This is a genomic window from Flavobacterium agri (assembly GCF_013401995.1).
In the GTDB taxonomy this organism is placed as follows: domain Bacteria; phylum Bacteroidota; class Bacteroidia; order Flavobacteriales; family Flavobacteriaceae; genus Flavobacterium; species Flavobacterium agri.
The window spans coordinates 686,196-743,866 of record NZ_JACBJI010000002.1 but is presented as its reverse complement, the minus strand read 5'-3'; the positions used below and the strand labels follow the sequence as shown (position 1 = coordinate 743,866).

At 47.3% G+C, this 57,671-nt stretch carries 46 protein-coding genes and 1 tRNA gene (1 of these 47 only partly in view); 31 read left to right on the top strand and 16 right to left on the bottom strand.

The window, feature by feature from the left end:
* From HZF10_RS07295 to HZF10_RS07275, 5 genes are all read left to right on the top strand, one after another.
* Positions 1 to 1,669, top strand: partial view of a glycoside hydrolase family 13 protein gene (locus HZF10_RS07295; RefSeq protein WP_176005540.1) — the 3' portion only. 248 nt of this gene lie to the left of the window's left edge; 1,669 of the gene's 1,917 nt are visible here — the last part of the coding sequence; the start codon falls outside the window, past its left edge; it ends in the stop codon at positions 1,667 to 1,669.
* A gap of 208 nt (positions 1,670 to 1,877) precedes the next feature.
* Positions 1,878 to 2,225, top strand: a complete 348-nt coding sequence (locus tag HZF10_RS07290; RefSeq protein WP_246282506.1) for a DUF1398 domain-containing protein — start codon at positions 1,878 to 1,880, stop codon at positions 2,223 to 2,225.
* 185 nt (positions 2,226 to 2,410) lie between these two features.
* A complete protein-coding gene (locus HZF10_RS07285) occupies positions 2,411 to 4,075 on the top strand; it encodes an alpha-amylase family glycosyl hydrolase (protein WP_176005539.1) in 1,665 nt (554 codons plus the stop codon).
* 12 nt (positions 4,076 to 4,087) lie between these two features.
* On the top strand, positions 4,088 to 5,566 hold the full coding sequence (locus HZF10_RS07280) for an FAD-binding oxidoreductase (RefSeq protein WP_176005538.1): 1,479 nt from the start codon (positions 4,088 to 4,090) through the stop codon (positions 5,564 to 5,566).
* Positions 5,567 to 5,570: 4 nt separating this feature from the next.
* Complete coding sequence (locus tag HZF10_RS07275) at positions 5,571 to 5,933, top strand: DUF4180 domain-containing protein (RefSeq protein WP_176005537.1); 363 nt, start codon at positions 5,571 to 5,573, stop codon at positions 5,931 to 5,933.
* A gap of 2 nt (positions 5,934 to 5,935) precedes the next feature.
* Here HZF10_RS07275 and HZF10_RS07270 read toward each other — a convergent pair whose 3' ends face one another.
* Positions 5,936 to 6,208, bottom strand: a complete 273-nt coding sequence (locus HZF10_RS07270; protein ID WP_176005536.1) for a hypothetical protein — start codon at positions 6,206 to 6,208, stop codon at positions 5,936 to 5,938.
* Between the two features lie 148 nt (positions 6,209 to 6,356).
* On the opposite strand from HZF10_RS07270, the gene HZF10_RS07265 reads away from it, so the two are divergent.
* From HZF10_RS07265 to HZF10_RS07245, 5 genes are all read left to right on the top strand, one after another.
* Positions 6,357 to 7,031: a glycerophosphodiester phosphodiesterase gene (locus tag HZF10_RS07265; RefSeq protein ID WP_176005535.1), complete on the top strand. Its 675-nt coding sequence runs from the start codon at positions 6,357 to 6,359 to the stop codon at positions 7,029 to 7,031.
* On the top strand, positions 7,028 to 8,236 hold the full coding sequence (locus tag HZF10_RS07260; protein WP_176005534.1) for a BaiN/RdsA family NAD(P)/FAD-dependent oxidoreductase: 1,209 nt from the start codon (positions 7,028 to 7,030) through the stop codon (positions 8,234 to 8,236). The genes HZF10_RS07265 and HZF10_RS07260 overlap by 4 nt, the downstream gene beginning before the upstream one ends.
* Positions 8,237 to 8,285: 49 nt before the next feature.
* A complete protein-coding gene (locus HZF10_RS07255; RefSeq protein ID WP_176005533.1) occupies positions 8,286 to 11,177 on the top strand; it encodes a DUF7619 domain-containing protein in 2,892 nt (963 codons plus the stop codon).
* A 1-nt stretch (position 11,178) separates the two neighbouring features.
* Positions 11,179 to 14,220 (top strand): choice-of-anchor L domain-containing protein, encoded by a 3,042-nt coding sequence (locus HZF10_RS07250; protein ID WP_176005532.1) that lies wholly within the window; start codon positions 11,179 to 11,181, stop codon positions 14,218 to 14,220.
* Between the two features lie 127 nt (positions 14,221 to 14,347).
* Positions 14,348 to 17,863: a DUF7619 domain-containing protein gene (locus tag HZF10_RS07245; protein WP_176005531.1), complete on the top strand. Its 3,516-nt coding sequence runs from the start codon at positions 14,348 to 14,350 to the stop codon at positions 17,861 to 17,863.
* A 91-nt stretch (positions 17,864 to 17,954) separates the two neighbouring features.
* Here the strand turns inward: HZF10_RS07245 and HZF10_RS07240 are convergent, their stop codons facing one another.
* Positions 17,955 to 18,431 carry a TspO/MBR family protein gene (locus tag HZF10_RS07240; RefSeq protein ID WP_176005530.1) on the bottom strand — a complete coding sequence of 159 codons (477 nt, stop codon included), beginning with the start codon at positions 18,429 to 18,431 and terminating at the stop codon, positions 17,955 to 17,957.
* 155 nt (positions 18,432 to 18,586) lie between these two features.
* Here HZF10_RS07240 and HZF10_RS07235 point away from each other — a divergent pair, with 155 nt between their 5' ends.
* The 8 genes from HZF10_RS07235 to HZF10_RS07200 all read left to right on the top strand — a co-directional run bounded on the left by HZF10_RS07235 (position 18,587) and on the right by HZF10_RS07200 (position 26,010).
* Positions 18,587 to 19,669: a diphosphomevalonate decarboxylase gene (locus tag HZF10_RS07235; RefSeq protein ID WP_176005529.1), complete on the top strand. Its 1,083-nt coding sequence runs from the start codon at positions 18,587 to 18,589 to the stop codon at positions 19,667 to 19,669.
* Between the two features lie 78 nt (positions 19,670 to 19,747).
* Positions 19,748 to 20,686, top strand: coding sequence for a mevalonate kinase family protein (locus tag HZF10_RS07230; protein ID WP_176005528.1), 939 nt, complete (start codon positions 19,748 to 19,750; stop codon positions 20,684 to 20,686).
* A gap of 36 nt (positions 20,687 to 20,722) precedes the next feature.
* Entirely contained in the window at positions 20,723 to 21,679 is a 957-nt protein-coding gene (locus HZF10_RS07225) for a geranylgeranylglycerol-phosphate geranylgeranyltransferase (RefSeq protein WP_176005527.1), read from the top strand.
* A 261-nt stretch (positions 21,680 to 21,940) separates the two neighbouring features.
* Positions 21,941 to 22,807: a pseudouridine synthase gene (locus HZF10_RS07220; protein WP_176005526.1), complete on the top strand. Its 867-nt coding sequence runs from the start codon at positions 21,941 to 21,943 to the stop codon at positions 22,805 to 22,807.
* 151 nt (positions 22,808 to 22,958) lie between these two features.
* Positions 22,959 to 23,261 carry a GIY-YIG nuclease family protein gene (locus tag HZF10_RS07215; RefSeq protein ID WP_176005525.1) on the top strand — a complete coding sequence of 101 codons (303 nt, stop codon included), beginning with the start codon at positions 22,959 to 22,961 and terminating at the stop codon, positions 23,259 to 23,261.
* A gap of 38 nt (positions 23,262 to 23,299) precedes the next feature.
* Positions 23,300 to 23,653 carry a nuclear transport factor 2 family protein gene (locus tag HZF10_RS07210; RefSeq protein WP_176005524.1) on the top strand — a complete coding sequence of 118 codons (354 nt, stop codon included), beginning with the start codon at positions 23,300 to 23,302 and terminating at the stop codon, positions 23,651 to 23,653.
* Position 23,654: 1 nt separating this feature from the next.
* On the top strand, positions 23,655 to 25,427 hold the full coding sequence (locus tag HZF10_RS07205; RefSeq protein ID WP_176005523.1) for a DUF885 domain-containing protein: 1,773 nt from the start codon (positions 23,655 to 23,657) through the stop codon (positions 25,425 to 25,427).
* 64 nt (positions 25,428 to 25,491) lie between these two features.
* On the top strand, positions 25,492 to 26,010 hold the full coding sequence (locus HZF10_RS07200) for a hypothetical protein (protein ID WP_176005522.1): 519 nt from the start codon (positions 25,492 to 25,494) through the stop codon (positions 26,008 to 26,010).
* A gap of 28 nt (positions 26,011 to 26,038) precedes the next feature.
* Here the strand turns inward: HZF10_RS07200 and HZF10_RS07195 are convergent, their stop codons facing one another.
* The 4 genes from HZF10_RS07195 to HZF10_RS07180 form a co-directional block, all read right to left on the bottom strand.
* Positions 26,039 to 26,335, bottom strand: a complete 297-nt coding sequence (locus HZF10_RS07195) for a hypothetical protein (RefSeq protein ID WP_176005521.1) — start codon at positions 26,333 to 26,335, stop codon at positions 26,039 to 26,041.
* A 138-nt stretch (positions 26,336 to 26,473) separates the two neighbouring features.
* Positions 26,474 to 28,882, bottom strand: a complete 2,409-nt coding sequence (locus HZF10_RS07190) for an FG-GAP-like repeat-containing protein (RefSeq protein ID WP_246282505.1) — start codon at positions 28,880 to 28,882, stop codon at positions 26,474 to 26,476.
* Positions 28,883 to 28,964: 82 nt separating this feature from the next.
* A complete protein-coding gene (locus tag HZF10_RS07185; RefSeq protein WP_176005520.1) occupies positions 28,965 to 30,110 on the bottom strand; it encodes a hypothetical protein in 1,146 nt (381 codons plus the stop codon).
* A 489-nt stretch (positions 30,111 to 30,599) separates the two neighbouring features.
* A tRNA-Leu gene (locus HZF10_RS07180) sits at positions 30,600 to 30,681 on the bottom strand.
* Positions 30,682 to 30,815: 134 nt separating this feature from the next.
* Here HZF10_RS07180 and HZF10_RS07175 point away from each other — a divergent pair.
* Complete coding sequence (locus HZF10_RS07175) at positions 30,816 to 32,204, top strand: dipeptidase (RefSeq protein WP_176005519.1); 1,389 nt, start codon at positions 30,816 to 30,818, stop codon at positions 32,202 to 32,204.
* A gap of 254 nt (positions 32,205 to 32,458) precedes the next feature.
* Here the strand turns inward: HZF10_RS07175 and HZF10_RS07165 are convergent, their stop codons facing one another.
* The gene (locus HZF10_RS07165) at positions 32,459 to 33,271 is read right to left on the bottom strand and encodes a hypothetical protein (protein WP_176005517.1); all 813 of its coding nucleotides are present in this window, start codon (positions 33,269 to 33,271) and stop codon (positions 32,459 to 32,461) included.
* Positions 33,272 to 33,522: 251 nt separating this feature from the next.
* Here HZF10_RS07165 and HZF10_RS07160 point away from each other — a divergent pair, with 251 nt between their 5' ends.
* From HZF10_RS07160 to HZF10_RS07140, 5 genes are all read left to right on the top strand, one after another.
* Positions 33,523 to 33,987 (top strand): hypothetical protein, encoded by a 465-nt coding sequence (locus tag HZF10_RS07160; protein ID WP_176005516.1) that lies wholly within the window; start codon positions 33,523 to 33,525, stop codon positions 33,985 to 33,987.
* A gap of 23 nt (positions 33,988 to 34,010) precedes the next feature.
* Complete coding sequence (locus HZF10_RS07155) at positions 34,011 to 34,382, top strand: BlaI/MecI/CopY family transcriptional regulator (protein ID WP_176005515.1); 372 nt, start codon at positions 34,011 to 34,013, stop codon at positions 34,380 to 34,382.
* Positions 34,379 to 36,049 carry a M56 family metallopeptidase gene (locus tag HZF10_RS07150; RefSeq protein WP_176005514.1) on the top strand — a complete coding sequence of 557 codons (1,671 nt, stop codon included), beginning with the start codon at positions 34,379 to 34,381 and terminating at the stop codon, positions 36,047 to 36,049. Before HZF10_RS07155 ends, HZF10_RS07150 begins: the two co-directional genes overlap by 4 nt.
* Positions 36,050 to 36,205: 156 nt before the next feature.
* Positions 36,206 to 37,306 (top strand): DUF4407 domain-containing protein, encoded by a 1,101-nt coding sequence (locus tag HZF10_RS07145; protein WP_176005513.1) that lies wholly within the window; start codon positions 36,206 to 36,208, stop codon positions 37,304 to 37,306.
* 87 nt (positions 37,307 to 37,393) lie between these two features.
* Positions 37,394 to 38,248: a phosphatase PAP2 family protein gene (locus HZF10_RS07140; protein ID WP_176005512.1), complete on the top strand. Its 855-nt coding sequence runs from the start codon at positions 37,394 to 37,396 to the stop codon at positions 38,246 to 38,248.
* Positions 38,249 to 38,301: 53 nt separating this feature from the next.
* On the opposite strand, the gene HZF10_RS07135 is transcribed toward HZF10_RS07140, so the two are convergent.
* The 3 genes from HZF10_RS07135 to HZF10_RS07125 all read right to left on the bottom strand — a co-directional run bounded on the left by HZF10_RS07135 (position 38,302) and on the right by HZF10_RS07125 (position 40,345).
* A complete protein-coding gene (locus HZF10_RS07135) occupies positions 38,302 to 39,036 on the bottom strand; it encodes a PH domain-containing protein (protein WP_176005511.1) in 735 nt (244 codons plus the stop codon).
* Between the two features lie 111 nt (positions 39,037 to 39,147).
* Complete coding sequence (locus tag HZF10_RS07130) at positions 39,148 to 39,519, bottom strand: MmcQ/YjbR family DNA-binding protein (protein ID WP_176005510.1); 372 nt, start codon at positions 39,517 to 39,519, stop codon at positions 39,148 to 39,150.
* A gap of 25 nt (positions 39,520 to 39,544) precedes the next feature.
* Entirely contained in the window at positions 39,545 to 40,345 is an 801-nt protein-coding gene (locus tag HZF10_RS07125; RefSeq protein ID WP_176005509.1) for a cyclase family protein, read from the bottom strand.
* Between the two features lie 90 nt (positions 40,346 to 40,435).
* Here HZF10_RS07125 and HZF10_RS07120 point away from each other — a divergent pair, with 90 nt between their 5' ends.
* Both HZF10_RS07120 and HZF10_RS07115 read left to right on the top strand, forming a co-directional pair.
* Positions 40,436 to 40,810, top strand: coding sequence for a hypothetical protein (locus HZF10_RS07120; protein ID WP_176005508.1), 375 nt, complete (start codon positions 40,436 to 40,438; stop codon positions 40,808 to 40,810).
* A 114-nt stretch (positions 40,811 to 40,924) separates the two neighbouring features.
* Complete coding sequence (locus HZF10_RS07115) at positions 40,925 to 41,119, top strand: hypothetical protein (RefSeq protein WP_176005507.1); 195 nt, start codon at positions 40,925 to 40,927, stop codon at positions 41,117 to 41,119.
* A 3-nt stretch (positions 41,120 to 41,122) separates the two neighbouring features.
* On the opposite strand, the gene hemW is transcribed toward HZF10_RS07115, so the two are convergent.
* Together hemW and ruvC are read right to left on the bottom strand one after the other, a co-directional pair.
* Positions 41,123 to 42,247 (bottom strand): radical SAM family heme chaperone HemW, encoded by a 1,125-nt coding sequence (hemW, locus tag HZF10_RS07110; protein WP_176005506.1) that lies wholly within the window; start codon positions 42,245 to 42,247, stop codon positions 41,123 to 41,125.
* A 22-nt stretch (positions 42,248 to 42,269) separates the two neighbouring features.
* Positions 42,270 to 42,821: a crossover junction endodeoxyribonuclease RuvC gene (ruvC, locus tag HZF10_RS07105; protein ID WP_176005554.1), complete on the bottom strand. Its 552-nt coding sequence runs from the start codon at positions 42,819 to 42,821 to the stop codon at positions 42,270 to 42,272.
* A 19-nt stretch (positions 42,822 to 42,840) separates the two neighbouring features.
* Here ruvC and HZF10_RS07100 point away from each other — a divergent pair, with 19 nt between their 5' ends.
* Both HZF10_RS07100 and HZF10_RS07095 read left to right on the top strand, forming a co-directional pair.
* Positions 42,841 to 43,782, top strand: coding sequence for a lysylphosphatidylglycerol synthase transmembrane domain-containing protein (locus tag HZF10_RS07100; protein ID WP_176005555.1), 942 nt, complete (start codon positions 42,841 to 42,843; stop codon positions 43,780 to 43,782).
* The gene (locus HZF10_RS07095; RefSeq protein ID WP_176005505.1) at positions 43,770 to 44,903 is read left to right on the top strand and encodes a glycosyltransferase family 2 protein; all 1,134 of its coding nucleotides are present in this window, start codon (positions 43,770 to 43,772) and stop codon (positions 44,901 to 44,903) included. Before HZF10_RS07100 ends, HZF10_RS07095 begins: the two co-directional genes overlap by 13 nt.
* An 81-nt stretch (positions 44,904 to 44,984) precedes the next feature.
* Here HZF10_RS07095 and HZF10_RS07090 read toward each other — a convergent pair whose 3' ends face one another.
* Entirely contained in the window at positions 44,985 to 45,485 is a 501-nt protein-coding gene (locus tag HZF10_RS07090; protein ID WP_306454591.1) for a hypothetical protein, read from the bottom strand.
* A gap of 53 nt (positions 45,486 to 45,538) precedes the next feature.
* Here HZF10_RS07090 and HZF10_RS07085 point away from each other — a divergent pair, with 53 nt between their 5' ends.
* Positions 45,539 to 46,042, top strand: coding sequence for a DUF456 domain-containing protein (locus tag HZF10_RS07085; RefSeq protein ID WP_176005504.1), 504 nt, complete (start codon positions 45,539 to 45,541; stop codon positions 46,040 to 46,042).
* 29 nt (positions 46,043 to 46,071) lie between these two features.
* Here the strand turns inward: HZF10_RS07085 and HZF10_RS07080 are convergent, their stop codons facing one another.
* A complete protein-coding gene (locus HZF10_RS07080; RefSeq protein ID WP_176005503.1) occupies positions 46,072 to 48,312 on the bottom strand; it encodes a T9SS type A sorting domain-containing protein in 2,241 nt (746 codons plus the stop codon).
* Between the two features lie 114 nt (positions 48,313 to 48,426).
* Between HZF10_RS07080 and HZF10_RS07075 the strand changes: the two genes are divergently transcribed.
* Together HZF10_RS07075 and HZF10_RS07070 are read left to right on the top strand one after the other, a co-directional pair.
* Positions 48,427 to 49,359 (top strand): M48 family metalloprotease, encoded by a 933-nt coding sequence (locus HZF10_RS07075; RefSeq protein WP_176005502.1) that lies wholly within the window; start codon positions 48,427 to 48,429, stop codon positions 49,357 to 49,359.
* 247 nt (positions 49,360 to 49,606) lie between these two features.
* Positions 49,607 to 54,115: an ELWxxDGT repeat protein gene (locus HZF10_RS07070; protein ID WP_176005501.1), complete on the top strand. Its 4,509-nt coding sequence runs from the start codon at positions 49,607 to 49,609 to the stop codon at positions 54,113 to 54,115.
* A 62-nt stretch (positions 54,116 to 54,177) separates the two neighbouring features.
* Here the strand turns inward: HZF10_RS07070 and HZF10_RS07065 are convergent, their stop codons facing one another.
* A complete protein-coding gene (locus HZF10_RS07065) occupies positions 54,178 to 56,907 on the bottom strand; it encodes a DUF7619 domain-containing protein (RefSeq protein ID WP_176005500.1) in 2,730 nt (909 codons plus the stop codon).
* Between the two features lie 134 nt (positions 56,908 to 57,041).
* Entirely contained in the window at positions 57,042 to 57,485 is a 444-nt protein-coding gene (locus tag HZF10_RS07060; RefSeq protein WP_176005499.1) for a DoxX family membrane protein, read from the bottom strand.
* Positions 57,486 to 57,671: the final 186 nt, after the last annotated feature.

The window sequence follows — 57,671 nt, the reverse complement described above, 5'->3', positions numbered from 1 at the left end:
CGTTCCGATTACAGGCGTCACCAAAACCGAAAACCCCAACTATCTGTTCGTCACGATCGATACCAAAAACATCCCGGCGACTCAATTGACGTTCACATTTTCCGAAAAAAGTAAAACCAAATTCACCCACAAATACGAACTCAAACAAAGACGCAAAGATTCCGCGCTGCGACAAGGTTTCGACTCTTCCGATTTGGTCTATCTGATCATGCCCGACCGTTTCGCGAACGGCAATCCGTCCAACGACAACACATCAAACACGAAAGAAAAATCCGATCGCAACAACGACCACGGACGTCACGGAGGCGACATCGACGGCATCATCGACAATCTCGATTACCTCAAAAGTTTAGGCGCGACAGCCGTTTGGAGCACGCCGCTTTGCGAAGACAACGACGCCCGCGGCTCTTACCACGGATATGCCCAATCGGACGTGTATAAAATCGATGCGCGATACGGCACGAACGACGATTATCTCAAGCTTTCATCGGAATTGCACAAACGCGACATGAAGCTGATCCTGGATTATGTGACCAACCATTGGGGCGCCGAACACTGGATGATCAAAGATTTGCCGACATACGATTGGGTGCACCAATTTCCGGGTTACGCCCAAAGCAATTACCGCATGACGACACAATTCGATCCGAACAAATCCGAAATCGACAAAAAATATTGCGTAGACGGCTGGTTCGTGAAGTCGATGCCCGATCTCAACCAAGCCAATCCGTTGGTTTTGAAATACCTCACGCAAAACGCGATTTGGTGGATCGAATACGCCGATCTCGACGGATTCCGTGTCGACACCTACAGCTATTGTGACAAAGAAGGCATTTCGAAATGGACGAAAGCGATCACCGACGAATATCCGCACTTCAACATCGTAGGCGAAGTCTGGATGCACGATCAGGCGCAAATGGCCTATTGGCAGAAGGATTCCAAAATCGGGGCGATCCAGAACTATAATTCGTATTTGCCTTCTGTGATGGATTTCACGCTTCACGATGCCTTCGGAAACGTGTTCAACGAAAACGAACCGAATTGGGACCGCGGCATCATCAAAGTGTACGAAAACTTCACGAACGACTTTTTGTATCCGAACATCAATTCGATTCTCGTGTTTGCCGAAAACCACGATACGCAGCGTTTCAACCAGATTTACAAAAACCTCGATTCGTATAAAATGGCGATGACGCTGATCGCTACGGTGCGCGGAATCCCTCAAATCTACTACGGTTCCGAAATCGGGATGCAAGGCGACAAAGGAAAAGGCGACGGCGACATCAGACGCGATTTTCCCGGCGGATGGAACAGCGATCCGCACAACGCCTTCACGTCTTCTGGAAGAAACGAAACCGAAAAAGCTTATTTCGATTTCTCGTCCAAACTGTTTAATTGGAGAAAGTCGAAATCGGTGATTCACAACGGAAAAACGCTGCAGTTTTTACCTGAAAACAATGTGTATGTCTATTTCAGATACAACGAAAAAGAATCGGTCATGGTCGTGATCAACAATTCCGACAAGGCGCAAACATTCAAAACCGCGCGTTTCGCCGAAGGCCTCAAGGATTTCACGACAGGAACCGATGTCGTTTCCGGAAAATCCGTCGATTTGGAACAAGATGTCACAATCGAACCAAAATCGGCTTATATTTTGGAGCTGAAATAATCAGGAGCTTTTGCTTCGCCAGTTCGCTTTTTAGAAGCTCGTGTCCGGCTTCCGCGATTAGCTTTCTTGAAAAACCTTGTTTTGCAGCCTTTGCGAAGAGCTTCTTCCAGTCGCTTCCGCAAAAAGCGCAAAGCGTACGGTTTTACTGCAAAAGGCTAATTCGCTGCATCCGGGCTAGGCTTCAGGATCAAAAAACAAATCTCTACTCATGTTCACCATCAACCAAATCCATTCCGCCCATTCCAAAGTGAAATCCGGCGCCGATTTTCCGGCTTACATCCAGGATTTGAAAAAACTCGGAGTAATATCGTATACGACTTTCGTCAACAACGGCCATACCGACTATTTTGGCGAAGGCGATTTCAACGCCGTTTCGAATCCGAAATATGAAATGCTTGGCGTTTCCCATAACGCAAATGCCGATGTTTTTAAATCCGATCTCAAAGCACATCAGCAAGGACAATCCGATTATTTGACTTTCTGCACTCAAGCGGCCAAATCGGGAGTTGAAAAATGGACGTGTGACCTTAAAAATGACTTGTACGTATTTCGATAAAAACGGAAATGAAATTCTCGTCGAGCAAATTCCGGGAATGTGAACGTTAAAAATCCAATTACCGACAAAGCCTCCGATTCACTTCGAGAGGCTTTGTTATTCATGGAAAATCCGTAAATTTCACCATAATTAAAAACGCCTCGCCTTGTTCGTTCGCTAACTTGTCAACGCGAGGAAACCGACCTATGAAGAAAACGCTTTTCTCCGCAATCCTCGCGACATTGATGATGAGTATGAATACCGAGGCGCAAACCGCACCGAAAACTCCTGCCAAAAAAGAAAAATTGCCTTTCGTTTGGGAAGGCGCGAACTTGTATTTCTTGCTCGTCGACCGATTCAATAACGGCAACCTTTCGAACGACGTCAATTTCGGACGCAACCAACCCACCGGAAAACTGCGCGGATTCGAAGGCGGCGACCTTAAAGGCATCACCCAGAAAATCGAGGAAGGCTATTTTGACAAGCTTGGGATCAATGCCATTTGGATGACACCGATCGTCGAACAGATTCACGGCGGAACAGACGAAGGTCAAGGTCTCACCTACGGCTTTCACGGGTATTGGACAAAGGATTGGACGCAAATCGACCCGAATTTCGGAACGGCGAAAGACCTCGCCGAACTCGTCGAAGTCGCTCACAGCCACGGCATCAGGATTTTGCTCGACGCCGTGATCAACCACACCGGCCCGGTTACCGACCAAGATCCGGTTTGGCCTCAGGATTGGGTCAGGACAGGCCCGCAATGCGATTACAAGACGTTCGATACGACCACGGCGTGCACACTCGTAAAAAATCTACCCGATGTCCTCACCGAAAGCAATCAGGAAGTGCAATTGCCGCAACACCTCATCGATAAATGGAAAGCCGAAGGCCGATATGAGCAAGAAGTGAAAGAACTCGACGATTTCTTCAAGAAAACGGGGTATCCGCGCGCGCCTCGTTTTTACATCATCAAATGGCTCACGGACTACATCCGTGAATTCGGCATAGACGGTTATCGCGCCGATACGGTCAAGCATACCGACGAAAAAGTCTGGGGCGAATTCAAATCGCAATGCAACATCGCATTTGCCGAATGGAAAGAGAAAAATCCTGAAAAAACAATGGATTCTAACGATTTCTTTACTGTAGCCGAAGTGTACGGATACGGCATTTCAAGCGGGAAAGACTACAATTTCGGAGATAAGAAAGTCAACTATTTCGAAAACGGGTTCAACAGCCTGATCAATTTCGAGTTCCGATGGGACGCCGAAAAGACCAACGAATTCATCTTCTCGAAATATTCCGACAAGCTCAACAACGTGCTCGAAGGCTACACGGTCCTGAATTACCTGTCTTCGCACGACGACGGCAATCCGTTCGACGGCAAACGCACGCGAACTATAGAAGCTGGCACGAAACTGTTGCTTTCACCCGGAATTTCACAAGTATACTATGGTGACGAAAGCGCAAGATCACTCGTCATAGAAGGCACTCAAGGCGACGCGACGTTGCGTTCGTTCATGAATTGGGATGAGATCGCGAACAACGAAAATTCCAAGAAATCGCTCGAACATTGGCAGAAACTCGGCAAATTCCGAAAGAGACACGTGGCCGTCGGAGCTGGCGTCCATAAAGTCATATCGGGTAAGCCGTATGTGTTCAGCCGTGGTTACGAAAACGGCGAAATCAAGGATCGCGTGGTCATCGGCCTCGATTTGCCGGTTGGCCCAAAAACGATCAAAGTCGCGTCGGTTTTCAAGGATTACACCAAATTGCGCGATGCCTATTCGGGCAAGGACGTGATGGTCAAATTCGGAGAAGTGGAACTCGACACGCCGTTTTCGATCGTGCTTTTGGAAAAGCGATAACTTGGGTTTCCGATGAAAATCAAACGCAAACGCATCATTTGGACGGGAATCGGCATTGTGCTGCTTTTCCTTTCGTTCCCGATTTTTTTCATCGCCAAGACCGCTTTTGCCGAAGACGGACACAAACCGCCGACGCCTAAAGGCTATACGAACGATGCGAGCGAACTCAGCCTGACCAAAATCGATTCACTTGTCGATATCGCTAAAACCCGCGACAGTATCGTTTTACAACTCAAAGACCTTATCGCGTATTCGAAATCGTCGGGCAAACCGATCTCGATCGCGGGCGCGCGCCATTCTATGGGCGGACATACGATGTATCCCGACGGAATCGTACTCAACATGCGGCCGTACAACCATATGGAATTTGATTCCATCCACAACATTTTGACGATTGGATCGGGCGCACTTTGGCAAGACGCAATCAATTACCTCGACAAATTCGACAAATCGATTGCCGTGATGCAGGCGTTCAGCTCGTTTTCGATTGGCGGTTCGATGAGCGTGAACGGACACGGCTGGCAAAAAGACTCGCCACCGGTTTCCTCGAGCGTGGTTTCGTTCACTTTATTGAAATCGGATGGGGAAATCGTGACTTGCAGCCGCACTGAAAATGCGGAATTGTTTCATTTGGTCATTGGCGGATACGGTCTTTTCGGCATCATCCTCGACGTCAAAATGAAAGTCGTCGACAACGAGAACATGAGTTTCACGCGATATAAACTCGATGCGAAAGACTATCTCACGTACTTTAAAAAACACGCGTCCGAAGACAAAGACGTGAAACTGGTTTTTGGCCGGCTCAATATTTCAGATAAGGAATTCCTGCTCAATGCGACGCTCAACGTATTCAAATCGACGGGTAAGCCGCTCGTGAAAAAACCGCGTAAACATTCGGCAAAAACGACCGAAGTCAAGCGTTTGGTGTTCCGCAGTTCGGTCAACAGCGAATACGGCAAACGACTCCGATGGGATTTGGAAACGCATTTGGGAGAATTCACGGCCGACGCAAACATCTCGCGCAACGAAATCCTCAACGACGACGTAAGCCTTATCGAAAACAAAGATTTCGGTTCGACCGATATTCTGCAGGAATATTTCATTCCCGAACGCCGTTTCGACGAGTACGTGCAGGCGTTGAAAAAAGTACTCCCCGACAATGACATCGACTTGCTCAACATCACGATCCGCAACGTATACAAAGACAACGACAGCTATTTGGCGTATGCGCGCGAAAATGTGTTCGGATTCGTGTTCTTGTTCAACCAAAAGAAAACCGATGAACAGGAAAAAGCCATGAAAGCGCTTACCCAAAAACTCGTCAAACTAGCGATCGATCACGACGGCACGTATTATTTGCCGTATCGACTGCACATCGACAAAACCACGTTCCGCAAAGTATATCCGCAGGCCGATTCGTTTTTCGCACTCAAGAAAAGATACGATCCCGACGGCATTTTCAGCAACAAGTTTTACGAGCATTACCGATAAGCCGATGGAAATCAAGACACACCTCATCGGAAATTTGAAAATCGCCGAAGTGTTTTCGGATGTCATCCTGATCAATGACGCGGGCGAAGGGCTTGAACTGCTCGTGAATATGTACTATCAGGATTTCGATCGGATTTTGGTGCACGAAACCAACATCATACCTGCTTTCTTCGATCTCAAAACCCGTATGGCGGGCGACATGCTGCAAAAATTCTCGAACTATCGAATGGGCTTGACGATTGTTGGCGATTTCGAAAAATACGACAGCAAAAGTCTTCATGATTTTATTTTGGAAAGCAACAAAGGCCAGCTTATCAATTTTTCCCAATCTGTTGACGAGGCTTTGGATCGGATGTCAAATATGTAAAATTAAGCCGCCGATAAAGGCCAGACCTCTTTCGTCTTGAAAAACACGGTCCAGAAATCGGCGAGCGCGAAAAGTACACGTCGGCTTTCGCAGTTCGGGTTTTCTACACACTTGTCGATATGCGAAAAGAAATGCTTTTTGAAAATTTCGGCTAATGGTGTAAGCCCATATTCGCTTTCTACGGTTTCTTTCATTAATTGGCCGCATTGCAGTCTGTGTGCAAAACGTTCGGAAATCATCAAGTTCAGCGCTTGTGTGGTAAGTTGCGTCTTCATTCTGTAATTGTTTTGAGCAAAGTTAGAAGACGTTGCTGGCGGCACTTTACAGCAAAAGCGACCTTTCTTGTACAATTTGTCTCATTAAAGATTACAAAAACCATGGTCCAGATAAAGATTGTGATGGCTACATTTGCAAAAAAATCCCATGCAGATCATCGCGCACCGAGGCGCCAAAGGCTATGTTTCCGAAAACACGATCGCGGCTTTCCGAAAAGCGCTAGAAATGGGCGCGGACGGCATCGAACTCGACGTGCACCTTTCCTCCGATGGACAAATCATGGTCTTCCACGACGAGCATACCGACCGGTTGACGGGCGTTTCGGGAACGGTCAAAGACATGGCTTGCGACGATTTACAAAAACTCAAAGTCGATTTGCACCACGAGATTCCGACGCTTGCGAAAGTACTCGATTTTGTAGACAAGCGCTGCCTCGTCAACATAGAACTCAAAGTCGAGGCTGCGGCGCGTCCGGTTACGCAACTCATCGAAAAATACGTTTCCGAAGGCTGGAATTACGATCATTTCCTTGTTTCTTCGTTCGATTGGACGGCTTTACAGGAAATCCGCAACCGGAATCCCAAAATCCCGCTTGGCGTACTTACAGAAACCGATCTGGATTTGGCCATCGGGTTCGCAAAATCGATAAATGCCGAGACGTTGCATCCGTATTTCCATTTGCTCGACGAAGCTTCAGTCAAAAAAATAAAAGCCGAAAACTTGCGCTTATACGTCTGGACGGTCAACGAACCCGAAGATATTTCGCGCATTGAAAACTTTGGCATAGACGGCATCATAACCGATTTCCCCGACCGCGCATGAAAACCTACGACATTTTGATATTGGGCGGAGGCGCCGCGGGTTTCTTCACTGCCATCAATGTGGCCGAAGCCAATCCGAGATTGAAGATCGCGATACTCGAACGCGGCAAGGACGTGCTCACAAAAGTGCGCATTTCGGGCGGCGGACGCTGTAATGTGACGCATGCGTGTTTTGATCCTGACGAACTCGTGAAATTCTATCCGAGAGGCGAAAAAGAACTGCGCGGCCCGTTTCATACGTTCGCTTCTGGCGATACGATCGAATGGTTCGAAAGACACGGCGTCGAACTCAAGATTGAGGAAGACGGCCGCATGTTTCCCGTTTCGGATTCGTCCCAAACCATCATCGAGTGTTTCCTCGAAGCGACGAAAAAATGTAAAATCGACGTGCTCACCACACAAAGCGTGCAATCTGTCTATCAAGGCGAAAACCATTGGAAAGTCGACACGAACCAAGAACAATTCTCGTGTCAGAAATTGGTTTTTGCCACCGGAAGCAATCCGAAAATGTGGGAATTGCTGCAAGGCCTCGGACACTCTATCGTAGAACCGGTTCCGTCTCTTTTCACATTCAACATCAAAGACAACCGAATAAAGAATTTGCCCGGCGTTTCGGCTTTGGCTTCGGTAAACGTCAACGGCACGAAATTCGAATCGGCCGGGCCTTTGCTCATCACGCATTGGGGAATGAGCGGACCGGCAATCCTCAAACTGTCGGCTTGGGGCGCGCGGATTCTTGCCCAGAAGAACTACCAATTCGGGATAACCGTGAATTGGCTTCATACATCGGATGCCGAAGAAGCCGAGCAAATCCTGCGCGACATCAAGCAAAACCAACCCAAAAAGGCCGTCGTCTCGAAATCGCCTTTCGATTTCCCGAATAGGTTGTGGGAAAGCCTTGTGACGGCTAGTGGAATCCCGTCCGAACAAAAATGGGCCGATCTGTCGAAAACCCAGCTCCAAAAACTTTCGACGGAACTTACCCAATCTAAATTCAACGTCAACGGCAAAAGCACGTTCAAGGAAGAGTTCGTGACTGCGGGCGGCATCGACCTCAAAGAAGTGAATTTCAAGACGATGGAGAGCAAAGTTTTACCGAACGTTTATTTTTCGGGTGAAATCCTCAATATAGACGCGATTACGGGCGGTTTCAACTTTCAGAATGCGTGGACAGGCGCGTTTATTTTGGCTCGCTCGATCAGCTAACGTTGAGCGTTTTGTGCAATTGTTTATATTTGAAAAAACAACGAATTGCATGAAAAAAATTACTTTTTTAATCTTATCGGCTCTTTGTGGAATTGGAGCAAATGCCCAGTTTTATGAAAATTTCGATGGCGCGAGCGTATCGGCCCCGACTTCGAACGATTGGGTTTTACCAACCGGAACGTGGAAAATCTTGAGTACGGCCGGAACGTCGAGCTGGACGCTTAACGACGCCTCGCATCCGTCGAATACATTACCCAATGCGGCTTTCCTGCCGTCTGAAACCTTGACCGAAGGCCAAACTTCGATGGATGTGTTGGTTTCTCCGTTGACGCCTTTCCCAAACAATGCCACGTTGCTTTTCAACGCCAAACACACTGCAGATGCCGGATTGTCGGTATTCGTGCTTCCGGCGACCGCTAATATTGACGATCCCGCTACCTTTTCGGGCATCACTATTTTCGACCCTACGAATTATCCGACTGGAGTTTACAACAACCGCACCTTGCACATAGGCGGCACGGGAAATACTTCGGGTTATATCGTTTTTAAAAGATCGTATACCCAAACCTCTGGTTTTACGCCGGGTGAAATCCTCATTGACGACATTGCGCTTGTATCGGATTGCTGGACACCGGACGCGAACGTTTTTACGCTCGGACCTGCGGGTAATGGCGCCGTACTTTCATGGCCCGCTACTTATGCCGGCCAATATGAGGTGCATGTCGTGCAAGCGGGAACGACTTTCGATCCGAATCTGGGTACAACCATCATCGCTAACGGGAATTCTGTTGGTTTGACCGGTACGACGCAACCTTCGGCCCAACCGATAGTGCCTAATACGTCTTATTACGTGTATGTTCGCGGCGTTTGCGAATCTTCGGCGAGCAATTGGGTTCAGATTGGGCCGTTTTATCGTCACTTGCCCGAATGCGGTTCGATGTTTTACGACGATGGCGGACCTGCGTCTACTTACTTGCCAAACGCCAATACGACCTTTACCATCTGCCCAACGAATCCGGGCGATATGGTAAGTGCTTACTTTCAGGAATTCAATACCGAAGTCGGTTTCGATGCGCTTTATGTGTTTGACGGGCCTTCGACGGCCGCGCCTATGATCGCGAGTATGTACGGCGTTGGGAATGTTCCGGGCGGTTTGCCCGGCGGTTATTGGGGAAATACGATTCCCGGTCCTTTCACATCTTCGAGCCCTGACGGTTGCCTTACGTTCCATTTCCGATCGGATGGCACGAACAATTTAGGCGGATGGAAAGCCGAGATTTCGTGTGGGCCGCCTGTATCTTGCATCCATCCTGTGCTTTCCAGCCCTATCGTCACCGACACATCGGTCCTGCTCGATTGGCAAACTTTCGATTTTGCGACTTCTTGGGAAGTGATCGCATTGCCTTGCGGTTCTCCGGCTCCGGGTTTTGGTCCCGTTGCAGGAGCTGTTACGGTAGACACGCATCCGTATGAAATAACTGATTTACAAGAAACCACCTGCTACGACTTTTACGTGCGTTCGCTTTGCGGAGTTCCCGGAGATGGCGGACAAAGCTCTTGGTCAAGCCCGATTTCGGCTACGACCGGTGAAAATTCGGGCGCAATCGTTTTGAAGCCTTTTGTCGATACCAACAATAACGGCACGTTCGACACGGGTGAATCCATATCGCATTTCGGTAACTTCCTGGTTTCGAATTCAGGAAACGACTCTACGATGTGGTCTTCGAGTGGTGTCGTATTGCTTTCGACTCCCGGAATTACGGTGAATATCACGTATCAACTGCTGTCTGAATACGCGTCTTACTTAACTCTTGTGAATCCCAGCTATTCCAATCTTACGGTAGACAACACTTTGCAGACGTATTATTTCCCGGTACAAGTTGTACAGCCGCTCACCAATATGTCTGTGGCACTTGTGGCTTCGAACGCGCCGAGACCGAACATGGTATACAACAATTACGTGATGGTTTCGAATTACGGCACGGCGACCCAGACCGCTACATTGGACTTTACGAAAGATCCTGTTTTGGGTACGCTTTCGTCGAATCAGCCGATAACGCTTACTCCGACCGGTTTTACCAAATCGGTTACGCTGGCGCCAAACCAGACTTCGCTGATCGATATCGACATGCAAGTTCCCGATGTTCCTGTAGTGAATATGGATGATGTGATTACTACATCGGCTGCGTTAACGGGCGTCACGAATTCGCTTTCTTCAGATTTTCTAAGCTTCACGCATACGATGAACGTCGTGAATTCATACGATCCGAACGACATTGCCGAAAGCCACGGCCCGCAAATAGACATCGATGAATTTTCGGACGCCGATTATCTGTATTACACCGTTCGTTTCCAGAATACCGGAAATGCCGAAGCGATCAATATCAGCATCGAAAATACGCTCGACGATCAACTCGACGCTGAATCGTTGCGAATGGTAGGTGCGAGCCATACGTATCAAATGACGCGTACAGGAAACGATTTGACTTTCCGTTTTGACGGCATCAACCTTACATGGCAATCCCAAAACGATGAATCGAGTCAAGGTTGGCTCACGTACAGGATAAAAGTCGATCCGGGATTCGAAGTCGGCGATGTCATACCAAACGTGGCCAACATTTACTTCGATACGAATCCGGCGATCGTGACCAATACGTTCGAGACACAATTCGTGGAGCAGTTGGAATTGCCCGAATCTGATGCGAACCAACTCTTGATCTGGCCGAATCCTGCGACGGACAAACTGCAGATCAGACTCGACGCATCAGCAGGTTTCAATAAGGTGGAGATTTACGATATTGTCGGCAAAAAAGTGGGCGAGAATACATTGGAATCGGGAGCTGCCACTTTAGACATTTCGGCTTTGCCTTCTGGATTGTATCTCGTAAAAGCCCGCTCGTTTCAAGGCGGAACACTTTCAAAAAAACTAATCGTGGAATGATATGAAAAAGATTTACCTGTTCTTGTTGCTGATAGGAAGTTTGGCTCAAGCCCAATTCGTTGAGACTTTCGACGACAATACCGTGATTCCGCCTGCAGGGAATGGCCCGTGGACATTGCCGTCGGGCACTTGGTACGTTTATGACAATGGCATAGGTACGAACTATTGGACGCTGAATTCAAATTATCCGGCTCTTTCGGGCAGTCACGCGGCTTTTATGGACCGACAGAACATCGGTTCGGGCAATCTGTCGAAAGATTATCTGGTGACGCCGTCTTTTTATGTGACTCCCGACGCGAAATTGTATTTCAGGGCGAGTTCTGCGATCGCGGGTTATTCCAATTCGAAACTTCAGGTTTGGGTCGCACCGGGAACGGCCGACCCGACACAAGCGAGCTCATTTACCACGATGCTTGCCGAATACAACGACGATGTCCTGCCGTTAAATCCGGTTTACGGGCAATACGAAGTCACTTTGCCGTACCCAAGCGGAACGGCCGTTTACGTGGCTTTCGTGCGTACTTGCACCCAGACTTCGGGATCGCAAACCGGAGACCGTATTTTGCTCGACGACATCAATAATTTTTCGCCCGTACTTTCATGCCATCAGCCGCAGAACCTTACCGTTACCGGAGTCTCACCGCTAAATACGTCGGCCAATGTAAGCTGGAACGAAATCGGAGGCGCGACGTCTTGGGAAATCCTTGTCGTACCGGCAACCGACTCCGATCCGTCGGATAGTGATTCGGGCATCGAAATATTCGACAACCCGCACCTGATCACCAATTTGCAAGCCAACGAATCGTACATGATTTATTTGCGTTCGAATTGCGGAAACGGGTTGCACAGTTCGTGGAAATCTGTTGGTTATACCGCGACTCCCGTATATCCTCCGTTGGTTGGCGATACTTCGTTGTACACGATTCCCCAATTGGTACAATCGGTGCTCATAGATAATCCTTGCCTCAACATATCCAACATCACCTCTTCGGGTTCGGCCAATTATGGCGGTTTGCCCAGCATCGGGTATTTTTATGGCGGCTCGGGCACGCAATTCCCGTTCGAATCGGGAATCGTTTTGTCTACGGGAGCGGTGAGCCAGATTTCGGGACCTAACACCTCGTCGCTTGGATACAGCGCCGGAGGCTGGCCCGGCGATCCCGACCTCGAAGCGTTGGCTCTGGCTACCATCGGCGAACCTATGTTTGGCAAGAACGCTTCTGTACTTGAATTCAATTTTACGAGCCTTGCGCCTCAGATGAGTTTCAACTTCGTATTCGCTTCAGAGGAGTACGGCATGTTCCAATGTACCTTTTCAGACATGTTCGCCTTCTTGCTTACCGACCTTCAGACGGGCGTCACAACGAATTTAGCGGTAGTTCCCGGCACCAACGGACTACCGGTTTCGGTCGTGACCGTTCGTGACGGAGCTTACAACGCGGGTTGCAATTCGGCCAACCCTCAATTTTTTGGGGAATATTATGGCGATGGCAGCAGCTCGTTGAATGCACCGATCAACTTCAACGGCATGACGGAAGTGATGACGGCTTCGGCTTCGTTGGCCGTCAATCATCAGTATCATTTGAAATTGGTCATTGCCGATAAACAGGATACTCTTTTGGATTCTGCGGTATTCATCGAAGCCGGAAGTTTTACGCAAGGCCCGCCACAATGTTCAGACAAATTGGAACTCGTAGCCTTTGTGGACGAGAACGGCAACGGTGTCAAGGACGGAGTTGAACAGAACTTCACTTACGGCTCGTTCGCGATTTCGCAAAACGCCGGACCTGTCCAACAGGTTTACGTTCCCGACGGCGAATATTCGCTTTATGACGACGTTCCGACCAATACATACAACCTGAATTACGCGATCCAAAATGAGTTTTCGGGCTATTATTCTTTTTCGGGTTCGGGCTATACCAACCAGACCATCGCAACGGGAAGCGGCACGCAAGTATTGTATTTCCCTATTGTGTTGACCAACCCGTACAGCGATGTGAGCCTAACCGTATCGCCTGGCTCACTTCCGAGACCGGGATACACACATTCTTGTCAGGTTTTTTATCACAATAATGGCGTTTCCATGACTTCGGGAACATTGGATTTCACTTCGGATATGCTTACGACGATTACATCGAGCACCTTGGCGGGAGCTAACATCAACAGCAACACCCTTACTTACAATTACATCGGGTTGCAACCACAGGAAACGCGCTCGTTCATGGTCAACATTTCGGTTCCCGACGTACCTACGGTAAACTTGGGCGATGTGCTTACGCATTCGGCTTCGATTACGGCTTCGGTCACGGAAATCAATCCGGCGAACAACAGCTCGTCTTTGTCGCAAGTCGTCGTGAATTCTTTTGATCCGAACAATATCGTCGAGCATCACGGACCTGAAATCCCGATCGATACGTTTTCTCAAAACGACTATCTGTATTACACCGTCAATTTCCAGAATTTGGGCACGGCCGATGCGATACACGTAAAGATCGACATGGACTTGGATCCGCAATTGGACGAAAACAGCATTACAATCCTGGAATCGAGCCACGACTATGTCTTACAGCGCAACGGCACACATCTGCAATGGAAATTCGATTACATCATGCTTTCTTCGAATTTGGCAAATGAAGCCGCCAGCAAGGGCTTTGTGACGTTCCGTATCAAATTGGATCCGGGCGTTACGGAAGGTGATATGGTTCCGGCGTCTGCCAATATTTTCTTCGACTCAAATCCTGCGATCCAAACCAATGTGTTTGAGACGACTTTTACAGACGCTTTATCTTCTGGAGATGTTATAAAAACCGATGCGAGAATTTATCCGAACCCGGCTTCACAAAACGTGTTTGTGTCTTTATCGGATGCGCAAATCATCCAAAAGATCAACGTATACAATATTTTGGGAGCTAAAGTTTTGGAACAGGATTTTGGCACGTCCTCTGCCATTTTTAACGTGCTTGGTTTATCGAAAGGGGTATATGTCATAAAAATACTTTCAGAAAACAACATGGAATTCACAAAAAAATTGTTAATTAAATAAATCGCAATTGCCCATCAACAAAGGAATCCTCCAAAATTTGGAGGATTTTTTCATTTTTATGAAATCTTAAGACTTGCTTAACAATTTGTAAATCAATAAATTTACGGGATACCAAAAAACATCGCCAATGAGCAAACAACTACTCTCTTTGTTTTTTATCGTCCTGTTTTCTTCGGTTGGCTTTGCCCAGCTGCAGTGTGGCGGATATTTCTACGATAGCGGATTGGAAGGCAATTATCCGGCGAACGCCGATGAGATTACCACGATTTGCCCAGATGTTCCCGGTGAAGCCGTAACGGTAACGTTCACTTCATTCCAAACCGAAGCACAATTTGACGGACTCTATGTTTTTGATGGCAATTCGACGAATGCGCCTCAAATTTCAAGCGGACAACAAGGCAACGTTCCAGGTGGGATGTCGGGTGCTTTTTGGGGCACTACCGCTCCCGGACCGTTCACTTCCACTAGCCCTGACGGCTGCCTCACCTTTTGGTTCAAAAGCGATTCAACTCTAGAAAATGGCGGATGGGAAGCCATGATAACGTGCGGAAGCGAAAACTTCAACTGTCCCGCTCCTACTGCACTTACGGTATCGAATGTAATGTCTACAACTGCGTTGCTAAGCTGGACGGAAACGGGTACGGCTGTTCTTTGGGAGGTTTTGGCGATCCCTTGCGGCGCACCGGCACCTACGGTTTCTTCAGTCGGAACACTAGTGACGGCGAATCCTTATATGTTTCCCGCATTAAGTCCAAGTACTTGTTATAGCTTTTACGTGCGTGCGCATTGCGAAAACAGCGTGAGCGTCTGGAGTCAGTCAGCTATCGCGACGACCGTGCAACCCGTAACCCTATGCGGCGAACATTTTTACGACAACGGAGGTGCGAACGGAAATTATTCGAACCTTAGTAATGCTACGACCACGATTTGTCCTGAAAATCCCGGAGATGTCGTATCGGTTTCGTTCAACTCTTTCAATACCGAAGCCACTTGGGACGGATTATATGTGTACAACGGAAATTCCACTTCGGCACCGATGATTTCAAGTGGCAACCTCGGCGGCAACGTGCCCGGCGGATTGCCCGGATCATTTTGGGGAACTACCATTCCAGGCCCGTTTGAATCGACGAGCACCGACGGTTGCCTGACCTTCGTTTTCAAAAGCGACACGAGTGTCAACATGCCGGGTTGGGACGCTTCGGTATATTGCGGTCCGCCGTCGAATTGTTTTGTCGCGAACGGAGTCACCGTTACCAATGTAACGACCGATTCGGCAACAATCGGATGGACTTCCGTAGGCGATGCCACGCAATGGCAATTGACGGTGACGCCTTCTGTTTCGGGTTCACCTTTCACGACATCAAGCAATCCATTCGTCCTGACCGGACTTTCCCCGGACACGACTTATAGCGTAAGCATCAAGACGATTTGCGAAGAAGGCTGGATGACGGTTTCGACTCCGCCGGTTTCGTTCGTTACGGCTATTCCCGAAACCAATCCGCTCAGCGTGAATACGACACTTTATACGCCTTCAGAATTGATCAGCAACGTTTTGATAGACAATCCTTGCCTGGAAATCACCAACGTGAGCTCGAGTACCGGAACGACTTTCGGCTCTACCAATGGCATCGGCTTTTTCCAGAACGACAATCCGAATTTTCCGTTGACATCGGGAATCGTTTTAAGCACCGGAGATGCTGCGAATATTCCCGGACCAAACACATCGGCACTTAGTGACGGCGGTGCTCAATGGCCTGGAGATGCAGATTTGGAAGCCATCATCAGTACGACTTTGGGAACGCCGATGAATTCGAGGAATGCCACTAAACTCGAATTCGATTTTACGGCTTTGAACGAATTCATGAGCTTTAATTTCCTTTTCGCTTCAGATGAATACGGGATTTTCCAATGCAATTACGCCGACGCTTTCGCTTTTCTTTTGACCGATCTCGAAACAGGTATCACCACCAATTTGGCTGTTGTTCCGGGAACACAGGATCCGGTTTCGGTAGTGACGATTCGCGACGGTGCGAACAATACGAGCTGTGCTTCGGCAAATGAAGGCTATTTTGGCCAGTATTTCGGCACTCCCGATTACGACGGCGCCACTAATTTCATAGGACAAACGGCCGTGATGACGGCATCGTCAGTTGTGATACCTAACCATCCGTACCACATCAAACTTGTAGTAGCTGACCGAAACGATTCATTATACGATTCGGCCGTATTTATAGAAGCCGGCAGTTTCACTTCTGGTCCGCCTCAATGTTCAGACAAATTGCAATTGGTGGCTTTTGTTGACGAAAATGCAAACGGTGTAAAAGATGCGAGCGAAGATGCTTTCAACCATGGATCGTTTACTGTAGAGCAGAATGATTCAGGCGATATTTCGCAAGTGTATTCGCCTTTCGGAAGCTACGATCTTTACGACGCCAATCCGGTCAACAGCTACGATTTGGGTTATGTTATCCAGTCTGGATTTGCGTCTTATTATACAGTATCGGCTTCGTACAACGACATGAATATCGCCGTTGGCAGCGGTGAGCAAATCGTGTATTTCCCGGTTACGCTGACCCAACCGTTCAACGATGTTGCGGTTTCTATCGTCTCTATCAGCGCGCCTCGGCCTGCAATGACGTACCAAAATAAAGTCATTTATACGAATAACGGCGTGAGCCCGGCTTCGGGAACGATCACGTTTACAAAAGATGCCTTGGTTACCATTACAGATGTCTCTCAACCAGGAACGGTCGCCAATTTGAATGGTTTCACGTATAATTTCACCGACTTGCAGCCAAACGAGACACGCATGTTCATCGTGACGCTTTCCGTGCCTGCGCCTCCAACTGTAAACCAAGACGATTTGCTCACGAATGGCGTAACGATTTCGGCTGTAGCGAACGACATCGATTTAGCGAACAATACATTTTCGAATACGCAGGTTGTCGTGAATTCGTACGATCCGAACATGATCATCGAAGCGCATGGCGAACAGATCGATATCAATACGTTCAGCGTAAATGAATTCTTGTACTACACCATCTATTTCCAAAACACGGGAACGGCAAGTGCAATCCAAGTTCGCCTTGACGACATTCTCGATCCTCAATTGGATGAGAATACCGTCGTGATGCTCAATGCGAGCCATAACTATGTGCTACAGCGCAAGCAGAACCATTTAAAATGGATTTTTGACTACATCATGCTACCGGGACAAATGCAGAACGATCAACTTTCGAAAGGCTATGTGTTCTTCAAGATAAAAGTAAAACCTGGTTTCCAGGCGGGCGACATCATCCCGAATACGGCCCAAATTTATTTCGACAGCAATCCTGCCGTTGTGACCAATACGTTCAATACGATGTTTATCGATGCGTTGCAGAATGATGATTTCGACGCTTCAAGTTTCGTTTTGTTCCCGAATCCTGCGAACAGTGTGTTCACGGTAAGTTTTACCAACACGAGCGAAGTGCTTTCTAAGATTTCGGTTTATGACATGCTGGGCAAGAAAGTCACCGAAACCGATGGCTTGCAACAATCGCAAGCCAACGTGAACGTGACCGGATTATCAAAAGGCGTTTATTTAGTAGAGATAATGACCGCAAGCGACAAGCGATTGGTTCGCAAACTGGTCATAGAATAACGATATCGTTTTAATGGGAAAATCCTCTTCGGCTCGTTCTGAAGGGGATTTTTTTTTACGGATGCCCAAAATTCTCCGACACTCCAAAAAATCAGCGGTTCAAATACCAAATGGATGCGTTGAGGATTGTCGCGAAACTGACCCAAAGTAAATACGGCACAAACAGGAATCCCGAAATTTTGTTTAGTTTTTTGAATTTGAACCAGGTCTCGTATATCATCAGCCAAAGCAGAACGATTTCAATCAGAGCCAGCAACGGGTTCTTGAGTCCGAAGAAAACCAACGACCATGCGGCGTTCAATCCTAATTGGATAAAGAAAAATTTGAGTGCGTTGCGAACCTCGTCCTTATCGAAATCGATACGTGCCCAAACCAATCCGGCGGCGACTCCCATCAATACGTAAAGTGTGCTCCAGACGGGAAGAAACAACCAATTCGGCGGATTGAACGATGGTTTTTCAAGAAGCGGGAACCAAGTGTCGACACTCGATTGGGTGACCTGGCCCGAAATATATCCGACGCCGATGCACGTGGCGACCATGATGAGGATTTTGGAGAACTTGTTCATTTTTTAGAGGCGCTTCACTTTGGACACGTTGCGCAATGGCGAAAGTACGAAACGAGCACCATATTGATGACGGCTTTTTTCCTACTGCAAACTTTCGCACTTGAGCACCTAAGCACTTAACCACTTTCAACCTATCTTTGCCCAAAATTCATCTTATGTCGCAAGACGTCGATTTCATCCCGAAACCTTACGCTACTTATCCTGAAAACGGCCGTTTTGAATGGAGCGCGCCGAGCAACATTGCCTTGGTGAAATATTGGGGTAAGATAGAACCGCAATTGCCTGCGAATCCATCGATCAGTTTTACACTGGATTCTTGTAAGACCGTAACGGAACTGGAATTTTCAAAACGCGCAAACGACGGGAACTTCTCTTTCGATTTGCTTTTTGAAGCACAACCGAAAGAGGATTTTAAACCCAAAATCATCAAGTTTTTCGAACGCATAGAACGCTATTTGCCATTTTTGAAAGACTATCATTTTAAAATCGATACGCGCAATACGTTTCCGCATTCATCGGGAATCGCGTCTTCGGCTTCGGGAATGGCGGCTTTATCGGTCAATTTGATGAGTTTGGAAAAAGCGCTCAATCCTCAAATGACCGACGATCATTTCTGGAAAAAAGCATCTTTTTTGGCAAGGCTTGGCTCCGGAAGTGCGTGCCGCAGCGTAAAAGGCGAAGTCGTGGTTTGGGGAAAACATGCCGAAATTGAAGGAAGTTCTGATTTATTTGGCGTGGAATTCCCGTTCGGAATCCATCCGAATTTCAAGAATTACCAGGATGCGATTTTGCTTGTAGAGAAAGGGCAAAAAGAGGTTTCGAGTACGGTCGGTCACGACTTGATGATCGGGCATCCGTTTGCCGAAAGACGTTTTGAACAAGCGCACGAGAACCTGTCGAAAGTAAAAAATTCACTGGTATCGGGCGATTTGGAAAGTTTCATCTCCATCGTCGAAAGCGAGGCATTGACGTTGCATGCGATGATGATGACGTCTAATCCGTATTTTATCCTGATGAAACCGAACACGCTCGAAATCATCAATAAAATCTGGAAATTCAGACGGGAAACCGCAATGCCCGTTTGTTTCACTTTAGACGCCGGAGCGAACGTACACGTACTTTATCCCGAAAACGTTGCAGTAGAAGTTTTGCAATTTATTAAGGATGAATTAGTTGCGTTTTGCAAAAATGGAGAGTACATTTGCGACCGAATCGGCGCAGGTGCACAAAACTTTTGAAAGTTCGGCGTTTTAAATTGCGTAACTTTACACTAATAAATCGAGCGTTCCTGCGTTATACGCTAAACACCAAATAAAATGAAAGGACCGTTATTCTATTCAAAAATTCTCCTGTTCGGCGAATACGGAATCATCAAGGATTCTAAAGGACTTTCTATCCCATACAATTATTACAAAGGCGCGCTCAAAGTGGCCGAAAACCCAGACGAGGACGCCAAAAAATCGAACGCGAGCCTAAGCCGTTTCGTATTCTATCTCGAGAATTTGCAAACCGAACATCCAGATTTGGTGCAGTTCGACATTGCCCAATTACATCACGATGTAGCCGAAGGCATGTACTTCGATTCGTCTATCCCGCAAGGATACGGCGTCGGATCGAGCGGCGCTTTGGTCGCGGCGATTTACGACAAATACGCCAAGAATAAAATCACGGTTCTCGAAAACCTTACGCGCGAGAAATTGCTTACGCTCAAGACGATTTTCGGTCACATGGAATCGTTTTTCCACGGAAAAAGTTCCGGTCTCGATCCGTTGAACTCATATTTGAGCATCCCGATTCTGATCAATTCAAAAGACAATATCGAAGCGACCGGAATTCCTGCCCAAAAAGCGACCGGTCACGGAGCCGTGTTTTTGCTCGATTCCGGAATCGTAGGCGAAACCGCACCGATGGTGAACATTTTTATGGAAAACCTCAAGGACAAAGGTTTCCGTGCGATGCTCAAAAACCAGTTCGTGAAATATACCGACGCTTGTGTCGAGAATTTCCTCGGAGGCGATATGAAGTCGCTTTTTGCCAATACCAAGAAACTTTCGAAAGTCGTTTTGAACAATTTCAAGCCGATGATTCCCGAACAATTCCACGGCATCTGGCAACACGGCATCGATTCTAACGATTATTACCTGAAGCTTTGCGGATCTGGCGGCGGCGGTTATATTTTGGGCTTTACCGAAGATTTGGAGAAAGCGCAAAAAGCACTCAAAGACTACAAACTCGAAGTCGTTTACCAGTTCTAGGATTTCCCGAAGGACACAATCACAAATTCCAACCGGATGCTCAACCGCAAGAACAAATTGCTGCTCAAGAAAATCGCAAGCATGTTCTCGGTGGTTCGCGGTTATAACATTCCCGTGATCGCTTTGGCGCAGTACCTTTCGGCGATTTTCATTTTGTCGCCACCCGAAATGGGCGCACTCGAGGTGATTTTGGACATCAATATCTTTTTGTTGGTCTTGGCGTCTTCTATCGCGATCGCTTCGGGTTATATCATCAACAATTTTTACGATTCGGAAAAAGACCTGATCAACCGGCCGCGCAAGTCGATGCTCGACCGATTGGTAAGCCAGAAAACCAAATTGTATGTTTATTTTTCACTCAATTTTCTAGCGGTTTTCGTCGGATGGCTCGTATCTTGGCGCGTGGCGTTGTTCTATGCGATGTACATTTTCGTGATCTGGTTCTATTCGCACAAGCTTAAAAAATATGCGATTATCGGCAACGTTTCGGCTTGTTTGCTTGCTATTGCGCCGTTTTTCGGGATTTTGCTGTACTTCGGAAAACTCGATCCGAACAGCATGTTCCGGCCGATGCAGCTCGAGATCATCATTTCGCACGCGTCTTTCCTGTTTTTGCTTTTGTTGATTCGTGAGATGACCAAGGACCTCGAGAACTTACGAGGTGATTTTGCCACCGATTACAAGACGATTCCCGTGGTTTACGGCGAAAACGTTTCGAAAAGAATAATTACGGTTTTGGTCGTGCTTACGGTAATTCCGGTGTATGCGTTGATCAATATGTTCGACGTGGGTTATATGGATATCTACTTCTATGTGTGTCTCGGATTCCTACTCTTTTTCGTACTTTTTTTATGGCAAGCCGACAAACGCAAACAGTTTCTGGCATTACATAACATGCTCAAATTTTTGATCGTGGCCGGCGTTTTCTGCATCGTTTTGATCGAACCCAGCGTTTTGTGGAACGGGAAAAAGATGTTGATGTCGGGACTTTGATATTCCTTATTCTCATTATTTATTTTTATTGTCCGACACTTGCCTCCTAGCCCGGATGGCAGCGGAAAGCCCACAGGAAACAAGCCTTTATTTTTAGCTTTTGGCGCAGCGACCTCAGGAAGCTCGCGGCCAAATGCAAAAAAATTTGGCTTGGAGCCGAGGACTTGCAGCGGACAGCCGGATTGGCTTCTTACAACAAATACCACATCTGTGCGCCCTAAACCCTGAACCTTACGTATCTTTGCCAAAAATTTAATGGGGATGGACAAGCCTAACAACGACAAGCGTTTCGACCGCAGCAAAGGAAAAGACGGGCGTACAAACTTTTTTAAGCCGAAATCGGATGCAAAACCGGCTTTGCCAAAACGCACGCAAAAACCTAAGAAGGAAGCGGCTCCAGCCAAAGCGGCAAAGGCTTCGGACGAAATCAGGCTCAATAAATACATCGCGAATTCGGGTGCTTGCTCGCGTCGAGATGCGGATATTTATATCCAATCGGGCAATGTGAAAGTCAATGGCGCCGTCGTGACCGAAATGGGTTACAAAGTGAAACCCGGAGATGTGGTGAATTTCGACGGAAGCCTTATCACGCCTGAGCGCAAGGAATATGTGCTGCTTAACAAACCTAAGAATTTCAGTACGTCGGGCGATGAGGAAAAAGGTTCGAACAATGTTTTGGATCTGGTTCGCTCATCGGGTGTGCCGAACTTGAAACCTGTCGGGCGTATGGACAAAACGACTACGGGATTGCTGCTTTTTACGAACGACAACGATATGGTCGTGAAATTTGGCAAACCGAACCAGAAGTCGCCAAAAATATATCAGGTGTCGCTTGACCGCAACCTTAAATTTGAGGATCTCGAGAAGATTTCGGGTGGCGTGACGCTCGATGAACATCGTTTGTTCGTGGACGAAATCAGTTATGTGGAAGGCGAGCCGAAAACAGAAATCGGCCTGAAATTGCGAACCGCGAACGTAAAAGTCGTGCGTGCGATTTTCGAGCAGTTCAAATACAATGTGCTTAAAATCGACCGCGTTTCGTTTGCAGGATTGACCAAAAAGAACTTGCCGAGAGGAAACTGGAGGTTTTTGACGGAACAGGAAGTGATCAATTTGAGAAACGGGTAGAATAGTCTGTTTCGAGCTTATAGAACAGACCTCAAAGGTTTTTAAAAACCTTTGAGGTCTGTCATTTTTCCTCAATTTTCACAAAATGTACAGAAAATCTGTAACCGGATTTCGAGCTTGCACGCTACTTTTATCGTCTAATCTATACGCCATGCAATTTTGTTACCTGTACATCTTCACCAATGTCGCGCGCACTTATCTCTATATCGGTGCGACCGACGATTTGACGCAAAAACTTGAAGAACACAAATTAATCGCGTGCTCTTCGTTTTCGAAGGAAATCCATGCGACACATCTCATCTATTTCGAGACGTTCAGTAAACTTTCTCTTGCCGAATCACGGGTCGCGGAAATAAAAAAGTGGAAGGAAAGCCAAAAATGGCGGTTGATCATGCGCGCGAATCCATGCCTTTCCGAACTTTTATGGCTTGATTCCGAAACAACCGCGGCCTAACGCGGACAAATGTGTATTTTTAGGCAAATTAATTTTTTATGTCCGTAGAATACATAGCCGTTGAATGGATGGACGCCTTCAACGCGAAAGACCTTGAAAGGCTTCTGTTGCTTTATCACGACAATGCCGAACATTACAGCCCGAAGCTCAAAATCAGGAAGCCCGAAACCAATGGTTTGGTTACCGGAAAAGCAGCCATGCGCGAATGGTGGCAGGATGCTTTTGACCGACTTCCGACGTTGTTTTATAAAATCACTTCGCTGACCGCAAATGATCGCCAAGTGTTTATGGAATATGTCCGTGAACTTGAAAATGAAGAAGATTTGCTCGTCGCCGAAGTGCTCGAAGTCGAAAACGGAAAAATAATCGCATCGCGCGTATACCACGGATAACATGAAAAAGTTCATCTATAAAGTGACAATCGCCGCCGTGATTTGTTCGGTGTTCGTCGGTTGTAAAAAATCTGAAGAAAAACACATGGACTTCTCGACGCTCACCAAAAATTATTTCGACGACAAGAACAAACTCAATCCGATCGACGCGACGCTCAACGGGCAAAGCCAGTACAACGACCAACTCGTTTTCGAGATGACCGATTCGTACCGCGCGGAACAGAAAAAATTCTTCGAGAAGTACCAATCGGAATTGAAATCTGTAGATACGACAGTCCTTTCGGCCGAGGAAAAAATCAGTTACGACATCATCGGATGGGAGACATCTATAGGTTTGGATTTACTGAAATATCCGACGAACCTGTTGCCTATCCAACAATTCGCGGGAACGCATCTTACCATCGGACAATTGGCCGGTGGCGAATCGGCACAACCCTTCAAGACCGAAAAAGACTACCGCGACTTCCTTAAAAGAATGGACAAGTACAGCGTTTGGCTCGATTCGGCGATGGTATACATGAAAAAAGGGATTGCGCAAAAAGTGGTTTTACCCAAATCGCTTACGATTAAAGTCATTCCGCAATTCGAGGATATGATCACTTCTAAAGTCGAAGACAACCTGTTCTACACGACGATTAAGAACATGCCTGCCGATTTTTCTGATGCGATCAAAAAAGACCTGACCGACGCCTATTCCAAAACGATTACAGAGAAACTCGAACCGAAGTTCAGGCAAATGATCGATTTCCTTAAGAACGAATATTTGCCGGCTTCGCGTGCCACGAGCGGATACAACGATCTGGCTTTCGGCAAGGACGTCTATAAAATCTACGTCAAGCAATGGACGACGACCAATATGACGCCAGACGAAATCCACGAATTAGGACTCAAGGAAGTGGCGCGTCTTCGGGCCGAGATGGAAAAAGTCAAACAACAAGTCGGATTCAAGGGCGACATCAAGGAATTCTTCAATTACGTGCGAGAGAAAAAAGAACTTAAACCGTTCAAGACACCAGAGGAAGTGATCGCGAATTTCGAACGCATCCACAACATCATCAAACCCAACGTCGACAAATTCTTCTCGCTTCAGCCCAAGACGCCTTTCGAAATCAGGAGAACCGAGGCATTCCGTGAGAAAAGCGCTTCTGCCGAATATATCCAAGGTGCGGCCGACGGTTCGCGTCCCGGGATTTTCTACGTACCGATTCCCGATGTGAGCAAATACAATTATTACGCCGATGAAGATTTGTTCCTTCATGAAGCCATTCCGGGTCACCATTTCCAGATTTCGCTACAACAGGAAAACAAGGAACTGCCCGACTTCAGGAAGTTTGCGTGGTTCGGTGCCGAAGGCGAAGGATGGGCTTTGTACACCGAAAGTCTCGGAAAGGAGTTAGGTCTTTACAACGATCCTTACCAATATTTCGGGATGCTTGGCAGCGAAATGTTGCGCGCCACGCGTCTTGTGGTCGATACGGGCTTGCATTGGAAAGGTTGGACAAGAGAACAAGCCATCCAATACAAAATGGAAAACGAAGCCGAACCAGCCGACGGAATCGTAATGGAAACCGAGCGTTACATGGCGCTTCCGGGTCAGGCGACATCTTACAAGATTGGTCAATTAAAGATCATCGAACTTCGGAAAAAAGCACAAACCGCATTGGGCAACAAATTCGACATCCGCGAATTCCATGCGAAGATTTTAGAAAGCGGCGTAATGCCTTTGGCTTTGCTTGAGAGGAAAATCGACGCTTGGATTGAGAGCAAAAAGTAAATATGTCTCAGATTAAACCCCTGAACTAGCCGAAAAGTAAGAAAAACGCTTGCAATTTTACCCAATGACAAAAACGTATCTGACCTACTTATTCCTTTTACTTTCAAGTATAGCTGCAATCGGACAAATCAATTCGGTTTCGGATATATTGAACGGCAAACGGTTTGCTCATATCGAAAACGGACACATTATTTTCGATGCGGATACGACGGCTTATAAAACGTATTTGACCAAAAACCTTTCGCACAATGGTTCTCAACTACATTTTGACCGTATCGAAATACGCGAAAAAACGACAATGGGCGAGCAGTCAAAGTCGTATTATTTTGTCATGTTGAGTGACCTCAAACGAAATGTAAAGGTGTCGAGATGGCTGAAAAAGCGTGGAAACGATTTCGCGTTTTCTTCTGATGAGAATTTCCATATGTTTTACAGCATTTGCGAATCGGGCAACGGATGCGACCCCAACCTTTACGTTCAGGAAAAACGCACCGGTTGGATTTGCGGCACCGAAATAAGTTGCGCTAAACCAGGCGAAACCGTCAAATGTCCGACGGCGACCGCGATGATTATGGAAGAATAGAAAAGCCCGCATCTTCAGCGGGCTTTCATCAGGACAGGAAAATATCTATTTCCCCATTATCCGATTTTACTTTTTCGATCTGCCGCCTGTAGAATGCCCAAGTCACTTTTTCGAGTGCGGTTTCCTCATCGACCTCGAACGGATGCTTGAAGTGGAAATTGAGAAACAAAGCATTCTCATTAGCCATTTTTTGCGGATGCAAGACCGAAGTTCCGCAGTAATCCACATTTGGATTGTCCAGTTGTTGAAACACAAACTCGTTGAACTCCTTGTCGTTCGGCATTTTGCAGTTGCAGCATTTGAGGATTAAGTTTTGCGCTTTCATTGTAGTTGCTTTTTTGACAAATGTAAATGCGCCATCCCAACTCCGTTTACACAAAAACAATTTCACTTTGCACGATTTTCACTTTAACAATAAAGCCCGGAGAGAAATTCCGGGCTTTACATTTAAAACTAAGCTTAATTACTTTTTGATGAATTTTTGGCTGAATGCTTTTCCACCATCGGCGCGAAGTACCAGAATGTAAGTTCCCTGACTTAGGTTTTTCACCGAAACACTATCGTTGACCAAAGCCGGAGAAGCGACCAATCTTCCGCCAAGATCGAAAATCTCAACAGAAGTTACGGACGGTATCGCATTGCTATGGCTTATCGTGAGCACATCGCTCGTCGGATTCGGATACACGCTGAACACACCGGCATTAGGATCGTGTGTGGCGAGAGACGAACCTTCGACGACACTCAAAAGTTGGTTGCTTGTCGGATTTTGGATCGTGTCCACAACACCCGAAGGCCATCTAATGATCACCTGGTCGACCGTAGTCGCCGATCCCAATCCGAAATGCGCATTGAGCGTACTCATGTATTCAAACCCTTCGCCGCTGCGAATGTCGCGGATTTGTTTGCCCCAAGAACCGTAAATCTCGACACGTGCGCCGATTCCGTTGCTGTTGCTTTGGATGCCGTGAAGATTGACCGCAAACCAATTGTTGCCATTCGGGATCGCATATTTTATCGATGTTCCGATAAGGATATCCAAAAACCCGTCGCCGTTCAAATCGCCGATTGAACCCACGGTCATTCCCGCATAAGCCGTCGGAAGGAACGAATTGTCGCCTTGGTTGAACATGATTTTTCCACCGCCTCCAAGGATGTCCAAAAATCCGTCGTTGTCGAAATCGTAGGCCACATAATCGCGGTTCGAGGATAAATTGCTGTCGAATCCGGATCCCATCGTGATATTCGTGAACATATCGGGACCTGCATTCAGGTCGAGGTCGTTTCTGTACAGTCGCGTCGGCACGCCTCCGTTGGAACCTACAAGGATATCCATATCGCCGTCGTTGTCGAAATCGCCGATCGAAGAAGACCATGATTGTACCGGCGTGAAATTGATGCCCGAAACATAGGCTACGTCGGTAAACGTGCCGTTGCCGTTATTGCGGTGCAACTCGCACGGAGGACCGGAACATTTCGAAATGAAAAGATCGCTGTCGCCGTCGTTGTCGTAATCGGTCCAGATAGATGCGTAATTCCCGCCGACCGATCCGAAAAGATTGGCGCCGCTTGACTGGTAGAACGTCATATTTGCCGAGCCGTCGTTCATGTAATAACAGTTGGGAGCGACGTCGTGGCATGAAAAGGCATCGAGATTACCATCGTTATTGATGTCGATGAAGTTCGTGCGTTGGCAGAAAATATATTGTCCCGGTGTGATGCTCGTATAGGCCGTCCCGCCCGCGTTCGACCTCCAGAAAGACAATCCGCTGCCGTTTCCGAGAAGCAAATCGTTGTAACCGTCTTTGTTATAATCACCGGCCGCTATGCTCCAACTTGGCATCATGCTGGGCCCGGGAACCGTAAAATAGCCCACTTCGAATGCGCCACCCGCACCTTGATAATTCACTCTCAAACTCGTATTGTTCACGCTGGCGATGTCATCTTTCCCGTCTCCGTTCATATCTACCACGCAATTATTGTAATCGCCCATAGACAATGTGCCAATGACTTGAGTCGTATAATTTACGGGCACGACGATCACTTCTTCTATGATCTGGAAATCGAATCCTGCTGCGCTCCATCTGTTGTCCCAAGCGATGTAATAGGTAGTCCCGCCAACGACATCGAAGGTTTTCTTGGAAAGATTCGAGTTCGTATTGCCCGAATTACAGGCCAAAACTCCCGAGTTGTCATCGCTCGAAACGCAGGTCAGGATTCCTGAACACGAACCTGTATATACACTGAAATTCGTGTCTTTGCATAAGTTTTGGGGCAAATCGGATGTTACGGTAAGATGGTAATCCTGGGTCGGCGTATAACGGTACCACTTGGCAAGGGTCGCGGTCGAACACGAGGTGGAGATGTTCCCGCCATCGATCGCCCCAACCGTGTAAGTGCCCGCTGTGACAGGAGTCGCCACGAAACACGGGCTTGGAACGAACGGCGCTTCGATCAATTGGAAATCGAATCCGAGCGCATTCCATCGGTTGTCCCAAGCGATATAATACGTAACGCCAGCCATCGCATCGAACGTTTTTTTCGACAGATAAGAATTCGAATTACCCGAGTTGCATTGGATCACACCCGAATCGTCATCGGATACATAACAACTCAATGCCGAACAATTTCCCGTATACACGCTGAAATTGGTGTCTTTACAGATGTTTTGTGGCAAATCTGACGTTAACGTGACACTGTGGTTTTCGGTCGGCGTGTATGCATACCATTCGGCCATTGAGGCATTCGAACACGAACTGGTGATGTTCGTTCCGTTGATTGCGGAAACCGTGTAAGTGCCCGCCGTTATGGGCTGTGCCGTCGCACATGTATTTTGTGCATTCGACATTTGAAACGCAAATCCCGCGACGGCCATCAAAAACAGATTGAACCAGCGCGGCCGTTTTTTTAGTTTAGTAGTTTTCAAATCCATATTGAGTAGTTATTTAGTTGTATGATTAATTGCAGTTTTCGAGAGAATTTATCCATTCCTGGATCAACGCGACGCCTTCGTCGTGAATCAGCGTCCTTCCGTGAAGCGGCATCCTGAACGTTTCGTTGATCGTGTTGACCCTATAAAACAGCATCGATTGTTCCGGATGGCGTGGTGTGATGATTTTTCCCAATTCCGTCGGAAATCCTTGCATGTCCTGTGTATCGACGCAAACACCCATATTCGCCAATCCGTTCGTGCCGGTCGTTTCACTGAATGCAAAACGCATCGGCCTGTAATCGCAATGGCGGTTGGTCATGTGGCAATGCGAGCAATTAGCGTCGAAATACGACCTTACGCGCAATTCTACGGGTTTGGTCGCATCGCTGTAATCGACAGTCGAATTGGCGGCAGACGGCATCGTGAAATTCGGATCGAGATAACCTGCCTCAATCCATTTGGTGAGCTGGTTTTTCGATTCGTTGCCGTAATTGTAGTTGAAATTGAGGTTCTGTGGTTTGATCCCGATCGGAATCTGAATCGCAGTGCCGCCGTTTTGGGAATCCTGCCATTTGTGACACACCTTGCATTGTACTTCGTTCGGGATACGATAATCGACATTTCGCGAAACACCGTTTTCATCGGTCCAGGAAATAGGTGTGACGCTTCCCGCGAGATCGAGCAAAGCTTCGGTCTGATCGGCATTCCAAACGTAATCGGCGAAAATCCAGCCTGAGGCCTGACGGATCATCACGCGTGTCTCGATAATCCTGGTTTGCCCGGGAACTGGTGCGCTCTGGACGTTGTCGTAGTAAAAAGTTTTGATGAGAGCCGCGCCTACCGGCAATTCCAACGAAACATTGTCTCCAGCGAAAGTGGCTTTCGTTCCGGTTGGCATCCAAACGAAGCGCTTCTTGTGCGAATAATCGGCGAACAAATTACTCGAAGGCGCATACGGCAAGACGTTCAGCGACGGGATTTGGTTTTTCATCTCGCCTTCAAAGAATTTATAATCGGATAATTTCGGATACGGCACTTGGGTAAGATCCACCGTTACGGGCGAAACCGGTTCGACGGGAACATAGCCGTCGTCATCGGATTTGGAACAGGACAAAATCGCAAAAACAAAGCAAATACACGCAGCGATTGCGGAAGCGTAAATTTTTCTCATAAATTTTGGGGAATACTCTCAAATTTATTTAAAAATATCCAGCATGCTGTCCGTCAGCCTGTTAAAATTAGAATTCGATAAACGGCATGAGAATTCGACTGCGAAAAGCTTCGAAAAAAATGCTTCGTTCATCGATAAATTCCAAAAAACGACAATAGAGAAAAGTCGAAAAAAGTAGTGAATACTGGGCTTCCGATCCTGTTGGAAAAAAGCATTTCGAAACGAAAATATATTTAGCCAAAAACGGCAAACTATGATTCTCATCGAGAATTCGCAAAAAGCGAATGGACCATAAATGAAAAAAGCCTCTTGATTTGAGAGGCTTTTCGTGCGGGTGATAGTCCCGACGCTTCGGGAGAACCTACACACACACCCAAAATAGAAAAAGCCTCCCATAAAGAGAGGCTTTCGTGCGGGTGATAGTCCCGACGCTTCGGGAGAACCTACACACCCAAAATAGAAAAAGCCTCCCATAAAGAGAGGCTTTCGTGCGGGTGATAGGACTCGAACCTACACACCGTAAGGCACCAGATCCTAAGTCTGGCGTGTCTACCAATTTCACCACACCCGCGTTGATGCGCAACATCACTGCTGCTTTGGTGGGTGCAAATATACACATAGAATTGTATTTCCAAACCATTTTACAAGAAAATTTGATTTAATTGTTTTTCCTACTTTTGAATGATAAACCAACTCATTTCCTTCATGGACGACATAAAACCCTACGTGCAGCAGCACAAGGACCGATTCATCAACGAACTTATAGATTTATTGAAAATACCGTCGGTTTCTGCCGACAGCGCTTACTCTCAAGACGTTATCGATATGAGCGAGGCCGTCAAGAAAAGCCTTGAAGAAGCCGGATGCGACAAAGTAGAAATCTGCGACACGCCCGGATATCCTATCGTTTACGGCGAAAAAATCATCAATCCTGAACTCCCGACCGTTCTCGTTTACGGTCATTACGACGTACAGCCACCGGATCCTATGGATTTGTGGACGTCGCCTCCGTTCGAACCCGTAATCAAAAAGACCGAAATCCATCCTGAAGGTGCGATTTTCGCGCGTGGCGCGTGCGACGACAAAGGCCAGATGTATATGCACGTGAAAGCGCTCGAGTATATGGTTCGCACGAATACCTTGCCTTGTAACGTGAAATTCATGATCGAAGGCGAAGAAGAAGTCGGGTCGAAAAGCTTGGGCTGGTTTGTCGAAAGGAATCAGGAGAAACTCAAGAACGACGTGATCTTGATTTCGGATACGGGCATGATCTCGAACCAACAACCGTCGATCACGACCGGTTTGCGAGGCTTGAGTTATGTAGAAGTCGAAGTTACAGGTCCGAACCGTGATCTGCATTCAGGATTATATGGCGGAGCTGTTGCCAACCCAATCAACATCCTCGCTAAAATGATCGCTTCGTTGCACGACGAGAACAACCACATCACGATTCCCGGGTTTTACGACAAAGTCGAGGAATTGTCGCGCGAAGAAAGAGACGAAATGGCCAAAGCGCCGTTCTCGCTCGAAAACTACAAGAAAGCGCTTGACATAGATGATATTTACGGAGAAGCCGGATATGTGACCAACGAACGCAATTCCATCCGTCCGACATTGGACGTCAACGGAATTTGGGGCGGCTACACAGGCGAAGGCGCAAAAACCGTGATTGCGAGCAAAGCGTACGCCAAAATTTCGATGCGACTTGTTCCGAACCAGGATTGGGAAGAAATCACGCAATTGTTCACGAAACATTTCGAAAGCATCGCTCCGAAATCGGTAAAAGTAAAAGTCACGCCTCATCACGGCGGACAAGGTTATGTGACGCCTACCGATTCTATCGGATATCAAGCTGCGGCAAAAGCATATAACGAAAGTTTTGGCGTAAAGCCGATCCCGGTGCGCTCGGGCGGTTCGATCCCGATTGTGGCTTTGTTTGAGAAAGAACTCAAAAGCAAGACGATCATGATGGGATTCGGTTTGGATTCGGATGCGATCCACTCGCCTAACGAGCATTTCGGGGTTTTCAATTATTTGAAAGGCATTGAGACGATTCCGTTGTTTTACAAATATTTTGTAGAACTGTCGAAGTAATTATAGAATCCGCTTAACCGCGGATTTTTTATTTGAACCATTAAGGGAATTAAGGTGTTGTCTTAATTTCCTTAATGGTTTTAATTTTTAGGGCGTTGCGTCGGCTGGAAAATTCTGTGGTAAACATGTCCCGATAAGCCGCCGCCGGGCTGTCTGCTGTATCTTTTGGCGCCTCGACTGCGCTCGCCGCCAAAAGGATGCCGCTTCCATCCCTAACGCGAATCCCGTCTATCTGGCACGTCTTGATCATAACTTCATTTCGCCAACTCCGGAACGCTCTGGAAAATAAAATCGCCATGCCTTCCGTCAAAATACTTATCGAACTTGGTTTCGAACTCCTTCCGCTTGGCTTCCGTATCCCACTTGGCCTTGAACAACTCGTCGTTTTTGTCTATCGCTTTTTCAAGGTCGCACATCGCATCGACGACAAAAATCTCGGTATATTGCATGTTGTCGGCTCCCCACGCATGAACCAACGGCATATAGCCTTTGATCAGGTCATTTTTGTAGAACACCGCTTCGACAAATTGCTTGTTGAGTTCGTCGAATTCCTTTTGCGTGCCGTCTTTCGGCGTTCCCCAATAATTCACGCGCATGTAGAAGATCTGCGGCTTGTCTGATTTCGCTTTTGGCATACGGCCGCCTGCCATCGTCGAATAAATCTCGTCGGAATGCTGCGGTTGATAATACTTCCATCGTTTTTCAAAGAACGTCTTACGCGCCTTTTCGTCTGGCCAGCCTTTCTTGACAAGGTCGTCGGTGCGCGTGTTTGCCTTTTCTATGGCTTCCCACGAGTCGTACGTGCTTTGCACCAGGAATTCGGTGTTGTCTGGGGTAAAGTAATGCATCAGCACGCGATGGCCTACGATGAACTCGTTCTTGCTGATGACCTTGTCGAAGTACTCCTTTTCGAGTGAAAGCCACTCGGCCCGCGTAAGGTTTTCGCCTGTCACATTGCGGTGCATCTTGGTAGAAGTCACGAACTGTTCCTTGAATTCCTGCGCAATTGCAGGCCATGTCGGCAATGCCAATAACAGCATCGAAAGGATGGTTTTGATTGTTTTCATGATGGTGAATTTGTGTTTATAAATCGGATTAAATATCCACGCCAAAAGATTTGGGAAACAACAAATTCGGGGATAATAAAGTTACTCAATATCGAATTATACATTTGATTTTCTGTACATATTTCATAAAAAGCATCGTTTATGAAAGAATATACATCGGGAAATCGCAACGGCTGAATTAAAATTCGCACAATAAAACTTTTTATTCTACGTTTGTAGAAATAAATCTATATTTGTAGAAATGATTTAAGATGAATAAACTGTTGCTTCTTTTCGTTTTTATGTTGGGATTTTCCGCAAACGCCCAAACCAAAATACTGCGGTTCAGCGAAGCAGAAAATCAAGGTGTGTCGTCTCATGAACTCGACAAGATTTACAAAAGTGCGGTTCACACTGATCCTAAATTGGCCGTTTTCAAAACCGACGAGGAACAACAGCGATTGCAAAAAGCATACGTTCAGTTTTTCTCGGATTTCGGAAAATACTTAAACGACAACCAATTCAAATGGGAATCAAAAACACGATGCTTCAACCGCATTTACATGCAAAAAGACGGAACGGTCGATTACTTTTTGTTCGATTTCGGCAAAAATCCGCTTTCTGAAACAACCGAAAACCGCTTCAGGCAGCTTTTGTCCGAATTTCTGAAAACCCACAAATTCCCGATTGCCGCAAGCGAAAAATTCGCCCAATGTAGTCCGATTACCTATCAATAAGAAATAACAATAAAAAGTAAAAAATGAACTTAACGAACGCCGAAGAACAACTCATGCAATATTTATGGAAGCTCAAAAAAGCGTTCATGAAAGATTTGCTCGATGCCTATCCAGATCCGAAACCCGCGCCCACAACCGTCGCGACGCTGCTCAAACGCATGGCGGACAAGAAATTCGTCGGTTATGAGGAAATCGGGAATTCACGGCAGTATTTCGCACTCGTCAAAAAGAACGATTACTTTTCGAGACACGTCAACGGGTTGATCCAAAATTTCTTTGGCAATTCCGCATCCCAATTCGCTTCCTTCTTTACGACCGAAACCGACCTTTCGGAAACCGAACTCAAGGAACTCCGCAAAATAATCGACGAGCAAATCAAAAAGAAACAGCAATGACCGATTTCCTGATTACTTCCATTTGTTGTCAGATCGCGCTTTTCGCCGTTTATAAATTGCTGCTCGAGAACGCCAAAATGCATACGTTCAGCCGATATTACCTGTTGTTCGCGCTGGTATTTTCGATTGCAATCCCATTCGTCAGAATTCAGGTCGAAACCGAAACCGTCGCACAAGCCGCACCCCAAATTTTACCGATGCTTCCGATGGCTTCTCAAATGATCGCTGCGGAAAATCCGAATCCGACCGATTATTTACAGATTTGTCTTTGGATGATGTATGCTATCGGATTGTGCATTTTCGGATATCGCTTCGCCAAAAACCTGTTTCGCATATTTTCAAGCATCCGAAAGAACAAAACCGAAGAACGGGACGGCGTCACGTATGTATTGCTTGCATCGGAAACACTTCCGCATACGTTCCTCAATTATATTTTCGTGAATGCCGACGATTTCAGAAACGGTCTGGAATCCCAACTTTTGACTCATGAAATCACGCACGTGAGACAGAAACACTCGTTCGACATTTTGTTCACCGAAATTCTAAAGACGGTTTTCTGGTTCAACCCAATGCTTGTTCTCTACAAAAAAACCATTCGACTCAATCACGAATTCCTTGCGGACGAAGCGGTTGTCGCCCATCACGACAGCATTTCGTACCAAGAATTGCTTCTTTCAAAAGCTCACATATCGAATGCCTTTTCTTTAGCCAGCAGTTTCAATTTTTCAATCACAAAAAAACGAATGATCATGATGACAACACGTACACCTTTGCCGAGCAAAATCGCCAAAACGTTCGGTATCGCGATCGCATTTTTCGCACTGACGACATTTTTCGCGGTGGAATCTGTGGCGCAAAACGTTCCGCCTCCGCCTCCTCCGCCTCCAAAACCGGTTGCGGCGCCAAGCCCGTATTATGCGCAAACGGTATTTTACATTTCGGACTCCGACGGTAAAACAGAAAAGAAGCGTTATTCAGATTTGACGGCTTCCGAAAAAGCGATGTTGCCTCCGCCTCCGCCGAGCCTTGCGCAAAACAACCTCAGCGAAAAGCAGTTTCGCGCTTTTTCAGATACAAAACGATATGCCGTTTGGATTGACGGGAAACACGTAAAGAACAGCGAACTCAAAAACTACAAAGCCTCTGATTTTGTAAGCACGCAAACCAGTAAAGTGTATAAAAATGCGCGTTCGGCACAGTTTCCGCAGCCGTATCAAACACAGCTTTATACCGAAAAAGGTTTTGACAAGCTCAAAAATGCGAACCAATATCCGAAAGTCCTCGAATGGCATTTCGACAAAAACGGCAACAGCAAGATCGGTTCTGGAAAAATTGGCGTACCTACGTTAAATCAATGGAAAGAAGCGGCTTCTCAAGACGAAAACGCTTCATTTCCGGGCGGAATGCCGAAGTTCATCGAGTTCTTCACGAAAGAATTCAAAACGCCACAAGGCCTTAATAAAGATTTGAAATTGGTAGTGTCATTCCTCGTTGAAACCGATGGCAGTTTGTCCGACATCAAAATCCTCAAAGACGGTGAAAACGGAGTCGGGCAAGAAGCGACACGCGTTCTGGAATCTTCGCCGAAATGGAATCCGGCGAAAAAAGACGGAAATGTAGTCGTTTCATCTTACACTTTGCCCGTTAGCCTAAAGGCGAAGAACTGAAAAAATCAAGCCCGTAAAGAATCCGCGATCATGCGGATTTTTTTATGGCGTAAAATCTTGTTCTCAACACAAATGCACCCAATTCCGTTTGAAAAACAACATCTTCAAATTTTTGGCGTTACATTTGTAAGCATCATCAATCAAAAAATCAAACGTATGTTGAAAGACTTTTTTATCGTGTGTTCGGGAGCCGACAAAAAGCTGCTCGAAACCTGTTCCGAAGGGGAACAAACCAAATTCGTAGGCATAGGCGCGACGGTTTTCTTTACGGCCGTCATGGCGTTCATCGCCGGTTCATATGCGCTTTACACCGTTTTCGACAATCTTTACGCAGCCGTGTTTTTCGGTTTCGTTTGGGGATTGCTCATATTCAACCTCGACCGTTTCATCGTTTCGACGATCCGCAAGCGCGACAGCTTTTCGGCAGAATTCGTGCAGGCGACACCTCGTATCGTATTGGCGGTAATCATCGCTATCGTCATTTCTAAACCACTCGAAATCAAGATTTTCGAAAAAGAGATCGATACGGTATTGCTCAAGGAAAAGAACGCGATGACGCTTGCCAACAAAAAGGAAGTCTCGAATTATTTCCAGTCGGACATCGACAAGAACAAAGCCCAGATCGACAGCCTTAAAACCGAAACAGGCCGCAAGGAAAAAGAAGTGAATGCGCTTTACGCCACGTATATTTCGGAAGCCGAAGGCACGAAAGGCACGATGAAAATCGGGAAAGGCCCGGTCTATAAGGAAAAAATCGCCAAACACGATTTGGCGCGTTCGGAATTCGAGACGTTGAAAAAATCGAACGATGCTAAAATCGTCGAACTCGAAGCCAAAAACAAAACGCTTCAAGCCGATTTAGACAAGAAAGTGACCGAAACCCAACCGGTAATCGACGGCTTCGACGGTTTGATGGCGCGTATCAATGCGTTGGATAAACTGCCTTGGCTGCCGTCTTTCTTCATCATGTTGCTGTTTCTGGCTATCGAAACATCGCCAATCATCGCCAAATTGTTGTCTCCGAAAGGCGAATACGATTTCAAGTTGCAGGATTTGGAAACAGCGCTCAAAGCGACGATCACGCAAGATGTTTACCAGCGTGAACTCTTGGTGAAAACGACCAATGGCATCAGCGATAAAGTCTACGCCGACATTGCCGACGACCGCGAAATCTTCAACAAACAGCGCATGGGCGTGAAAGGCTTGATGGACGCGCAATCGGAGCGATTTGTAGAGAAACAGAAGCAGACGCTCTAAGCTCAAAATAAATCCAAAGCATTTCTTAAGACGGGAAGCAACTCCCGTTTTAAGAAATTTTTTATTTTTAGGCTCAAACAGACATTCATGGCCCGTATTTTCTCATTCCTGCTTGTGGCATTGTTTGCCCAAAGCGTTTTTGCGCAAGACAGTTCTATGGTTGCCGTCGACAGCCTGAAACCGCGCCCATCGATTTGGGCAGACCTCAAGTATGACGGCGCCAGCGTTTATAAAGGTGTGCTTCATGCGTATTCCGAACCCGCTCATTGGGGAAAAGACGAATGGACAACGGCCGCGTGCCTCGGCGCTTCAACCACTATGCTATGGCTTGGAGATGAAGAAGTGGGCGAATACTTTCTCGATCAGGGCAAACAAGCTCCCGGGTTTTTGAAAGAAGGGGCGTTCTACTTTGGCAAACCGCTATACAACTACGGGATCACGGGCGGGATTTACGCTTTCGGGTTGTTGACACGCAACCAAAAAGTCAGGAAAACGGGGGTGTTGTTGATTTCCTCGGCCACTGCCGGCGGACTCATACAAACGGTGCTCAAAAATGCAGTAGGACGCGCAAGGCCGGGAACAGGTCGCGGTTCAGCCAGTTTCAAACCGTTCTCGAAAGAAGAAGGCTACCATTCGTTCCCTTCGGGGCACACCATCTTATCGTTTACGACGGCTTATGCGATTTCGAAACAGTTCAAAAATCCGTGGGTAAAAACCGGATTGTGGGCGCTTGGTTTGATTACACCCGTATCGCGTATGTGGGAAGGCGCACATTGGTCTTCGGATATCGGCGTCGGTGTCATCATAAGTGTGATAACCGTTGAAAGTATCGATAAATATTTGAACCGCGAACGCAATTACGACCCGTATCTCGCCAAAAAGAAGATTTCGTGGAATTTGAATTTCTCAAGGCAAACCATCGGATTGGTCGGGACTTTCTAAAATAAAAAAGGACAGACTCTCGCCTATCCTTATGCTATTTTTTACTTAGGATTTTACAAAAACGGCAAAATCTCCTTTTTCAAATTATCGTATTCGCCTTGCAGGATGAGTCCGTTGTCGAGCAAACGCTTGTAATTCTGCAATTTTTCAAAAAGTTCGTCTTTAGAAAGTTCGCTTAACGGTTTCTCCCCCGATTTTGCGGCTGCCGGCGCTTGCTCGATTTGAGGCACTTCGTTGACGAGTTGTTGTGCGGCCGGAATTAATTCGGCGAAATTCGTGACTTCTTCGGTTTCGACTTCTTCGACTTCGGGTTCTTCGACTTCGATTACAGGCTCTGGTTGAGCGACGATCGGTTCAGGTTGAGCGAATGTTTGCGCCGATTGCGGATTTGGGCCTTCCTTGAGTAATTCGAGTTGTTCCTTGGCGAACGTATAGATTTTACGTGCCTGGGCTTTCGGGATATAATCGATCGAAACCTGTATGTCGGTCTTGGTCGAAAACGAAAATTCCGATCCCAAAATATTCTCTTTTACGAATGTTCCTGCGATATCTTCCCAAGCGTAATCGGTGAAATCCATAGACAATCCGAGATTTTTCGGCTTGCACATGATGATGCGCTTGTTCGTCAAAACGATGCTGTCCGGGAAAACCGTCACGGGTTTTTTCTGGACGCCAATGTAGCCGACTTCCTCGTTTCGCATGAGCAAATCGTTGAGTTTGGACGTGATTTTCTCGACCGCTTTCGGGTCTTGTTCTTCGTTTAGGAAATTTTTTATCTGTTCTTTCATTTAAGGCTAAGTTTGGGCCGCTAAGCACAATTATTTTGCCACGAATTTCACGAATCGGCACGAATTATTTGTGGCATTCGTGAAATTCGCGGCGACTCGACAAAAGTAAACCTAATCGGTCGATTCCAAAATCTCCTTTTGCATTTTTTTAGTTAAGCTTTTGAACACCAAATCGTATGAGTGGTCGATTAATTCCCTAACGAGTTTATCCGATACGTCTCCGCCTAAAGTCACCGTATTCCAATGCACTTTGCTCATGTGGTAACCCGGGTTGATGTCGTTGTATTCGGCCCTCAATTCGGCGGATTTATCGGGATCGCACTTAAGGTTCACGCCAGGATTTCCCGATTCCCACTCGCGCAAAGACGAAAGTGCGAACATTTTGCCGCCCACTTTGAAAACCAACGTGTCCTCATCGAACGGAAAAGTTTCCTCGACGGCTTTTTTAGAAAGGCAATATTCGTAGAATTGCTGGATGTTCATTCTTTGGATTTAAAGATTAAAAGAATTACTGCTTCGGCTGAGATTCCTCGACTGCGCTCGGAATCACCAAATACAAAACCGGTTTCGACGGACTCGCATCATTCTCAAAAGACGCAATCTGCAAATTGAGCAAATATCTTCCGTCTTCCACCGAATCCGCAACGTAAACCATTTCGGTAATCGTGCAATCGAGACGTGCGCCGGGATTGAGATCGTTCACATCCGAAACATTCCAAAACGCCTTATGCGCAAGCAATTTCCCTTCGTCGTGTTCCTTGTCTACGCTCGGTAAATCGATAAGCAAATGCTTGACGCCGATTTCGCGCAAATACAAAGCGGCTTCCTCCAAAAGATACGGCCAATTCGTCTCGGAATACTTCTTCGATAATTTGCCGGATTCGTTCGGAAGCGTGCGGATGACGATGGCTTCGGGCGTTTTTCCACCTAAAGCACTTTCGATTTGCGCTCTGCGGATCACAAAATCCTCACCTTCATTTTCGGGCTTTACGGAAACGACTTCGGCCAAAAAGAAAAACGTCTTGAGGTTTTCGTTGATACTATAGAAATCACGTGTGATGTGGCCGAGACATTCGGTATGCGTGCCGTGTCCGTGCGGGTTGAAGAAAATGTTGTTGAAGTTCGTAGACGATCTGCCTTCGGACACTTTTCCGATCCAATCGCCAAATCGTACGGGTTCGATCGCGGGTTTTTCGATGTACCACGCGATCGGGTTCTTTTCGTCCGACGACAATGGAATTGAAATATCGAGCGGTTTTGACAGATCGACTTTGAAATTTTGTGCGTTATGGGTAATGTTGGCAATCATTGGGAATTGTTTGTGATTTCCAAAGATATTACAATCGAAATGGTTTTGCATGGACGAATTTTCTTATCTTTCTATTCTAAATCGCTGATTATGAAAACCTGTATCGCTTTTTTGTTTTTCACAGTCGCCGCGTCGGCTCAGAGTATGCAGCCGATTGTTTCGGGATCGCCGATCTTTTTCGGAAAAACGAATATTTTCAATTCCTCTTTGTATACGCTTACGACAGGATCGGCCGCCAATCAAACGGCTTTCGTATCCTATAACAATATGATGGGATATTACGATCAACTAAGCGCTTCCGGTTCAAAAATTACTTCGGTTACCTATCTCGACAATTTTTACCAAGGCGTCAGGGTCGATTCGTTCAATCCGAATGGCGCCACCGATTTGAAAGGAGGTCTGGTTGCAGGTGCTTTGAACCTGATTTTCAATGGAAATTCGGGGCGTTCTTTCTTCATCCGATAGCCGAAAACCCGCGCCAACACAGACTTTAATATAAATATCAAATAACTTTCACATAAAATCGTGTAAGAAACATCTTCGTTTATTTGCTTCACTTTGCAGCCGATAAATACGATTATGGAAACTACGATTACAATTGCGCGTTCGCAAGAGGATTATTTGGGAAAAGTTGTCGTTTTGGGCAAGAAAATGCTTGGAAAACTCGACATGCGCTCTACCAACGAACATTTTATTTTGCATTGGAAATTCAAGGCGCCCGAGTATAAGAATTTGTTTTTGAAGAAGGTTGCGGCGGAGTTTTCGAAGAATTGATCTTCAGACCCAAAACAAGTCCGATGCGATACCATCGGTCAGGAATTTGCCTTTTGGCGTGGCTTTGAGCACATCGTTTTCGAGAGACAACAAACCTTCGGACAAAAAGTTTTGGGCTTCACGCAACAGATATCCTTTGAAGTCCGATCCGAAATCCTGCTCTACTTTTTCAAGTGAAATGCCCCAAATCGTGCGCAGTCCCGTCATGACGTACTCGTTGTAGCGGTCTTTTTCGCTCAGGAATTCCGTTTCCGACGGTAACTCTCCAGAAGCGATTCCTTTCAAATACAAGCTGTTGTTGGCGACGTTCCAACTGCGCGATTTGCCGTCGAAACTATGAGCCGACGGGCCGATTCCGAGATACTTCTTACCAAGCCAATATGCCGAATTGTTACGCGAGAAATAACCGGGTTTACCGAAATTGGAAAGTTCGTAATGCACGAATCCATTGTGGTTCAAGGATTCTGTGAGGATACGGAAATGTCTTTCGGCAACCTCATCTTTGGGCGCATTCACTTTTCCTTCGGCGATCATTTTCTTAAGCGCCGTCTTGGGTTCGACCGTGAGCGCATAAGCAGAAACGTGCGGAATGCCGAACGAGAGCGCGGTTTTTATATTGGTTTTCCAACGTTCGTCATCCATCCCGGGAATGCCGTAAATCAGGTCGATGGTGATGTTGTCGAAGTGTTTTGCAGCTTCGGCCAAAGACTTTTCTGCTTCCGCGGAATTGTGCGCACGATTCATCATCTTCAGGTCTTCGTCGTAGAACGATTGGATCCCGATGCTGAGCCGGTTGACTTTCGATTCGGACAGCTCGAGGATTTTCTCGTCGGAAAGGTCGTCGGGATTGGCTTCTAAAGTAATTTCGGGATTATCCGAAACATCGAAATGCCGATAAACCGTTTCGATCAAAAAGTTGATTTCGGAAGCTGACAAAACGCTTGGAGTACCGCCTCCGAAGTAAATCGTCCCGACTTTTTGATCTGTAAATTCATGCTTGCGCAACACAAGCTCCTTGGCCAAAGCCGCGACCATATCATCTTTCTTCTTGAAGTTCGTCGAAAAATGGAAGTCGCAATAATGACAAGCCTGTTTGCAGAATGGAATGTGGATGTAAATGCCCGACATGGCGCAAAGTTACGACAGAATATTACTTTACGCGGTCTGAATTCTGTTTCACGAAAGCGTCCCAACCCGAATAACTTTTCGAGCCGACGGTTTTCCCCGAATTGAAAAAATGACATACCGCGGCGGCCAAGCCATCGGTAGAATCGAGGTTTTTAGGAAGCTCTTTCAAACCGAGAAGTTGTTGTAGCATTTTAGCGACCTGCTCTTTGCTCGCGTTTCCGTTTCCGGTGATCGCCATCTTGATTTTCTTGGGTTCGTATTCGGTGATCGGAATTTGGCGCGACAAACCGGCAGCCATCGCGACGCCTTGCGCACGCCCGAGTTTAAGCATCGACTGTACGTTCTTCCCGAAAAACGGCGCTTCGATCGCGATCTCGTCGGGATGGTGTGTTTCTATGAGTTCGATCGTGCGTTCGAAAATCACCTTGAGCTTGGTGTAATGATCGTCGTATTTAGACAGCAAAAGTTCGTTGAGCTGCAAAAAACTCATTTGTTTCCCAACTACTTTTATCAATCCGAAACCCATGATGGTCGTACCCGGATCGATGCCCAATATGATGCGTTCGTTTGCCAATTTGTCGTTTCTTTGCGGCATGGTTGCCTCTTCGCACAAAACTAAACAATATTGGGTTGCGCTTGCCAAAGTTTTGGTGCTCGTCGGCGCTTTTTATTACATCTGGAATGCGCTTGCGAATAACGACAAGCTCGATTGGCAGCAATTTCTCTCGACATTCAAAAACTGGATGTGGCCGTCGATTTTGCTCGTGCTGTTTTTGTCGTTCGCGAATCGTTTTCTCGAGATTTTGAAATGGCAGAATTTGGCCTCGACGATCCGTCCGATTTCGGTTGCGGAATCCACGAAACAAGTACTCGCAGCTTTGACTGCCGGACTTTTCACGCCTAACGGAATCGGCGAATACGGAGCGAAAGCCTTGTATTTCGAAAAACCGTTGGCCAAGAAAATCGTATTCCTGAATCTCGTGTGCAACGGCATCCAAATGCTTTTGAGCGTGCTTTTCGGGGTTTTCGGATTGCTGTATTTCAACGTGTATTTCGACGTGATCACTTCGCAAAACGTCTTGGTCATTTTCGGATTGGTTTGCGTCTTGCTTCTCGCTTCTTTTTTCTTCCGGAAGTTCACGATCCGAGGATTTTCAATCGAGAAACTCATCCATAAAACCAATCAACTTCCAAAGCGAATCCATCATAGGAATACGTTTTTGGCGATTTGCCGCTATCTCGTTTTCTCGCATCAATACTTCGTGTTGTTCCGCATGTTCGGCGTCGATTTGCCGTATCCGATCTTGATGTCGGCGATCACAAGCACCTATTTTCTCGCATCTTCGCTGCCGACGTTCCAGTTTCTCGATTTCGCGGTAAAAGGAGGCGTCGCGGTTTATTTCTTCGGATTGCTCGGCGTAAACGAATGGATTACCGTGTTCATCTCGACGCTCATGTGGTTTTTAAATGTAGTTTTGCCGGTGTCGATCGGCAGTTATTATGTCGTGAAATTCAAATCTCAATGGTCACAGTAGCAGTTCTTCTTGGTGTTTATGTACTGATTTATGTCGGATTCATTTTCGCTTTGGTTTCGGGTTTTTCAAAAGTGAAAACGTTCGAGCGCTCCGATTCTAAACCGAAAACTACTTTTTCGATCATCGTGCCGTTCCGCACCGAGGAAAAGAACCTGCCGATATTGCTCGAATCGTTCGAAAAACTCGACTATCCTAAAGATTTGTTCGAATTGATCTTCATCAACGACGCATCCGAAGATTTTTCCGAAAACCTCGTCAACAAATGGCGGATGGCCCACGGATCGTTCGCTACGACGATGATCGACAACATCCGATTGTCGGGTTCTCCTAAAAAAGATGCGATTTCGCGCGCGATTCCGATCGTGAAAGGCGATTTCGTGATTACTACCGATGCTGATTGTTCGGTCGATCCCGATTGGCTCAACACCTTCAACGATTTCATTTTGCAAAACGAGGCCGAAATGATCGCCGGGCCTGTCGTATACACAGGAAAAAACAGTTTCCTGCATCACTTCCAACGCTTGGATTTCCTGAGTCTGCAAGGTGTGACGATCGGAAGTTTCGGCATGGGGAAAGCATTTATGTGCAATGGGGCGAATTTTGCGTATACCGAGAAATTATTTCATGAGATCGGTGGGTTTTCGGGCGTGGACAATCTCGCCAGCGGAGACGACGTATTTTTGCTCCAAAAGGCAATTAAGGCGTTTCCCGAAAAAGTCGCGTACCTCAAATCGGGATCGGCCATCGTAAAAACCCAACCGACAAAATCGTGGTTTGAATTGTTCAACCAACGCGTGAGATGGGCTTCGAAAACCGTCGCTTACGAAAACGAATATGCCGAAAACCTTGCGCTCGTGACGTTTTTGGCGAATCTAGCATTAGTGATTTCGGTGATTTGTACGGCAACCGACTTTTTCGATTGGCGTTTGCCTCTGGCGATGTTCCTGCTAAAACTGGTTCCCGATTGGATCATGCTTGCGAAAGCGAACAAATTTTTGAACAACGGCAAATTCCTGTTTCCGGTTTTCGCTTCGATATTGTATCCGTTTTTCGTCGTGATCGTGGCGGTTTGGGCGTTGTTCGGGAAATATTCGTGGAAAGGGAGACGTTTTTCGCGTTAGTTTTGTTGATTTCGACGAAGGAGAAATCTCCTCCAATCGTCTGGTCGAGATTTCTCCTTCGTCGAAATCCCTAATCCTTAATCACCTCTTCACTTCCAAAACCACCGGTAAAACAAACTGTGTCTTTACAGGAATGTCGCGCTTTAGTGCAGGTTTTACAGGTGGAAAATCGGCAAGACGCGCCTGAAGTACGCTGTCTACCGTCGCTTTCCCGTAAATAAGGCTGTCGCTGAGTTTGGGCTCGAACTGTACGTGGGAATCGGGGAAAATCGTGACTTTCATTTGTATCGTATCCAAATCGGGATACAAAACCTTTAAAGGTTCGGCATTGAGCCTTTGCTGTATGTTGGTCACGAGAAAATCGAGGAAACACTGACGGCGCATCACTTTATCGGTAACCGAATCGCAATCGGCGACCGAAGGAAACTCATCCACTTCCTGCCAATTGATCGATTTCAATTCCTTTTCGAGCAATTCGTCCTTAGACGGCACCTGCTTGTCGAAATACTGACAGGAAACCATCAGCAGCGGCAAGCCGAAAGCGAGCGTCAATTTTAGGGTAAGGGTTTGTAATCGGCTCAAAATACGGCGTATCTTTAGGGAATCGTTCCCAAAAATAGTAAAAAATAGTTTCTATGGACTTGTTGCTCGCCATTCTCGGCCTGTGTTTGGTAATCGCCGGGATCATCGGCAGTTTTTTACCGGTCTTACCTGGTCCGCCACTAAGTTGGATCGGCCTGTTGCTGCTGTATTTGACGAAACCCGTCGAGATGAATTATTGGGTTTTGGGCATCACGCTATTCTTTACGATTGTCATTTCGATACTCGATTACGTGATCCCAAGTCAGGGCACGAAAAAGTTCGGCGGCAGCAGTTACGGCATTTGGGGCACGAACATCGGGCTTATCGTCGGGATTTTCGTTCCGATTCCAGGCGGATTCATCATCGGGCCGTTCGTGGGCGCATTTGTCGGTGAAATGATTTACAATTCACAAGACCACAAGCGCGCACTCAAGGCCGCGACGGGTTCTTTCATCGGGTTTTTAGCTTCGACGTTCGTCAAGTTCGTGTTCTGTATGATGTTGCTCGGCATCTTTTGTTACGTGTTCTTTGTGAACGCATCGGCATTCTTCGCATAAAAAAACCGGCCAATCGACCGGTTCTTTGTTTATTTCTTGAGGAGTTTCCTTGTGAATTTCTGGTTCGAATCGGTGAGGATTTCGAGGAAGTACATACCCGAGGTCGTTTTCGACAGATCGATCGTATCCGAAAATTCAGATTGTGCCACGATTTTGCCCGAAACATCATAAACCCTGGCCGATTTCACGTTCCCATTCTTCAAAGCGACGGTCACGAAATTTGAGGTCGGATTCGGATAAACGGCAACAGATTGTGCGTCGAATTCATCTACCTGCAACTGGTTTACGAACGTCGTCGTCCATTCGTTGGTCACGATCGCCGGATTGAAGTCAAAATAGATCGAAGCCGTGTTCGGGATGACATCGTTCACCTGATAACCCGCATCCGGCTTGACACGGAACTGAACGTAACCGTGACCGATCTGCGTGTTTTCTACAGACGGCGGCAACATAACGTTCGGCAAATTGAACACGAGCGAATTCCCGTTTCGCGTCAAAGTGCAATGGTCGCTAGATGAAAGCAGCTCTACCGTTTCCTCATTCAATTGCGAATCGAGCACGTCTTCGATACGGATGTTGTGGGCCGCGGCCGTTCCGGTGTTTTCGAATCGGATCGTGTAGTACAAATAATCGTTGGCAGAAAACGAACTGTGCAGAATTTGCGGGCCGTGAGCCTCCATTTTGTCGTTCGGATCCATCGACCCGATAATGTTCTGCGTCAATTGCGCGATATTGTTGTTCGTATTGATGTCTGAAGCCGAGGCGATCGAAACCGATGAATGCAATTGTTGTCCCAATTGTACGGTCGGAATCGTCGGAACCGTATAGGTAATGGTCACAGAACGCGTTTCAAAGGCATGCAAATTGGTGAAATCGAGCGTAAATCCTGTAGCGGTGTGGGTAATCGTGCCCTGTGAAGTGGCCGAAACGACGGGAATCGCAGCATCTTTGGTGTATGTCAACGTACCGGATGTGATAGTTTGCGTACCGTGGTTCGAAAACGTCACGACTTCGGATGCCATAAAACCGGGCATTGGCGATTGGGTCGAAACGATAGTGACGGCGGCATCTACAAAAGGGCTTGCAGTCGTCACGGGGAATTGCAGAACCGTAATTTGATCTGTAGCCGAAACATTGGAATACGTCGTCGAAGTCGAATATAAGGATGCATACGCCGGATTTACATCGAATCCGAAATCGTATGTATTTGCCGGGTTCGCCTCGTAAATAAAGTACGTGCCGTCTTGTGTGTATCCGTTAAGCTGAGTACCGTCGTTTACCGCATACGTAAATTTTCCCATCGGAAAATCGCCTTCGCCTACATCTTTCGTACCGTTGACGTTTTCATCGAGGAAAGCTTCGAGCCTGAAGCCTTGGCAAGTATCCGCAAAAACGAACTGTATCGGATAAACATCGTCGCAACCGTCCTGGCTCACGACAGCATAATACGTGGGCGCATCCTCGAATGTCGGGACATAGACCATCGTATCCAAGTCGACCTCGGTTTGCGTATTCGGATTGATCACTTGATCGAGCGACACAAAAACATGTACATCGCCTTCGGGAAGCAGCGGAACGATATCAGCCATATGGAATATGCCCGCATCGTTTACCACGCAGCCGTAAATCGTTCCAAGACTTGGTTGCATGTTGATCGTACGCAATGAAATCGGGCCTTCCCACATAACGGAGGCGTTGCAAGCGCTGCGATACCACAGGCTCAAATTGCCGCATTCGGTAACGGGCATAGTAAACGGAAACGTATCCGATGAAGCCGTTGGCGGAACCGCAGGAGTCGGTGGCGGCGCCCAACTCAACTGCACCAAAAATTCGACACTCGGTGAAACGGTCGGAGAGCACGTCACAGTCGTAGAATTGTTCGTCTGTTCCACGATATGGACTTCCTGTGGCGGAAAACATGAGCTTCCGCAAGACACCGTATTGAATTGGATCGGACCGGACCACGGGCTTTTTTCCACATCCGAACAAACGCTTCTCACATAGTAGGAATAAGGATAACCGCACTCCAAGTCAACGGCGACAAACGGATTGGACGTCGCCGGAATTCCGGGAGTATTTGCAGAAGGCGCGGGCGATCCCATGCTTCCGATCGCGATTTCCCACATCACGGCGTTACCGGTTTCAGTCCAGACGAGCGTGGCAGAGGTTTCGGTCACCTGTACAACCGTAAGATTTGTCGGTGCCGTACACTGGGCAGAAACGGCCAACGAAATCGTAAAAAATACAAAAGAAAGTAATGCTTGTTTCATAAGGCGTTGTTTGTGTGACGAATATAGCACAATTTAACAGACTGTCGGAAACTTCTTAAGGCGGATACTAAAATCGGATGTTTTTTGTTTTAATAGGAACCCAAATTGCAGGACATGGCCCCGACAAGACTTTCCCAACTATTTTTCGTGCCGATCTTATTGTTGCTTTTCGGCAGCGTTTCGTCCCAAAACCAAACTGCTTCATATTACGAACCTTGCAGTTATTACGGAGAGGATGTGTCGCATGAGATCAAGATGTATCCGGCCAGCGAACACGCCAAAAAAGTCATCAACGGTATTATTTCCGTTATCGGATTGCGTCCGAATTTCGAAATACGCGAAGCCAACGTTCCCAATGCGGCCGCCGTAGTGCTCGATTCCAAACGCTATATTTTATACAATGCCGAATTTATGGACGACATCAACACGGCTTCGGGAACGTATTGGGCCGGAATCAGCATTCTGGCGCACGAGATCGGACACCATTTGAACGGACATACGCTCGACAGCGACGGCAGCCGTCCCGACACCGAACTCGAAGCCGACGAATTCTCGGGTTTCGTACTCAACAAAATGGGCGCATCGCTTAAGGAATCACAGGCTGCGATGGCCGTAGCGGCTTCACAACGCGCTTCACACACGCATCCGGCAAAATCGGACAGGTTGCGCGCCATCGCCTTGGGCTGGAATACCGCCAACGGACAAGACGGTACGGTTTCGAAAAACGCCGATTCTCGCCGAAATGTCGAGCGTCCCGTCGTCGTGAAAAGAGAAGTCGAACAACCTGTGATCGAAGAACGCCGCATCGCATTCGACGTGAGTTTCACTTCAGATGACGGCGTCTATTACATCACAGACCAAGGCCATCTCATCAATGTGGAACAAGACGGATTTTACCTCATCGGCAACCTTTCCGAATCGAACAAAAGAGGCTACAAACTCATGATTTCCGACAAAAACTACAATTATCTGTACATCGCGACCGGTGGCGGAATTGAAAACGGCGTCGGAAAACGCGTCGGAACGATCCGCAAGCACGAGTTTTGATTCACTTCCTCTTCCGACAGATACCCATCTGTAAATTAACGTTTTAGAAATCAGTTTCATTTTGACAACTGACAGAAAAACAGTATATTTCGATCAATTTCCATCGCATTTTTAATCCTGCGCCTCACGACATGTCCTTTGATTCGTGCTTTTGAGTTCGGGCGCTTCCTTTCATCAGACTTTTACACTGCTTTTCTCGATTTGGGAAACAGCGTCCATTCCTTATTGCTAACAAAAACAACAACTTATGAAACGACTTCTACAATTTTGGTCGGTTATGCTGGTATCGGTAACCGCGATCGCGCAAGTTCCTTACATGGTCAAGGACATCAATTCAACGGCATACGTTTCTTATACCGGCAATCCGCAGTACATCACGGAAATGGGCGGAAACGTGTACTTCTCTGCCAAAACGTATACCTCCGGAACCGAACTCTGGAAAAGCAACGGTACATCTTGGGGTACGACCTTGCTCAAGGAAATCGCCGCAGGAGCGACTTCCTCCGATCCGAAGAACCTCACTAAAGTGGGAAATACCGTATTTTTCTCGGCCAACACCACCGAACTTTGGAAAACCGACGGGACTACGGCAGGAACGGTCCTTGTAAAATCGATGCCGAGCGACATGGCCAATTTCAAGGAATTTGGCGGAAACCTTATTTTCTCGACCTCGAACGGGCTGTGGAAAAGCGATGGAACAGAAGCGGGAACCACCCTTTTGCTCGACGGGACGACTTTCTCCATGTTTACGATCATCGATTCCATTATATATTTTGCCTGCACCAAAAGCCCTTACGGAAACGAACTCTGGAAAACCGACGGAACGCCAGCGGGAACACTACTGGTCAAGGACATCAATCCCGGGACTTCAGGGTCAGGCCCTTTCTCTCTTACGGTTCTGGGCAGTACTTTGTTTTTTGGCGCTGCCGACGCGACCCACGGAAACGAGCTCTGGAAATCGGACGGAACAGAAGCAGGAACGGTCATGCTCACCGACCTTTATACGAGCGGGAATTCCGTGTATCCCAATATCGCTGCTGCGGGCGGTGTAGTGTATTTTTCGGGAAGCAGTAACCACCCCATATACGGTGGCGAATTATGGAAAAGCGACGGAACGCCAGCGGGAACCGTTCTCGTAAAAGACATACGGCCCGGCTCTTTAGGGTCAAATCCAGGCAATTTTATCGAAAGGAACGGCTTGCTTTACTTTTCTGCGGATAACGCCTCGGACGGCAGGGAACTCTGGAAATCGGACGGCACGGAGACCGGAACCGTTATGGTGAGCAACATCTACTCGGGAGCGCCTTCTTCTGATCCACAAAATATGAAAATCATAAACGGGACACTGTATTTCTCGGCTCTTGGAGGCGCAAACGACCGCGAGTTGTGGACTTCCGACGGCACAACGGCAGGAACCGTCGTTGTCAAGGATATCAACCCAGGAGCTTCTTCAAATCCTGCTTTCCTGAGCGCTTGGAACGGCCAGATGATTTTTGCGGCCGACGGCGGCCAAGGCATCGAACTCTGGAAAACCGACGGAACGGCTGTCGGCACCAAAATAGTGAAAGACATCTACCAGGATTCCTCGGGATCGAATATTATGGAAATGGTTGCCTTCAATGGGGCGTCGTATTTTTGGGCCGATGACGGTGTACACGGTTTCGAAGTCTGGAAATCTGACGGCACAGAAGCCGGAACCGTATTGCTGAAAGACATTTATCCAGGAATGTATGGTTCGACTCCCTACCCTTCCCGATTCGTGCCATACAACGGCATGCTGTATTTCTCTGCCGCTAACGACACGCACGGCATCGAGTTATGGAAAACCGACGGAACCGAAGCTGGGACCGTGATGGCGGTGGATATTTCTGTCGGCGGTGGCAGCTCAAACCCTCAGGAATTTGCGATTTACAACAACCTGATGTATTTTCAGGCAACTGCAGGCGATGGCGAAGAATTGTGGAAAAGCGACGGAACTCCTGCCGGAACTTCCCTTGTAAAAGACATAGAAGCCGGCTGGACCGGTTCTTCCCCAAAAAACCTGACGGTGGTGGGAAACACGTTGTACTTCAGCGTCTATTCGGACACCGATAGCTACAGAAGCGAGTTATGGAAAAGCGACGGCACGACCGCCGGAACGGTTTTTATCAAACTCGTCTCGCCTACCGAATATTCAGAACCAAGCGAATTCAGGGCTTTCAACGGTGCACTCTATTTCGTGAATTCATATCCCGGCAACGGTATGGAACTCTGGAAGAGCGACGGGACAGCATCAGGTACAATATTACTGAAAGATATTTGGCCCGGCTCAACAGGCGGTATTGGTTATGAGTATGCCGTTTTGGGCAACTACATGTACTTCAACGCTACTTCCTCTTCAAACAACCAGGAACTTTGGCGCACCGACGGAACTACAGCAGGAACTGTCCTTTTCGCCGACATCAATCCTTCGGGAAGCAGCTCTCCTACCGGTCTCATGACATTTGGAGGCAATGTGTATTTTACGGCAACCAATCCAACGAACGGCCAGGAATTGTACAAAACAGATGGCACCATCACTTCGATAGTCAAAGAAATCGTAGTCGGTCCCGGTAGTTCAAACGCGGGTGCTTTGTTCGTACACAACGGCGAATTGCATTTTACGGCTTTGAATCCGGCGGGGACGAATCGCTCGCTTTGGAAAACGGATGGAACCGAAGCCGGCACCGTCCTGCTCTCCGATCAAAACATCGAAGGAGGTCCTTTCGTTTCTACCGGAAGCAAGATCTTTTTCCAAAGGGATTATTTCTCTACATCGCCTTACATTTTTTATTCGGCCGAACTTTGGGCTTTGGGCAATTGTGCCAAAACCAATGCGATCGAGACACAAGCTTATACTTCCCAGACCTTCAACGTGGAGACGCAGGCTGGTACGGAAAGTTGCCATTGCAACCTTTTCAACAAATTACTGGCGAGCCTCGATGCCACGGGCGCCAATCCTGTTTCGGGTACGGTGGTGATCAAACAATGGATCGAATCCGACGAGCCCGCTGGTATTTCTCGAAGGCATCATGAAATCAAGCCAAGCCTGAATCCGGATACGGCTACGGGTAAAGTGACCTTGTATTTTTCTCAAGCCGATTTTGACAGTTTCAATTTACAGATGCCAACCCCGTCAAGCCTTTTGCCACAAAACCCTTCAGATTCGCAAGGCATTTCGAACCTGCGCATCGGCCACAGGAAAGGCCAGTCTTCTGATACTACAGGCCTACCGAATTCGTATGTCGAGCCAGAAATCTCGATAAATCCCGAAGATTCCCATATTATATGGAATGCGTCACAGAACCGATGGGAAGTGTCTTTTGAAACGACGGGGTTCGGCGGTTTTTGGGTCAATACGGTCGGTTGCGAGGAAAACACTTATTACGCCGATACGGATGCCGACGGTTTCGGGGACGCGACCTCGTCTGTCACCTCGTGTATACAGCCAGAAAATTTTGTTTTGGACAATACCGATTGCGACGATTCTTCGGCAAGCGTTCATCCCGGTTCAACCGAAATCGCGTACAACGGCATAGACGAAGACTGCAACGGCACGATAGACGACGGCAGCCAGGTTTTTTCACAGGTTTTGCCTTCTCAATGCGGCACGACGCTTTCGTCCATCGGAACGCTTATAGGAGCGGTGAGTCATGGTTCGCCCGTGAACGGTTATCGCTTTAAAGTCGTAAACAATAGCGACCTTTCGGAACAGACCATCGACCGCAACGTGCCGAATTTCCAGCTTACCCAATTGCCTAATTACGATTATGCGGCGACGTATACGATTTCGGTCATGCTCAAAAGGAACGGTATCTGGCTTAATTATTACGGACCGAGTTGCCAGATTTCGACTCCGGCAATTTTGGATCCGGGCGGATCCGGTGCAATCGATCCGTCTCAATGCAACACAAGCCTGGCTTCGTTGAGCACGTTGATCGCGACGACGAGTCTTGCGGGCGTGACCCAATATCGCTTCCGGGTGACGAATCTCACCGATCCGGTTGGCGCAAATGCCGTCCAGGTTCTCGATCGCAACCAACATTGGTTTTCGCTCACGATGCTCGCGCGATACAATTACGGCACGACGTATCAGGTGGAAGTCGCGGTAAAAACCAACGGTTCGTTCTCGAATTACGGTTCGGCCTGCACTATCTCAAGCCCGACCGTACCGATGTTGATCGATTGCAACGCCGTGATCAATTCGGCCGGGACGCTTATCGCGACCTCGAGCGTATCTCATGCAAGTTCGTATCGTTTCGAGGTTACGAACATGAGTTCGGGCAATTTCGAAACCACGGTGATCGACCGCACGCAAAACTGGTTTACGTTCCATTTGGTGCCGAATTTTACGCCTTCGGCCGAATATGCCGTGAGAGTTGCCGTAAATACTGCCGGAAGTTGGTCGCCTTTTGGGGAAAGTTGCACGATAACCGCTCCTGGCGCGGCACGACAGATTGCGACAGACGAGAAACCGATTGCGCTTGAAACGGAATTTTCTGTTTTGGCGTATCCGAACCCGTATAGCAACGACTTCCGTTTGGATTTGGAATCCGCGGAAGCGAAAGCCGTCGAAGTCAAAATATACGACACGACGGGACGATTGATCGCGGCCCAAACCGTAGCGGCCGACGAAATCGAAAACCTCGAATGGGGTAAAAACCTGCCGTCGGGCGTTTACACGGTTTCAGTTTTACAAGGAATCCATTCGAAGACCTTGCGCGTGATAAAGCGATGATAAAACAAAAGCCTTCCACAAAACGGAAGGCTTTTTTATTCGTAAACAATTAGATTACAGGTTTATTTTACCACGAGTTTGCGTGTAAACTTGATTTTGTCGCGCGTGAGCACATCGGCGAAATACAATCCCGGAGCGGCCGAAGACAAATCGATCGTATTGTTTGAAGTCTGCAAAAGACGTTTGCCCGTTACGTCGTAAATGATAATCGTTTCGATGTCGGAATTGTCGTTGAACGAAAACGTCACGTAATCGTCTACGGGATTCGGATAGACGACGAGTGTCTGCTGTTTGAACTCATCGACCTGCAATTGGGAAACGAAAGTCGAGGTGAACGTATTGGTCACGATCGCGGGATTGAAATCGAAATAAATATGGGCGGTGTTCGAAATTACGTCGCCGACTGCATAACCGGGATTCGGCTTGACTTTGAACGTGATGTAGCCGTGTCCTACCGAAGAACCTTCTACAGACGGTTGCAGCAAAATATTTTCGAATCGCCAACGCAACTGGCTTCCGACGCGATCCAACGTATAATTGTGGCTCGCGCTCACCATACGCAATGTTTCGGCGTCGAGCTGTGCATCGAGCGTATCGTCTACGTGAATGTTTATGGCGCTTGCCGTTCCCGTGTTCTCAAATCGGATCGTGTAATACAGATAATCGTCAGACGTGAATGACGAATGCAGGATTTGCGGGCCGCGGGCTTCCATTTTATCGTTCGGATCGTAGGAACCGATGACGATCTGGGCCGAAGTGGACGTGTTATTTTCTGTAGTGACCTCGCCCGAAACTCCGGCAATCGAGACCGTATTGGTCAATAAGTCGTCCAAATTGACGGTCGGAATCGTAGGGATTTGCATCGTCACGGTAATTTCACGCGTTTCGAAAGGTTGCAAGTTTGTGAACACATATGTGAATCCGTTGGGCGTGTTTACGATACCCGATTGGGAAACGGAAACGATCGAAACCGCCGCATCATGCGTAAATGTAAGCGTTCCCGAAGCCACGGGTTGATTTCCTGAATTCGTGTATCGGATCGTGTTGTCGTACGTAAAACCCGGACGCGGCTCTTCATTCGGAACAATCGTCACGGCCACGTCGTTATAAACTTGTGCGATCGTGACCGGAAACGGATAATCCTGTAATCCGGCGCCTTCGACCGCACTGACATCGGCATACGAATTCGTCGTGAGGTTGTAATACGATGCATATTCGGAATTCACGGTGTAATTCAGATCGTAGGCATTCGACGTATTGGTGTCGTAAATGCGATGGATGCCCGTCGGTGACGTGATGTTGTGCACGATTCCGTTCCCGTTCTTTTCGTAGTGGAATTGACCCAGGTTGAAATTCGCTTCGGAAGCTTCTTTCGTACCGTTTCCGTTCGCGTCCAAAAACGCGTTCAAACGCAATCCAGTACAATTGATCTCGCCTTGACTGTTGTTCGTCTCGGAAACGCGGATATAACCGGGAACACCGTCGTAATTCGATGCCATGATCAGATAATACTGACCGGGCTGCGTATTTGGGATAGATACGACTTCTGACAACGAGGCCGAATAACTGCAATCGACGATTTTGTCGGTCGTAAGTTGTGTGCAGGCGTCCGAAGGATTGGCAAACGGTCCGTAGCAGATGAAGTCGATGTCGAGATTGGCTTCGGAAAAATTGATGTCGGTGCTTTGCTCGATCAAAAGTTCGATGTTGCCTGCTCCGCTTGTCGAAAAGTAAAACCAAGTCGGATCGTAAGTCGTATCCATGCAACCGTAATCGTTTCCGGATTCGGCTTGGTCAACGCCCGTCGTATTGGCAAACGGCACGCCCAACGCATCACACAGCGAATTGGCGCCGATGCAGAACGCGGGATTATCGCAATTGGCAAGCGCGTTGATTTGCATCGTGTACACAAAATCACAGCCAACTCCGTAATCTTCGCGTATGTAGATGGTGCTGCTGCCACTCGCCGAACTGACCGCATACGCGGCTGGCTGAGCTATTGCATTTTGTTCTCCTATCGCATTTTGCAGCGTGGTATAATAGGTAAGCGTGCCTGAACCAAGTTGGGATGCCGCGACGGTCAAATCGAAAACGATCGTACCCGTTCCTTCCTGATCGCATTGGGTAATCGGGCTCAATGGCAAATCGCTTGTGTTGACCGTAGAAACGATAATATCGAACGTATAGATGTTTTGCGTTCCGGCGAAGAAGTCGTTCACCGCAACGTACAGCGTTTGCGTACCTACAGATTCCGCAATGCAATATTGGGTCGTGTCGAGAATCGGATTGTCGCCGTTTTCGGCATCGGCTTGACTGGTATGATAGGTGATTTCGACTTCCCATGCTTCGGAGCTTCCCAAAACGAGTTCGTCGTTCGCACTAAGGTCGAAACAGGCCGTACCGTCTTGTGCACAAGCGTACAAATCTTGAGGATCGCCAACCGAACCCGGACAACCCGTCGTAGAGAAAGTCACCGGCATCGACCAATCGCTGTTCGAAGTGGCGCAAACCGCACGCACGTAAACGTCGAAACTTTCGGGACATTCAAGCCCGGTGAGCGTTGCGGGATTGTTCGAGACGATGACGCCTTCCATCGTCGGAAGCGGAAACGGTCCGCCTGCGTAAAGCACGAGGATTTCCCATTGGGTTTCGGAACCGTTTGCGGTCCAGGCGAACGAAGCCGATTCTGTGGTTATGTTCGAAATTTGCAAAGCCGTCGGCGTTTCACATTCTTGCGCGTGGATTCCGAATACCGATAAAAAGAACAATAAAAAAAATAGAGGTGTTTTCATAAGCTGCCTTTAGTGTATAATAAGTTAAGCACGATTTCACGAACTAGACACAATTGTGGCAAAAAACCCCACCTTGAAATTTAAATTTTAACGTCTGACAAGCTTTTCAGACGCGATCCATAAACAGAAATCGTTTATTCGGAAGCCCGCATCTTATCGAGGCTTAACCCGTATTCTTTGATACACGAAAGTAGAAAAGCACCTGCACTTGCCGTGAATACGGAATAATCCAACGGTGCTTTGATCGAAAATCCGAACGTCATCGCCAATCCGAACATGAGCAACAGAATTCCCGAAGTAGCCGCGGCGATCCTGGTTTTATATCCGATCAGCAAAAAAAAGGGAAGTGCAATTTCGAGTGCGGTCGCCGAAACGGCCAAAATCCCGAGTACTTGTGACGGCATGAAACTGTTTACGGAAGCCGAATACGCTAAAAAGTTTTCCCAGTTTCCCCAAGCTACGAAAGGTTCGCCGGGATTTCCCCACAAACCGAAACGATCCGCGACAGCCGAAAAGAAAGAAACCGAAAGCGAAATCCTCAAGAATAATTGGGCGATATGCATTGTTTTTGATTCCATCGTATTGAAGTTTTATACACACAAAGGAAATCCATGTAAACCCGAAAAAACTTGAAGGAGTTCAAGAAAGGTCTATAAATGTAAAAAGCTATCTATAAATGGAAAGCTTTTTCCCGAAGCGTCGGGAGACTAACTACCAAACCACAATCGGAATGCCCATAAATGCAAAAAAGCTATCTATAAATG

Bases quoted from the DNA above. Each gene is read 5' to 3' on its own strand.
- HZF10_RS07290 (WP_246282506.1), top strand. From the start codon at position 1,878: ATGTTCACCATCAACCAAATCCATTCCGCCCATTCCAAAGTGAAATCC.
- HZF10_RS07165 (WP_176005517.1), bottom strand. From the start codon at position 33,271: ATGAAAACAATCAAAACCATCCTTTCGATGCTGTTATTGGCATTGCCG.
- HZF10_RS07135 (WP_176005511.1), bottom strand. From the start codon at position 39,036: ATGAAAGAACAGATAAAAAATTTCCTAAACGAAGAACAAGACCCGAAA.
- HZF10_RS07225 (WP_176005527.1), top strand. From the start codon at position 20,723: ATGCTCAACCGCAAGAACAAATTGCTGCTCAAGAAAATCGCAAGCATG.
- HZF10_RS07095 (WP_176005505.1), top strand. From the start codon at position 43,770: ATGGTCACAGTAGCAGTTCTTCTTGGTGTTTATGTACTGATTTATGTC.
- HZF10_RS07250 (WP_176005532.1), top strand. From the start codon at position 11,179: ATGAAAAAGATTTACCTGTTCTTGTTGCTGATAGGAAGTTTGGCTCAA.
- HZF10_RS07285 (WP_176005539.1), top strand. From the start codon at position 2,411: ATGAAGAAAACGCTTTTCTCCGCAATCCTCGCGACATTGATGATGAGT.
- HZF10_RS07245 (WP_176005531.1), top strand. From the start codon at position 14,348: ATGAGCAAACAACTACTCTCTTTGTTTTTTATCGTCCTGTTTTCTTCG.
- HZF10_RS07200 (WP_176005522.1), top strand. From the start codon at position 25,492: ATGACAAAAACGTATCTGACCTACTTATTCCTTTTACTTTCAAGTATA.
- HZF10_RS07070 (WP_176005501.1), top strand. From the start codon at position 49,607: ATGAAACGACTTCTACAATTTTGGTCGGTTATGCTGGTATCGGTAACC.
- HZF10_RS07270 (WP_176005536.1), bottom strand. From the start codon at position 6,208: ATGAAGACGCAACTTACCACACAAGCGCTGAACTTGATGATTTCCGAA.
- HZF10_RS07240 (WP_176005530.1), bottom strand. From the start codon at position 18,431: ATGAACAAGTTCTCCAAAATCCTCATCATGGTCGCCACGTGCATCGGC.
- HZF10_RS07085 (WP_176005504.1), top strand. From the start codon at position 45,539: ATGGACTTGTTGCTCGCCATTCTCGGCCTGTGTTTGGTAATCGCCGGG.
- HZF10_RS07115 (WP_176005507.1), top strand. From the start codon at position 40,925: ATGGAAACTACGATTACAATTGCGCGTTCGCAAGAGGATTATTTGGGA.
- HZF10_RS07195 (WP_176005521.1), bottom strand. From the start codon at position 26,335: ATGAAAGCGCAAAACTTAATCCTCAAATGCTGCAACTGCAAAATGCCG.
- HZF10_RS07265 (WP_176005535.1), top strand. From the start codon at position 6,357: ATGCAGATCATCGCGCACCGAGGCGCCAAAGGCTATGTTTCCGAAAAC.
- HZF10_RS07100 (WP_176005555.1), top strand. From the start codon at position 42,841: ATGGTTGCCTCTTCGCACAAAACTAAACAATATTGGGTTGCGCTTGCC.
- HZF10_RS07145 (WP_176005513.1), top strand. From the start codon at position 36,206: ATGTTGAAAGACTTTTTTATCGTGTGTTCGGGAGCCGACAAAAAGCTG.
- hemW (WP_176005506.1), bottom strand. From the start codon at position 42,247: ATGTCGGGCATTTACATCCACATTCCATTCTGCAAACAGGCTTGTCAT.
- HZF10_RS07075 (WP_176005502.1), top strand. From the start codon at position 48,427: ATGGCCCCGACAAGACTTTCCCAACTATTTTTCGTGCCGATCTTATTG.
- HZF10_RS07065 (WP_176005500.1), bottom strand. From the start codon at position 56,907: ATGAAAACACCTCTATTTTTTTTATTGTTCTTTTTATCGGTATTCGGA.
- HZF10_RS07235 (WP_176005529.1), top strand. From the start codon at position 18,587: ATGTCGCAAGACGTCGATTTCATCCCGAAACCTTACGCTACTTATCCT.
- HZF10_RS07190 (WP_246282505.1), bottom strand. From the start codon at position 28,882: ATGGCCGTCGCGGGATTTGCGTTTCAAATGTCGAATGCACAAAATACA.
- HZF10_RS07215 (WP_176005525.1), top strand. From the start codon at position 22,959: ATGCAATTTTGTTACCTGTACATCTTCACCAATGTCGCGCGCACTTAT.
- HZF10_RS07205 (WP_176005523.1), top strand. From the start codon at position 23,655: ATGAAAAAGTTCATCTATAAAGTGACAATCGCCGCCGTGATTTGTTCG.
- HZF10_RS07080 (WP_176005503.1), bottom strand. From the start codon at position 48,312: ATGAAACAAGCATTACTTTCTTTTGTATTTTTTACGATTTCGTTGGCC.
- HZF10_RS07160 (WP_176005516.1), top strand. From the start codon at position 33,523: ATGAATAAACTGTTGCTTCTTTTCGTTTTTATGTTGGGATTTTCCGCA.
- HZF10_RS07260 (WP_176005534.1), top strand. From the start codon at position 7,028: ATGAAAACCTACGACATTTTGATATTGGGCGGAGGCGCCGCGGGTTTC.
- HZF10_RS07120 (WP_176005508.1), top strand. From the start codon at position 40,436: ATGAAAACCTGTATCGCTTTTTTGTTTTTCACAGTCGCCGCGTCGGCT.
- HZF10_RS07255 (WP_176005533.1), top strand. From the start codon at position 8,286: ATGAAAAAAATTACTTTTTTAATCTTATCGGCTCTTTGTGGAATTGGA.
- HZF10_RS07130 (WP_176005510.1), bottom strand. From the start codon at position 39,519: ATGAACATCCAGCAATTCTACGAATATTGCCTTTCTAAAAAAGCCGTC.
- HZF10_RS07125 (WP_176005509.1), bottom strand. From the start codon at position 40,345: ATGATTGCCAACATTACCCATAACGCACAAAATTTCAAAGTCGATCTG.
- HZF10_RS07220 (WP_176005526.1), top strand. From the start codon at position 21,941: ATGGACAAGCCTAACAACGACAAGCGTTTCGACCGCAGCAAAGGAAAA.
- HZF10_RS07155 (WP_176005515.1), top strand. From the start codon at position 34,011: ATGAACTTAACGAACGCCGAAGAACAACTCATGCAATATTTATGGAAG.
- HZF10_RS07140 (WP_176005512.1), top strand. From the start codon at position 37,394: ATGGCCCGTATTTTCTCATTCCTGCTTGTGGCATTGTTTGCCCAAAGC.
- HZF10_RS07175 (WP_176005519.1), top strand. From the start codon at position 30,816: ATGGACGACATAAAACCCTACGTGCAGCAGCACAAGGACCGATTCATC.
- HZF10_RS07230 (WP_176005528.1), top strand. From the start codon at position 19,748: ATGAAAGGACCGTTATTCTATTCAAAAATTCTCCTGTTCGGCGAATAC.
- HZF10_RS07150 (WP_176005514.1), top strand. From the start codon at position 34,379: ATGACCGATTTCCTGATTACTTCCATTTGTTGTCAGATCGCGCTTTTC.
- HZF10_RS07280 (WP_176005538.1), top strand. From the start codon at position 4,088: ATGAAAATCAAACGCAAACGCATCATTTGGACGGGAATCGGCATTGTG.
- HZF10_RS07185 (WP_176005520.1), bottom strand. From the start codon at position 30,110: ATGAGAAAAATTTACGCTTCCGCAATCGCTGCGTGTATTTGCTTTGTT.
- HZF10_RS07060 (WP_176005499.1), bottom strand. From the start codon at position 57,485: ATGGAATCAAAAACAATGCATATCGCCCAATTATTCTTGAGGATTTCG.
- HZF10_RS07275 (WP_176005537.1), top strand. From the start codon at position 5,571: ATGGAAATCAAGACACACCTCATCGGAAATTTGAAAATCGCCGAAGTG.
- HZF10_RS07210 (WP_176005524.1), top strand. From the start codon at position 23,300: ATGTCCGTAGAATACATAGCCGTTGAATGGATGGACGCCTTCAACGCG.